Genomic DNA, 42036 nt, shown 5'->3' on the forward strand with positions numbered 1-42036 from the left:
AAGACAATCGAGTATGATCCGAACCGTTCGGCTCGCATCGCTCTGCTCTTCTACGCTGATGGTGAAAAACGTTACATTATTGCTCCTAATGGACTGCAGGTTGGTGCAACTCTGATGTCTGGTGCGGATGCAGTGCCCGAGGTGGGTAATGCACTTCCGTTGGCCAACATCCCCGTGGGTACCGTTATCCACAACATTGAGATGCGTCCCGGTCAGGGTGCCAAGCTCGTTCGTTCGGCTGGTAATTTCGCTCAGTTGACTTCTCGTGAGGGTAGCTATTGTGTTATCAAGCTCCCTTCAGGCGAGACTCGTCAGATTCTCTCAGCTTGTAAGGCTACTGTAGGTAGTGTAGGTAACTCAGACCACGCTCTTGAGCAGTCTGGTAAGGCAGGTCGCAGCCGCTGGCTGGGTCAGCGCCCGCACAACCGTGGTGTCGTGATGAACCCGCATGATCACCCGATGGGTGGTGGTGAAGGACGTCAGTCTGGTGGACACCCACGCTCTCGCAAGGGTCTGTACGCTAAGGGTCTGAAGACACGCGCACCGAAGAAGCTTTCAAACAAGTACATCATTGAAAGAGCTAACAAGAAGTAATCACGAAGTTAATTAGAGTAAATTATGAGTCGTTCATTAAAGAAAGGTCCATACATCAACGTATCACTCGAGAAGAAGATTCTCGCTATGAATGAGAGTGGTAAGAAGAATGTCGTTAAGACATGGGCCAGAGCATCAATGATTTCCCCGGACTTCGTGGGACACACTGTTGCAGTTCATAACGGTAACAAGTTTATCCCTGTTTACATTACTGAGAACATGGTTGGCCACAAGCTCGGTGAGTTCGCACCCACTCGTCGCTTCGGTGGACATGCCGGTAACAAGAAGTAATGCCCCTGGGATATTAAGAATTAAGAATTAAGAATTAAGAATTAACAATGGGAGCAAGAAAACATATTAAGGCTGAAGAGAGAAAAGCAGCTCTTAAGACACAGTATTTTGCAAAGCTGAAAGGCTGTCCTTCTTCTCCGCGCAAAATGCGCTATGTCGTTGACATGATTCGCGGCATGGAGGTGAACCGCGCACTCGGTGTGCTTCGCTTCTCGAAGAAGGCTGCTGCCGCTGATGTGGAGAAACTTCTCCGCTCGGCCATCAATAACTGGGAGCAGAAGAACGAACGCAAGGCTGAGGCCGGCGAACTGTTCGTCACTCGCGTCTTTGTGGACGAGGGTGTAACCCTGAAGCGTATGCGTCCCGCCCCTCAGGGCCGTGGCTATCGCATCCGCAAGCGCAGTAACCACGTCACATTGTTTGTTGACGCTAAAACTAACGACGTAAAAGAATAATAGAATGGGACAGAAAGTAAATCCAATTAGCAACCGTCTGGGTATCGTTAGAGGTTGGGATTCAAATTGGTTCGGAGGCAAGGACTTCGGTGATAACCTGGTAGAGGATCAGAAAATCCGTAAGTACCTCAACGAGCGTCTGGCCAAGGCAAGTGTCTCGAAGATTGTCATCGAGCGCACTTTGAAGCTGGTCACCATTACTATCTGCACGGCTCGTCCGGGTATCGTCATTGGTAAAGGTGGACAGGATGTGGACAATCTGAAGGATGAGTTGAAGAAACTCTTCGACAAGGAGATTCAGATTAATATCTTTGAAGTAAAGCGTCCGGAACTCGACGCTACAATCGTTGCCACGAACATCGCTCGCCAGATTGAGGGCAAGATTGCATACCGCCGTGCTATTAAGCAGGCTGTAGCCAACACCATGCGTGCTGGTGCTGAGGGTATCAAAGTACAGATTTCCGGTCGTCTTAATGGAGCTGAGATCGCCCGTAGTGAGATGATCAAGGAAGGTCGCACACCGCTGCACACTTTCCGCGCTGACATCGATTTCTGCCAGGCAGAGGCTCTTACCAAGGTTGGCCTGCTGGGTATCAAGGTCTGGATTTGCCGTGGTGAAGTCTACGGAAAGGTTGACCTCGCACCCAACTTCGCTCAGGAGAAGCAGGGACTCCGTGGTAACGGCGGTAACAATGGTGGCCGTAAGTTCCGCAATAAGAAAAAGTAATAATTTGTAAAGTAAGAAGCTATCATGTTACAACCTAAGAGAGTAAGATATAGAAGGCCTCAGGATGGACGTGGCAACAAAGGCAACGCCCACAGAGGTACAACGCTGGCTTTCGGCTCGTTCGGCATCAAGACTATGGATGCCAAGTGGATCGACAGCCGCCAGATTGAGGCAGCCCGTGTTGCCATTAACCGTTATATGAACCGTGAGGGTCAGGTATGGATCCGCATCTTCCCCGACAAACCCATCACTCGCAAGCCTGCTGATGTCCGAATGGGTAAAGGTAAGGGTGATCCCGCAGGATGGGTTGCACCTGTAACACCTGGTCGTATCCTCTTTGAAGTGGAAGGCGTACCTTTTGAGGTAGCCAAAGAGGCTCTTCGCCTCGGCGCTCAGAAGCTGCCTGTTAAGACCAAGTTTGTTGTAAGACGTGACTACGATAAAAACGCTTAATTAGTATGAAGACGAAGGAAATTAAGGAGCTTGAGACCAAGGAACTGGCCGAGCGTTTGGAGACTGAGGTTGCCAAGTACAACCAGATGAAGTTTAATCACAACGTTACTCCGCTGGAGAATCCATCACTGATTAAGGCTGCACGTCGTGACATCGCACGCATCAAGACGGAACTCCGTCAGAGAGAACTTAACAAATAACAATGGTCCAGATGGAAACAAGAAATTTAAGAAAGACAAGACAGGGTGTCGTTATCAGCAACAAGATGGATAAAACCATTGTTATTGCCGCTAAGTTCAAGGAGAAGCACCCGATTTATGGTAAGTTCGTTCAGAAGACGAAAAAGTACCATGCACATGATGAGAAGAATGAGTGCAACGTAGGTGATACGGTACTCATTATGGAAACCCGCCCTCTGTCAAAGACAAAGCGCTGGAGATTAGTTCAAATCGTTGAAAAGGCTAAGTAATTATGATACAAGCAGAATCAAGACTTACAGTATGTGATAACAGCGGTGCACGCGAGGCTCTCTGCATCCGTGTGCTGGGTGGTACCCGCCGCCGTTATGCCAGTGTAGGCGACGTGATTGTCGTTGCTATCAAGAACGCAATCCCTACGAGTGATGTGAAAAAGGGTGCAGTGTCTAAGGCCCTGATTGTTCGCACCAAGAAGGAAATCCGTCGTGCTGATGGATCGTACATCCGCTTTGATGACAATGCCTGTGTGCTGCTGAACAATGCCGGTGAACTGCGCGGTAGCCGTATCTTCGGTCCCGTAGCCCGTGAACTGCGTGCAGTTAACATGAAGGTCGTTTCTTTGGCACCTGAGGTTCTTTAATATTAAAAAGATTTAGAGTAATGAGCAAGTTACATATCAAGAAAAATGATACCGTCATGGTCCTGGCCGGTGAGGACAAGGGTAAGACTGGTAAGGTGCTGAAGGTCTTGGTAGAGAAGGAGCGTGCCATCGTTGAGGGTATCAACATCGTCAATAAGAGCACGAAGCCCAGCGCCAAGAATCCTCAGGGTGGCTTCGAGAAGATTGAGGCTCCCATTCACATTTCTAATTTAAGTTTGATCGATCCGAAGAGCGGAAAGCCCACACGTGTTTCTATCAAGCACGAGGGTAAGAACGTTATTCGCGTTGCCAAAAAATCAGGAGAGGAGATTAAGTAATGAATACAGCACAACTGAAGAATACCTATGCCGAGCAGATTGCTCCGGCTCTGATGAAGCAGTTCAACTACAGTTCTGCTATGCAGATCCCCGTCCTGAAGAAGATCGTGGTAAACCAGGGTCTGGGCGATGCCACTCAGGACAAGAAGATCATCGAGGTGGCTATCAACGAGATTTCTGCCATCACTGGTCAGAAGGCCGTTGCTACCTATTCTAAGAAAGATATCGCCAACTTCAAGCTTCGTAAGAAGATGCCTATTGGTGTGATGGTTACCCTGCGTCGCGAACGCATGTATGAGTTCCTTGAGAAGCTCGTGCGTATTGCTCTGCCTCGTATCCGTGACTTCAAAGGTATCGAGAGCAAGTTTGACGGACGTGGCAACTACACGCTGGGCGTGCAGGAGCAGATTATCTTCCCCGAAATCAATATCGATTCAGTAGATCGCATCCAGGGTATGAACATCACCTTCGTGACAACGGCTAAGACCGACGAAGAGGGTTATGCTCTGCTCAAGGCTTTCGGTCTCCCATTCAAGAACGCTAAAAACGACTAAAGAGATATGGCAAAAGAATCAATGAAGGCCCGCGAGGTTAAGCGCGCCAAGCTCGTTGCCCGCTATGCTGAGAAACGTGCTGCTCTGAAGAAGATTATCGCTACTGCTGACGTGAACACCGAAGAGGGAGCTATGGCTGCCTATGAGGCTGCTCGCAAGCTGCAGGAGATTCCCCGCAATGCCAACCCCATCCGTCTGCACAACCGTTGCAAGATGACGGGACGTCCCAAGGGATATATGCGTCAGTTCGGTCTTTCGCGTATCCAGTTCCGTGAGATGGCATCAAACGGTTTGATCCCTGGCGTGAAGAAGGCTAGCTGGTAAGAATGTGGACGATGGGTGACAGGTTCGCCTGTGCCCGTTGGCCATTGACCGTAGAAAGAGATTTTTTATTTAATATTGTCGGGGGAGTCCCGATTAATTAAACATTTTATTTATGACAGATCCAATAGCAGATTTTCTGACGAGGTTGAGAAACGCAATCATGGCTCATCACCGTGTTGTAGAAGTACCAGCTTCAAACTTGAAGAAGGAAATTACTAAGATCCTCTTCGAGAAGGGTTATATCCTGAACTACAAGTTCATTGAGGATGGCCCTCAGGGAACTATCAAGGTTGCCTTGAAGTACGACCCTGTAACTAAAGAGAACGCAATTAAGTTCTTGAAGAGAGTGTCCACTCCCGGTTTGCGTAAGTACACCGGCTACAAGGACATGCCGAGAGTGATTAACGGACTGGGTATTGCTATCTTATCCACGTCTAAAGGTGTAATGACAGACAAAGAGGCTGCCCAGCAGAAGATTGGTGGTGAGGTTCTTTGCTACGTTTATTAATTGGAGGATAGAATATGTCAAGAATAGGAAAATTGCCAATTAGTATTCCTGCAGGTGTTACCGTGGCACAGGACAAGGACGGTGTCGTTACAGTGAAAGGCCCCAAGGGCGAACTCTCGCAGAAAGTCGACAAGTCTATCATCGTGAAAATTGAGGATGGTCACGTTACCTTTGAAGTGGACGAGAACAGCCCCGTGAATATCAAGCAGAAGCAGGCATTCCATGGTCTGTATCGCGCACTGGTCAACAACATGGTTGTGGGCGTTAGCGAAGGTTACAAGAAGGAAATGGAACTGGTCGGTGTAGGTTACCGTGTGTCAAACCAGGGCAACCTCATTGAGTTCTCGCTGGGCTATACACACCCCATCTTTATCCAGCTTCCCAAGGAAGTGAAGGTTGAGACAAAGTCTGAGCGTAACCAGAATCCCCAGATTATACTCGAGAGCGCTGACAAGCAGTTGCTTGGTCTTATCTGCGCTAAAATTCGTTCTTTCCGCAAGCCTGAGCCTTACAAAGGAAAGGGTATCTTGTTCAAGGGTGAGGTTATCCGTCGTAAGTCGGGTAAGTCAGCTTCAGCTAAGTAATTAATTAAGAATTAAGTATTCAAGATTATGACGACAAAGAAAGTAGAAAGACGAATTAAAATCAAATATAGAATTCGTAAGAGCGTGTTCGGCACTGCCGAGCGTCCTCGTATGAGCGTGTTCCGCAGCAACAAGCAGATCTACGTTCAGGTGATTAACGATTTGGAAGGTAAAACACTTGCATCTGCATCTTCGCTGGGTCTTGAGGCCATGCCGAAGATTGAGCAGGCTGCCAAAGTTGGTGAACTGATTGCTGCCAAGGCTAAGGAAGCCGGCGTAGAGTCAGTGGTCTTCGACCGTAACGGCTATCTCTATCACGGACGTGTGAAGTCACTCGCCGATGCAGCTCGTAAAGGTGGTCTTAATTTTTAAACGATTATGGCAATGAACAAAGTTAAAGTAAATAGTGACGTTGAACTGAAAGACAGACTGGTTGCCATCAACCGTGTAACTAAGGTAACCAAGGGTGGTCGCACCTTCACTTTCGCAGCCATCGTAGTTGTCGGTGACGGCAATGGCGTTATCGGCTGGGGTCTTGGTAAGGCCGGTGAAGTGACTGCAGCTATCGCTAAAGGTGTTGAGTCTGCCAAGAAGAATCTTGTAAAGGTTCCCGTGCTCAAGGGTACTATCCCTCATGAGATGGAAGCCCGCTTCGGTGGTGCCCAGGTGTTCCTGAAGCCCGCTGCTGCCGGTACCGGTCTTGTGGCTGGTGGTGCTATGCGTGCCGTGCTTGAGAGTGCAGGTATTAAGGATGTGCTGGCCAAGTCAAAGGGTTCGTCGAACCCCCACAACCTGGTGAAGGCTACTATCGCTGCCCTGGAGCAGATGCGTGATGCCTACACAGTGGCTGGTACCCGTGGAATCAGTATGGACAAAGTATTCAGAGGATAAAGGAGATATAGACTATGGCAACAATTAAGATTAAGCAGATTAAGAGTAAGATCGGTTATCCCGTTGACCAGAAGCGTACCCTCGAGGCTCTCGGCCTTCGTAAGATTGGCCAGGAGATTGAGAAGGAAGACACTCCCGCCCTCCGTGGTATGATTCGCAAGGTTCATCATCTGGTGACCGTTATTGACTAAACAGTAATCACATTTAAAACAGAATTCGATTATGAAACTGAATAATTTGAAACCTGCAGAGGGCTCTACCCACTCACGTCGTAGAATCGGTCGCGGCACAGGCTCTGGTCTGGGCGGTACCTCTACCCGTGGTCACAAGGGTGCCAAGGCTCGCTCTGGTTATAAGAGGAAGATTGGTTTTGAAGGTGGTCAGATGCCTCTGCAGCGTCGACTCCCGAAATCTGGCTTCAAGAACATTAACCACAAGGAGTACTTCGCTGTGAACCTCTCTACTCTCCAGAAGCTGGCAGAGGAGAAAGGTCTTGCCAAGATCGGCGTGGCAGAACTCGTTGCTGCTGGTCTGACCAACGGTAAGGAGCTGGTGAAGGTTCTTGCCAATGGCGAGCTCAAGACCAAGGTCGATGTAGAGGCCAATGCCTTCTCAAAGAAGGCTGAAGAAGCAATCAAAGCATTAGGTGGAAACGCAACAATAATCTAAAAACGAAAATGAAGAAGTTAATAGACACCCTCAAGAACATCTGGAAGATAGAGGACCTGCGCCAGCGCATCCTCATCACCGTTCTGTTTGTCGCAATTTACCGTTTCGGTTCAAAGATCGTGCTTCCTGGCATCGATTATAACGGACTGGACAAGTTGCAGTCTCAGACAGCTGAAGGTCTGATGTCACTTCTCGATATGTTCTCGGGTGGCGCATTTTCCCACGCATCAATTTTTGCGCTGGGTATCATGCCTTATATCTCAGCTTCTATCGTTATGCAGCTCCTCGCTGTAGCTGTACCTTATTTCCAGAAGATGCAGCGTGAGGGTGAGAGCGGCCGTAAAAAGATTAGTATGTACACGCGAGTACTGACAGTAGGTATCCTGCTGTTCCAGGCTCCGAGCTACCTCTTTAACCTTAAGTTCCAGGTTGGTCCTGCCCTTGCATCGGGCATCGACTGGCCTGTGTTCATGGTTCCCGCAACTATCATCCTTGCCGCAGGAAGTATGTTCATCCTCTGGCTGGGTGAGCGCATAACTGATAAAGGTATAGGTAATGGTGTCTCGCTGATCATTATGATTGGTATCATCGCACGTCTGCCGAACGCTTTCGTGCAGGAGGTGGGTTCTCGCTTCGCTGCTGCTACTGGCGGTGGTTTGGTGATGTTCCTCATCGAGATTATCATTCTCTATGCAGTTGTTTGCGCAGCTATTGTTTTGGTGCAGGGCGTTCGCAAGATTCCCGTACAGTATGCCAAGCGTGTTGTTGGCAACAAACAGTATGGTGGTGCACGTCAGTATATTCCGCTGAAGCTGTTCGCAGCCAATGTGATGCCTATCATCTTTGCTCAGGCATTGATGTTCATCCCTCTGGCCATTGCACAGTATGCCAATCCTCAGGATGCCAGCTGGTTTATGCGTTCAATGACCGACCACCAGAGTTGGCTGTATAATGTCATCTTTGCTATCCTGATTATTGCATTCACATACTTCTATACAGCCATTACGTTGAACCCCACTCAGATGGCTGAGGATATGAAGCGTAACAACGGATTCATTCCTGGTGTGAAGCCAGGAAAGGAGACGGCAGAATACATTGATACTGTGATGTCGCGTATCACACTGCCCGGCTCACTCTTCATTGCATTCATTGCTATCATGCCCGCCTTCGCAGGCTTGCTGGATGTGAAGCAGGAGTTTGCACAGTTCTTCGGTGGCACTTCGTTGCTGATTCTCGTTGGTGTTGTACTCGATACGCTCCAGCAGATTGAGAGTCACCTCCTGATGCGCCATTATGACGGTTTGCTCAATTCAGGACGTATTCATGGCCGTGGCGGTGTTGCTGCCTACTAAGCGATGAAGGTATTTCTGAAGACTGAGGATGAAATTGAGTTGATGCGCCAGGCTAACCAACTTGTTGGTAAAACCCTTGGCGAATTGGCAAAACATATCAAGCCTGGTGTGACGACCCTCCAGTTGGATCGTGTGGCCGATGAATTTATTCGAGACCACGGAGCAGTTCCGACTTTCAAGGGATTCCCCAATCCATATGGAGGGCCGTTTCCAGCTAGCATCTGTACTTCGGTCAACGAAGTTGTAGTGCATGGCGTTCCAAGCGAGAAGACAGTATTGAAAGACGGAGATATCATCTCTATTGATTGCGGTACGCTTCTCAACGGCTTTAACGGTGACTCTGCCTATACTTTCTGTGTCGGTGAGGTATCTGAAGAGGTCCGTAAGTTATTACAGGTAACTAGGGAATCGCTTTACAAAGGCATCGAGAATGCTGTGGCTGGAAAACACGTGGGTGATATCGGTGCTACCGTGCAAGACTATTGTGAGGCAGAAGGCTATGGTGTGGTCAGAGAGCTTACAGGTCACGGCATTGGACAAGAGATGCATGAAGATCCACCTGTTCCCAATTATGGACGTCGTGGTAACGGCATCATGTTGAAGGCAGGTATGTGTATCGCTATCGAGCCCATGATTACGATGGGCAAACGTGACATCTATTTGGGAGCAGACCGTTGGAGTGTCTGTACAAGAGACGGAAAGCCCGCTGCTCATTTCGAGCATACCATAGTTGTCCGTAAAGGTAGGTCAGAGATTTTATCATCATTTGAAGAAATAGAAGCAAACTAAAGTATAAAGCATGGCAAAACAGTCCGCTATTGAGCAGGATGGAACCATCATCGAGTCGCTCTCGAATGCAATGTTCCGCGTAGAACTGGAGAACGGTGTGCAGATTATAGCACATATTTCTGGTAAGATGAGGATGCACTACATCCGCATTCTGCCGGGAGATAAGGTCAAGGTAGAGATGAGTCCCTATGACTTGACAAAAGGAAGAATTGTTTTTCGATACAAATAAACTTATACAGAGATATGAAAACAAGAGCATCGTTGAAAAAGCGTACTCCCGACTGCAAGATCGTACGTCGCAAGGGTCGTCTGTTCGTTATCAACAAGAAGAACCCTAAGTACAAGATGCGTCAGGGCTAAAATTGTTAAATAAGCATAACAAAGTGCGGAGGTTTGAGAAAATCTTCGTACCTTTGTGCGCTTTTTAGCAGAATTTCGAAATTTAAGTATTTTATTTTATCTTTTTTATTTACAAATGGCAATAAGAATTGTTGGAGTAGATTTGCCCCAGAATAAGCGTGGCGAAATCGCATTGACCTATATCTATGGTATTGGTCGAAGTAGTTCAGCAAAGATATTGGATAAGGCAGGTGTCAGCCGCGACCTGAAGGTTAGCGAGTGGAGTGACGACCAGGCAGCCAAGATCCGTGAAATTATCGGCGCTGAATTCAAAGTAGAAGGTGATCTCCGCAGTGAGATCCAGTTGAATATCAAGCGACTGATGGATATTGGTTGCTATCGTGGAGTCCGTCATCGTAATGGTCTTCCTGTTCGCGGTCAGAGCACCAAGAACAATGCTCGTACCCGTAAAGGTAAGAAGAAGACTGTTGCAAACAAGAAGAAGGCCACGAAGTAATTCTGTTAAACATTAAAAATTAAAGATTAAAGGAATTATGGCAAAGAAAACAGTCGTTTCAAAGAAAAGGAACGTGAAGGTTACCGCCATCGGTCAGTTGCACGTTCACAGCTCTTTTAATAATATTATTGTTTCACTGGCTAATGATGAGGGTCAGGTAATCTCTTGGTCTTCAGCTGGTAAGATGGGCTTCCGTGGCTCAAAGAAGAACACTCCTTATGCTGCTCAGATGGCTGCTGAGGATTGCGCAAAGGTAGCTTTTGACCTGGGTCTCCGTAAGGTTAAGGCTTATGTGAAGGGTCCTGGTAATGGTCGTGAGTCAGCTATCCGTGCCGTGCATGGCGCAGGTATCGAGGTGACAGAGATCGTAGACGTTACGCCGCTGCCACACAATGGCTGCCGTCCCCCAAAGCGTCGCCGCGTATAATATTTATTGGCCCCACAAGTCTTTTAAGGCCTATAAGCAGTAACAAATAGAATTTATTTTTTTGAATTATGGCAAAGTATATTGGACCGAAATCTAAAATTGCACGCCGTTTTGGTGAACCCATCTTCGGCGCCGACAAAGTTTTGTCTAGGAGAAACTTCCCTCCTGGACAGCATGGCAATAACCGCCGCCGCAAGCAGTCGGAGTATGCTGTCATGCTGGCAGAGAAGCAGAAAGCCAAGTACACTTATGGAGTGCTTGAGCGCCAGTTCCGCATTATGTTTGAGAAGGCCGCTAAGGCTGAGGGTATCACCGGTGAGGTGCTGCTGCAGCTGCTGGAGAGCCGTCTTGATAACATTGTGTTCCGTCTTGGTCTGGCTCCTACCCGTGCTGCTGCACGTCAGTTGGTAGGTCACCGTCATATCGTTGTTGATGGTAAGGTGGTCAACATTCCTTCGTACTCAGTGAAGCCTGGTCAGGTAATCGGTGTTCGTGAGAAGTCAAAGTCTCTCGAAGTCATTGGTGACGCACTGGCTGGTTTCAATCACAGCAAGTACCCTTGGATTGAGTGGGACGAGTCTCAGAAGGCTGGTAAGTTCCTGCATCGTCCGGAGCGTGCCGACATCCCTGAGAGCATTAAGGAGCAGTTAATCGTTGAGTTGTACTCTAAGAACTAAAAATCATTAAATTAATGGCGATATTAGCATTTCAAAAACCCGATAAAGTGGTAATGTTGGAAGCCAACGACCGATTCGGCAAGTTCGAATTCCGTCCGTTGGAGCCGGGCTTCGGTGTAACTATCGGTAACGCCCTGCGCCGCATTCTCCTTTCATCGCTCGAGGGCTATGCTATCAATACCATTCGTATCTCTGGTGTTGAGCATGAGTTCTCATCCGTACCTGGTGTAAAGGAAGATGTAACCAACATTATCTTGAACCTGAAGCAAGTTCGGTTCAAGCAAGTAGTAGAAGAATTCGAGAACGAGAAAGTCAGTATCACGGTCGAGAATTCTACCGAATTCAAAGCCGGTGACATCGGCAAGTATCTGACTGGATTTGAAGTGTTAAATCCCGATTTGGTGATTTGTCATCTCGACTCTAAAGCTTCAATGCAGATAGATCTGACCATTAATAAGGGTCGCGGATATGTTCCCTCTGACGAGAACCGTGAGTTCTGCACAGATGTGAATGTTATTCCCATAGATTCTATCTACACTCCAATCCGCAATGTGAAGTTTGCAGTAGAGCCCTATCGTGTTGAGCAGAAGACCGACTATGATAAGCTCGTGCTTGAAGTCACAACGGATGGTTCCATTCACCCGAAAGATGCGCTGAAAGAGGCTGCCAAGATTCTCATCTATCACTTCATGCTCTTCTCTGACGAGAAGATTACCCTCGAAAACAATGACGTAGAGGGCAATCAGGAGTTCGATGAGGAAATTCTGCACATGCGTCAGCTGCTGAAGACCAAGCTCGTTGACATGAACCTCTCTGTTCGTGCCCTGAACTGTCTGAAGGCTGCCGATGTAGAGACCCTCGGTGATCTTGTGCAGTATAACAAGACCGACCTCTTGAAGTTCCGCAACTTTGGTAAGAAATCGCTCACTGAGCTTGATGATTTGCTCGAGAGTCTGAATCTGTCGTTTGGAACCGATATTTCAAAGTATAAACTGGACAAGGAATAATTATTAATTGACAATTGATAATAGGAATTGCCCAATAAAAAGTAAAAAACAAAAATGAGACACAATAAGAAATTCAACCATCTCGGTCGTACTGCATCGCATCGCGCTTCCATGCTTGCCAACATGGCCATTTCGCTGATCATGCACAAAAGAATCACTACGACCGTGGCCAAGGCAAAGGCCCTCAAGAAGTATGTTGAGCCCCTCATTACTAAGGCTAAGGAGGACTCAACCAATTCTCGTCGTGTAGTATTTAGCTACCTCCAGAACAAGGAGGTTATCAAGGAACTCTTCTCTACTGTCAGTGAGAAGGTTGGCGACCGCCCCGGTGGATACACCCGTATTATCAAGCTGGGTACCCGTCAGGGTGACGCTGCTCAGATTTGCTTTATCGAGCTCGTAGACTTCGATCCCGAAATGGCAAAGACTGAGACCAAGAAGAAGGCTACTCGTCGTTCTCGCAAGTCTACCAAGGCCGAGGCTCCTGCTCAGGAGGCTCCTAAGGCTGAGGAAGCACCTGCTGCAGAGGCTGTTGCCGAAGAGGCTGCTGAGGCTCCCGCTGCTGAAGAGGCAGCAAAGGCTGAATAAGTTTCGTTCTGAACAACGAATAATCTCTATAACGGAGCGCTTGCATCATCACCGATGCAGGCGCTTTTTATATTAGTTATTCGTTGTTTCTATTTCCTTTTTATATCTCTTGTGTTTCTTTTTTGTGTTTCTTGTGTTTTGAATTTGTGCGTTTTTTGTTTTCTTTTTGTATTCTTTAGGCCATTAAAATCCTATTTTTAGGCATGTTTTGTCCTATTTGCAACAAAAATGAAACAAAAAGTAACATATAGGTAACACACTTGTGACTAAAATTCATACCTTTGCAGCGTAATCCCCGTAAACTGGAGATAAATCAATTAACAATATCAATAACAATTTTACTAAATTATTAACCCAAAGCAAAAAGGTATGAAAAAAGCTTTTACTTTAATTGCAGGTATGCTGCTGATTAGCAGTGGTGCCTTTGCACAGACAAAGTGGACAAGTGTCATTACTAATGGTGACATGGAAGGGGCTGCAGATCCAAAGTGGTCTAGTTTCTGGGTTCACGATTGGCGTACTCCTGAGCAGGTAGGCGAGATTGATCCGGAGAGCGGTCAGCAATTTGACGAATCTACTCAGACTGAATTGTCTGCTGGTCAGTTCCAGGGCTTCGCAGAGATTGTTGCAGATCCCGACAATCCATCTAATCATTGCGCACGCGTTATTATTCGTAGTAAGGCAGAAGCTGATTCTGTTGGTAACCCCACGACAGACTCTGGTAACGGTAAGCCAGATTGGGCTGAATGGGACTCTCAGTTCTTTATCTATGCACTGGATAGTATTCCTGTAGGTAAAGAAGTGCGCCTGACTTTGAGTATTAAAGCTGAGAAGGCTGGTACTCTCCAGACTCAGGCTCATTTCAATCCTGGTAACTATAACCACTATTCTTTGTTTGGTGATATTAACTATGGTACAACATGGTCTACTGTAGAAGTCTCTGCTACTGTTGATAACAACCATACTCAGGCTGCTAATGGTAAAGGATTCCAGAGTGTTGCTTTCAACCTTTCTACCATGCAAGACGGTAATGTTATCTATTTTGATGATGTGAAGTTGGAGATCAAGGATCCTAAGACGATCGATCCACAAGATGAAGTCAAATGGGTGAACTTCATCAGAAAGGGTACCCTCAGCGAGGATAAGATCGGTAACTTTACCACCTTCACAGGTCGTAATGGTGCAACTGGCAAGGATGAAAAGGCTGAGCTTGTAAATGATCCTATTGATGGACAGCCTGCTTTGAAGGTGCAGACTGTAGCATGGAACACATATGAAGCTCTGAAGGATTCTCTCGGCAACGACTCTCTGGATGCAGATCTGAATCCTGTATATAACAAGTATTTGATTGTAGATGGTGATACCATTCTGTCTTCTGTAGAAAAAGATAAAAAGCCTTTCAACGACTGGCAGACTCAGTTCTTCGTAGCTGTTAATCACAAGTTCGTGACTAATGAGCCATTCAAGTTCAAGATGTGGGCACGTGCTGAGCGTGTTGATGGTCAGGCCCTTGAAGATCCTATTTCTCTTGACACTCAGATTCACACCGCACCTGGTGGTTATATCCACTGGTCATTCGTCGGATCAATCGATGGAATAGATGAGAATTGGCAGGAGTTTGAATTCGGTGATGACGATGAACCCAGAACGATTCCTTCAGAGGGTAAGGGTGGTCAGACCGTTGCATTTAACTGTAACAAGAACAAGGATGTTCCAGTGAATATCTACTTCCGTTTCGAGGAACTCGACTTTAATGAAGGCTATGTTCTTGACAACGAGCGCGTTCTCGCTTCTACCGATGCTCTCATGTATGTTGGTACTAACGTGGATGGTATGGGAGCAGGTCAGCTCGACCTGACTGAAGCCATGAAGGTTCTTGAGATTGACAACTTCGATAACTATATCGACAATACTAAGATGAAGGTTCAGGCTCTCAATGAAGACGAAGAAGTTGTTTATAATGATGTTGACTTGACAGCTGGTGCTAATATTAATGCACAAGGTTACTGGCAGGACAACGATCAAAATGCAATTATCTTTGAGATTGACGAGGACAACACCGGTGATGGCATCCTGGCATTTAATACTACCAACAATGGTGTAACTGTTGATGAAAAGGGTATAGCTACCAAGTTTGCCTTCGAGAAGGACGGCTGGCGTTATCTCTTCAATGTAAACATTGTTGATCCTGATTCATACGAGAAGGCTCAGGGCATCACCGAAGTGAATGTAGCTCCTAAGGTTAATGCAATCTTCGACCTGATGGGTCGTCAGCTGACCAAGGCTGGTAAGGGCCTGTACATCATGAACGGCAAGAAGGTTCTGGTGAAGTAAGAAAACAATTGTAAGTTTTTAAATATCCCTCTTTTGAAACACTGCAAGTCGTCAATTCCCGGACGGCTTGCAGTGAATTTTTTTGTCTATCCCTAAATAATCTGTGTTTTATTCTTTGAGAAACTTATGTCCGCTTTGGATATATAGTCCTCGATGGATGTTTGTGTTGTTTATCTGTCGTCCTTGCAGGTCATATATCTTTGGCGAGGTCGTTATTTCTTTTTCTCCCACCTCTTTGATAAATGTCGTGTTATCGTCGGCAGCAAGCAGTTGCAGATGGTCAATATAAAGCAGCGTGTTGTTAGCGGCACCAGCGCTGGCTGATGAGCGATAGCCTAACGAGATGGTGATGGTTTGTTCAGTTGTGAGCTCGAAGTCATAGCACAGCTGTTGCCACGTGTTCTTTTCCGTAGGATAGCGGTAGTCTGTTGTGCTTCCAATCTTGGTTCCCGTGAGCGATGTGCAGGTGTTGTTGCCGCTGGTGGTTATCACTTTGCCGTTGTTCGATGTCATGTTGGTGCATTCACAGCGCACATCCATCAGTAGCCGGTAGCTTCCTTCTGGTAGCGTCACCTTCTGTGTGATGGCGTTCGAACCTGCCGACCATGAGTTCAGCACCGTCAGCACACGTGTGCCGCATGTTTCATCGAACAAGGGTCGGGGACAGCGTGCAGAATAGTTACCTACGTTAGCAGGACTGACACAATACTGCGTGGTGCTATAGGGCATGGAATACATACGACAGAAGTTAGAGGCACTTGACAGCGTATTGCCTGCCGTCCACCCATTGACGGGTAGTATGTTGGGCCATTTGCTGTTGACGGCATTCACTGTGTTTACATAGCAGGGATTGTAGGTCACGCTGCCCAGCGTCACGTTGCCATCGGCTTTGCCGTATGTCTCGTCTGTTTCGAACGAGGCGTTTACGAGTTTCTCTTCTGTGATGTCCTTGTAGCCTTTCGTGAGGTCTTCTGCTTCTGCCGTTTCAGGAAACCCGGCAGCTTCCTCGACCAGAAGCTCGCCTCCACGTATTGAAATCTTGATAACCTTGTTGCTCAGTTCTATCTCTTTGTTGATAGTCTGTCCTTCGTCCACGCCATTCACCTTGATGGTGTTCTTACCTTTTATGTCGTTGCGCACATAGATGGCTGTTGAGTCATTGGCATCTTGGATGGCCGTGACGCCCTGACCTATAATAAATATTTTCAGGGTATTAATCACCGAATGGTTCTCCTCGGCAATAAAGGTGGCTGTTGATCCTTGATCGTCTATTGTCGTCTCAGTAGTGAACACAGGATTACCCATATAAGTCCATGCATTTTCAATGGTGCACTTCTGGTCGCTGGCAAAGTTGCTCAGCAATAGATAGTGAGTCGCATCCGGATCAGAAACGATGGCACCATTCCAACCATCTGGTGTGGAGAGTTGCTTGCTCATGGTATAGAGCTTGAGCGTGCTGTCAGAGGCATTGTTGCTATAGTATACCATCGCCCTTCTGCCTACCACGTCGTTTGCTTTGTATGTCCTGTTGGTGTCATCGTACATGGCATAGAACTTAGCAGTCATTATGGAATTGTTGTTAGAACGCTCGCCAAACGCCATTTTTCTGTATTCTTCTCCTGGCCCTAATGTCAAAACACTTAATGCGTTATCAATGTTAATAAGTGGGGTCTTCATGACGGTCAACTTGCTGCCGTCAAGTTGCATCTCACTCTCTGGGTATGTATGATAGAAGGTACGTGTGGTCTGTGTCATCTCATCCACGCTGATAGCCATCAGTCCGCCTTTCTCGGCAGTGATGGTGCAGGGGGCATTAGCGCGTACATAATCTATATAGACGACGGCATTGCCTGGTGTAGAGTAGATGGCAAAGCGGTTGTTCAGTGTGCCGTCATTGGTATTCAGCTCGCCGTTCATCACGTAGCTGTTGCCTCGCAGGTCGTAGATGCCTGCAATGACGGGGGTAGCATTGGTGGCTTTGCCTTGTACCTCATACCAGCCCAGGAAGTTGCCGGTGTTGTTGGCACGGAAGGGGACGATGAGGTTTGAGGTTTGAGGTTTGAGGTTTGAGGTATTAGGAGCAATGTAGCCCGTGTAGCTTTGGAGGCCAGCACTCCATGAGAAGCAGGTGAAGCGGTCTTTGGAGGCAGCACGTACGATGTTCTGCGATGACAGAATCTTCGCAGTGCTGTAGGTACGATTGAAGTCGTCCCAAAGGGTGGGGGTGAGGTCTGCGGTAGAGAGCATCTCGTGCATCAGCCACGTCATCATCACGCGGTGGGCCTCCACACCCATGCGTCGAGCACCTACATCGGCACGCAGCAGCCACGAGCCGTCGGTGGTGGTTGTTTGTCGATGCTTAATCATCTTATAGGCCATGTTCTCGAGCATCAGGGCATGCGGGTCTCGCAGGAAACAGGCATTGGTTGAGTAGCTGGTGATCTGGTCATATAGAAAGAGACTCCAGTCGTTACCGTTAGGCATTGCCAGCTCGCCGTCGCTGAGTGCCAGCCAGTAGAGCACCTCCTGCATCACCTTGTCGTTGTTGTGCATCAGCGCGTTGGTTTTCCATTTCTCCTCGCCGTAGAGTTCCTGCTGGAACAGCTTCAGCGCCAGTGCAGCCTCGCCCAGTTCCTGGATGACGACGTTCTGATAGGAGGTGTGGAAGTAGTTGTGGTTCTGTAGCGTGTAGTCATCGTAGAGGTTCTGTCCTTTATACAGGTCCTTTACTGTCTTCTGGTCGTAGTCAGGGTCGATGATGGTATAGTCCTTGGCATCATCCTTTTGCGAGTAGCTATTGATGGCAAACTCACGCAGCCGCTGGAACCATCGTGGTGCCAATGCATCGTTGGGAAACAATCCCAGGGTGACAGCCAATACATCCGCCTCCCAGCCATTCTCCTCGGCCTTGGTGTCGCCGGCATAGCCAGTGGGTATGGTGCGGTTCAGTTCGTAGTTACATTCCGCCTTCAGCAGTTTGTAGATATAGTTCTTTTGTGTATCGCTGAGCTTGTCCCATTGGAAGAAGGCACTGTAGGCCACACTCATAGCCCATAGTGAGCTCTCCCAAACGGCATCGCTGGTAGATGTGGAGCCCCAGTAGTTGTTGCCTGAGCAAACCTTCAGCTTGTTGGCCTTATGGGTGGAGTAGGCAAAGACCAGACTCTTCATAGCTATCGTCTCGATGTCGTCCCATGTGACGTTTTCGGGCAGTGTCACCTTGTCTTTTCCATATTTTGCTAGGAAGGCGCAAATCATCGAGAGGTCGGCATTGGGTCGCACGCCTCGTTCGTCGTTGGCCATGGTGTTCTCACCTTTGAAGCATCCGCACACCTCGCCCACGCTGTTGGGCGCTACGCAGTCTTGGAAGTCGTTCTTCATATATGTGGCGAAGTTGGCCAGCATCTGCAGCAGGCCGCTCTTCATGTTTTCCTCGGCAACGAAATCGCCGAGCACGGTGGTCTGTGCTGATATGGGGGCGTTCAGCGTTAGGAGGGCGATTAGTAATGTCAGTAGTTTCTTCATTTGTAGTATTCTTTTGATTTGTTTATTTGTTTCAGTTTACCATCTCACGGTTCTTGTGCCGTCGGCATTCTCCGCTATATTCACCTTCACCGCATCATCGGGCAGTAGATCCTCAATCAGTTCGGGCCACTCTATGAAACAGAGGGAACCTGAGTAAAAATAGTCTTCATAGCCCATGTCGTACACCTCCTCCAGTTTCTTGATACGATAGAAGTCGAAGTGGAAGATGCTTTGAGATTTGAGTTTTACCTCGTACTCGTTGACAATGGCGAAGGTGGGACTGGTGATGACGTCCTCCACACCCAGCTCCTCGCAGATGGCTTTGACGAAGGTGGTCTTGCCTGCCCCCATCTTTCCATAGAAAGCAAACACCTTGTGTTCGCCTATGTTCTCAATAAACTCGCGAGCTGCCTCGCGAATAGTCTCAATGTTCTTAATCTGTATTTCCATTACAATAATTTTTGTTGGCAAAGATACGAATAAGTGAGCACAATACAAAATAAAACAGCAATTTTTATCTTTATTGTTATTCTTTCTTGTATTTTGTTTGAATGTAGAAAAAGTTTTCTTATCTTTGCAATTAAAAAGCGATGATATGAAAAAGGTGGCATATCTAACCATACTATGTTTTGTCCTCCTGTTGGCCGGTGGCTGTGGGGGAGACAAGTCTGTGAGACAATTGCCGCACCTGGGTGATACGCCTTACCAACAGGACTCAGTATTAGTAGTTTATGCCACAAATCCAGAACGGGCGCTCATCCTGCTCGATTCTGCCTTGCTTTTAGGCAATATCAGCGAATACCGAGCTCAGTTTATCCGCGCTAAAATCTACAGCAAGTCACTCGAGAAGCAGAATCCGGATTCTGCTATCATAATCTGTGAGACACTACTCTGTCACGACTCGGTAAGAAATGAGCCTTCAGAGCAGGAGAATATCTATGACATGCTCATTGCCACCAGTCGTGTCAAACATGATGATGAAGCGTATCTGCATTGGGCTACACAAAAGGCCACGCTTTGTCAGCAGCAGGGCGAAGACACCGAACGATGGCGCACTGAGGCCGATATTGGTCTGGTGATGACGTTTCTGGGACGGGTTGACGAAGGACTTGACAAACTCGACGAAGCCATCAGCCACCTCGATGCTCCCGGTAGCATTGACCGCATGGATGCCTTTATCGTTGCTGTAAAACGTAAGATCAACGCCCTTAATGAACTACATCGTGATGCCGAAGTCATTCTGTTGGCACAGCGCATCCTCGACCGCTTGGACCACTACGAACAACATTCAAAGGACTATGCTGAGGACAGCTACCGCCTGTCGTGGAGTGACAACCCCACCGACCGTGACCGTTATCTGGACTATTGTCGTGCACAGGCATGGGCATTCATGGCGCAGGCGTATGCCTTGAACAATGAAAGGGCAAAGGCTGAAGATTATCTCTTGTTATTTAATCAGAGTGGTTACGGCAAGACCTTCATGGCCCGCCGCATGATAGCCTCCACGCAGATGGCCTTGGGTATGTATGACGAGGCATTGACCACTTACGATGAGATGGAGTGTCGTATGGCTGGTGACACGCTCAACGATGACTATGCCGTCATCCTTCGTTCACGAGCTGTCGCAGCATATTCCAAGGGATATCAGGCGGAAGCCTACGATTACCAAAGACGTTATGCCAACCTCTCGAAAGCGTTGAGCGACAGTCTTCATGCCAGTGAAGCCCATGATTATGCCGCCCGCTATCATGCCCAGGAACAGCAGTTGATGATTCATGAACAACAGGCTGTGGCCGAGCGCTTACATATCATCAGTGTCGCCATAGCGGTTTTAGCCCTGCTGGCCATCGTCTTTGCCCTCTATTTCTTCCGACAGAAGCGTGTTGTCACAGAAAAGAACCGTGCCTTGGTACGTATGATTAATGAGCAGTCGCAGCAGCTTGCCCCCCAAGCTCTCCCCATGAAGGAAGAGCAGACAGATGTCTTTTTATCTGTTGATACGGCCATCCGCACAGAGCGACTTTTTGCCAATGTCGGCTTGCAGCGTCAGGATATCTGTGACAAGTTCTCAATCAGTCGCCATGCACTTAACGACCTATTGTCTGAGCACACTGATGGACTTTCCTTTCCACAGTATATCAACAATATTCGTTTGGAGGAGGCACTCTGCCTGCTTCGAGACAATCCAGAAATGACGGTCTCTGCAATTGCCTCTGAGGTGGGCTTTATGCCTGCAAATTTCCGTGAACAGTTTAAGAGGAGATATGGTGTAACACCGGCTGAATTCCAGAAATTGCGTAAGAAAATGTAAGATAATGATGTACATTTCACGTCTGAAATGCACTTTTTTGGGCCATATACCAAATATGTGCATATGTTTTCTTCCAAATTAAACCAATAATGATTAATTTTGCGGAAGAAAATTTTAACCGCATGGACAAAGACCTATTTAAAACTATTGATTCCATTATCCGTAATGAACGCCTCTATGCGCAAGTGAATTTGATGCGTGAAGACATCATGGAGCGCTTCGGTATTGGCCGTCACCATTTGAACAATCAGCTAAATGCCTTTGCCGATGGCATGTCCTTTCCTCAGTATATCAACTCTATCCGTATGGAGGTGGCTTATGACCTGTTAACCAACCACCCTGAGAAGAACATCACCGATGTGGCCCGTGAAGTGGGTTTCACCGCTCCTAATTTTCGTGAACAATTTAAGCGCTGCTATGGCATTACGCCTGCAGAATACCGTGCTGGTCTTACTATTGCTGATGGCTCTGATGATGAATAATAATTAATTATGTACGCGCATCAGAGTTTACAAGACCTTATATTTCTCATGTTCTATGGCGGCACTACTGTGCTGGCCCTATTGGCTGCTCTTTATCTGTGGCTAAGGCGTAGCAATGCTATTGCACCAGATGTCAATCCGCCAAAGGTGCTACGTTGTTGCACGGCAGCCTTCTTTATGGCAGTGGTACTGAGTCACGTGTGGTGGTTTGCGCTTGGCTTCTATTGGCTGACAGATGACCGTTTGGTGCGCAACATCACAGCAGTAGCACTCGACCATGTCACACTCGTGCCGCTCGCGATGGCTATGCTGCTACGTATGTTGCAGGACCGTCATCGTCGTTTCTGGCCTTGGGTTCTGACTCAAATACCCATTGTCGTTTTGGCTTTCATAGGAATTGCCAAACACGATGAATTCTATGGTTTAGAGATGTTACACTATTGGGAGGTGACAGTCATGGTCGTCTTTGTTGCCCATTACGTCTATGCACTGATACGTTATGGTCGTTGGCTGCACGATAACTATGCCGACTTGGAGCATAAAGAGGTGTGGCAGAGTCTGCTCTTTGTGGTTATTATTCTGATTATATATGAGATATATACAACGAACCCAGGAGAGATTGTTAGGGAGTATCTGGCACAAGCGAACACTATTTTCATCATCGTCTTCCTGCTTTGGCGTGTGGAGACATTGCAGCAACTCGAAGAGGTCATAGATGAAACCATCACGGATTGCGACGACGAACCCAAGAGTGCCTCCGTAGCCGTTCCCTCTAACATTGGTGCCTTGCTTCATGACTTTTGCGAAACACCAAAACTCTATCTGCTACACGACCTGACGCTGACACAACTCAGCGAGATTGTTGGCACCAACCGTACCTATTTGAGTTGTTATTTCGCTCAACAGGGTATAACCTATAATGCTTATATCAATCGCCTGCGCATCGAACATTTCGAACGCATTTATAATGAATCTTCTTCATTGATGCGTCCCATTACCGCCAATCAGTTAGCCTACGAGAGTGGTTTCAAGAGCTACAGCACCTTTGCAACAGCGTTCAAATTGTTCAAAGGGCAGACCGTCACAGACTGGATGAAGTCTCAGAATTTACAAAAATAGTCTCAGAATTTACAAAAATGCAGTTGTGAGACTGCTAACTATTGCCTATTATCAAAAAATAATGTACCTTTGTATATCGGTACAGAAAGCTGCCAGAAACTATAATTATAAAAATATGTATCAAGGAAAAAAGATCGTACAACCGCCCTATCTGAAGCCAGGGGATAAAGTGGCTTTTATATCCCCCGCCTATTGGGTGCCCCAAGAGGCCATTCAGTTAGCTGCAGAGACCATCAAGGGCTGGGGTTTACAACCTGTCATCGGCCCCCACACCAACAATCTGAATGTTAATGCATACGCAGGAACGGCAGATGAACGTGCCGCAGACCTGCAGTGGGCATTCGAAGACAGCAGCATTAAGGCGATTATATGTTCGCGTGGTGGCTATGGTTCACTTCACTTGCTGAGCCGCATACCGCCAGAATACTTCCAGAAAAACCCTAAATGGCTGATAGGTCATGGTGATATCACCACTCTGCTCTATGCTGTGGCCAATGCCGGCATCATGAGCATCCACGGCCCTATGGCATTCCAGATAGCAGGCAGCCAGGAGCCGGCTACCTCTCTCACTCGAGATATTCTTTTTGGTACATTGCCACAATATAAGATTCCCGGCAACCCCTATAACCGTACCGGTCATGCAGAAGGAATACTTATAGGAGGCAATCTTTCAAGTTATTCTGCCATATCGGGCACAAGATACCACCTCCCACCGAAGAAAGACATCATTCTTTTTATAGAAGAAGTGGAAGAATCGCTGCACAGTATAGATAGGTTGTTCTACATGTTGTCGTTGCAGAATGATTTCGAAAGGGTGAAAGGCATTATCTTCGGTTCGTTCAATTCCGTCAAGTACGACCTGCAGTATGGTTGTGTTGAGCAGATGCTGATTGCTCACCTTGCCAAATATGACATCCCCGTATGCTGTGGCTTCCCTGTGGGCAGCAACAGCTGTATTCCTTTGATTGAAGGTGCACCATGCTCGTTGGATGTCACTACAGACAGTGCCACTCTGACCTTCAATATGAAAGGATCGGTGGAACAATATGAAATAGAAATTGCCAATCCAGAACTCATCAAGGGTAGGAACCGATAACGCCTATGGACGAGAAGATCATCAAAATAGTGAATGAGACACGGTGGGCTGATGGCCAGGAAGTGAGAAGCAGACTGGAGGACATTACCTACAATCCCATGCGCAGTCAGGAGGAATTTGTCATGAGGCTGGTGCGTGAGAATGCAAAGACGTTGTTCGGACGTGACCATCGATTTGAAGGCATCCATAACATGGCCGATTTCAGATGCTATCTGCCCCTGACCACTTATGATGATTATTCTGCCTATATCGAGCGTGTTGCCAAGGGCGAACGAAACGTCCTGACGGCCTATCTCACAGAGCACATATCTACCTTTGATGGACAGAAGCAGTTGCCCCAGTCAAGATGGAGTGTGCAGACGAGCTATGACTACAGTTTCTGTGCGGGCTTCTATCTGGCAGGCAATTATGGCTATCTGACAGAGGGCATGACACTCAACCTCGTTGATAATAATGTGGAGCGACTATCCTCTGGAATGACTATAGGTAATCTGTTGGGGCGTTTGTTGGTGAAGCGTGACTTTGACAGTAAGCAGATATATGCCATACCTGTTGATATAGCAGGCAAACAAGACCAAGCAGACTATAGCTATCTACAGGCACTCTATGCCCTTAGTCAGAAAGACATATCGCTGGCCATCTGCGAGCATTATGACTACATGGTGGAACTGTTGCGCTATATCGAGAAGAACTGGCCCAAGTTGACCGAGGATATAGAAAACGGCACTGCCTGCATACCGCAAAATCCTGAACGGGCCAACGCCATTCGCGAAATAATGGAAGATCACCATATTGGTACGCAGATGGTACATCAACTGTGGCCAGCATTGCGTTGTATTATGGTTTGCGATGTAGACTGCCTCAGCGCCAGCTTCGAGCTGCTACGCACCTATTGTGGTAGCAACGTACATTTTATCTTTACTGGCATCAGTTCACCAGAAGGAACTTTCTCAACCACGGTCAACCTTGATGACCCACAGACGGTTCTCATTCCTGACAGCTTGTTCTATGAGTTCAAGCCGAAAGAGTCAACGAGCTATAACCAGTTGCTCACTCTCGACCAGTTGGAGATAGGTCAGAGCTATGAGTTGGTAATTACGACGATGGCGGGTCTCTATCGCTACAAGACGCATAAGCATTTCCTTGTCGTTGGCCGCTATCATGATACCCCAACGGTGATTATCGATAACGGATAATCCTTATTCTTATCGTTTCTTACCTGTCATTGTGATGAGCGGAATAATCATCTCTTCCATTGAGATGCCGCCGTGCTGGAATGTGTCCTTGTAATAGGACACGTAGTAATTGTAGTTGTTAGGATAGGCAAAGAACGAGTCGCCAGTGGCGAAGACATAGCTCGTAGAAAGGTTGGGCGATGGCAGTTGGGCCTGTGCGGGGTCTTTGATGACAAAGAGGTCCTTGGCATCGTATCCCAGATTCTTACCCAACTTATAGCGCAGGTTTGTATTGGTGTTGCGGTCGCCCACAATCTTCACGGGTTTGGTGCAGCGTATGGAGCCGTGGTCGGTGGTGACGATAACCTTATAGTTGGTCTGAGCCAACCAGCGGAAAAACTCGGCGATGACAGAATGGCGGAACCATGACAATGTGATGCTGCGATAAGCCGATTCGTTGTTAGCCAACTCGCGTACCATCTTAGACTCTGTTCGTGCATGGCTCAGCATGTCGATGAAGTTGAAAACTACGACGTTCAGGTCGTTCTTGCCCAACTGGTTGAGTTGCTGCATAAACTTTTCGGCATCGGAAGAAGAGTTGATTTTGTTGTACGAGAATGACTCATGACGGCGATAGCGCTCCAGTTGTGTCTGGATAAGTGGTCCCTCGTTGAGGTTCTTGCCCTCCTCTTCGTCCTCGTCCACCCAGAGGTCAGGAAACATCTGGGCTATTTTGTTGGGCATCAGTCCACTGAAGATGGCGTTACGGGCATATTGTGTGGCCGTAGGTAGGATGGAACAATACAAGTCCTCGTCCAGGTCGAACTGGTCGCCAATTTCCTGAGCCAATACTCGCCATTGGTCGTAGCGGAAGTTGTCGAGAACTACCAGAAATACCTTTTCCTTTTGATTCAGAAGCGGGAAGACCTTTTCCTTAAAGATACGGTTAGACATGAGTGGCGTATCAGAACTGCCGCCGCCAACCCAGTTTAGGTAGTTCTTCTTGACGAACTTGGCAAAGCCAAGGTTGGCCTCCTCTTTCTGCATGGCCAGCATCTCCGTCATCTGTGAGTCGGTACTCGACAGTTGCAGTTCCCAGTGCACCAATTGCTTGTACACAGCAATCCATTCCTGCCATGTGCGGCAGTCTATAATCTGCATGGCAATCTGCTGAAACTGCTGCTGGTAGCGGCTTTGTGTCACCTCGGTCTCTATCTCGCGACGATGTATGTTCTTCTTCAGTACCAACAGAATCTGGTTGGGGTTCACAGGCTTGATGAGGTAGTCGGCAATCTTCTGTCCTATGGCTTGCTCCATGATGTTCTCCTCCTCGCTCTTGGTCACCATGACTATAGGAGTGGCAGGCGATATCTGCTTGATGCGCTGCAGCGTGTCCAGACCGCTGAGGCCTGGCATCTGCTCATCGAGCAATACGAGGTCGAAGGACCTGTTGCGACACAGGTCGATGGCATCGGTGCCGTTACTCACGGTAGTCACTTCGTAACCTTTTTTCTCGAGAAAGATGATGTGGGCCTTCAGTAGCTCCACCTCATCGTCAACCCATAGCAGATTGTAATTCATATACCTCAAACCTTAAATCTCAAACCTTAAACCTTACCAGAGGTCAAAGTCATCATCATCTTCGTATTCTTCCTCTTCTTCCTCCTCTTCTTCTGGCTCATCGTCAGCGTCGAACACCTCCATGTCGGTAGGCGTGTTCAATAGTTCCTCGTTGGTGATGGGCAGTGGCAGGAACACCCGCTCATAGAACTCATCGTAGTCCCTGTAGCTGTAGCGCGTGCCGATAAGTGTCAGGTTGCGTTCGCTGATGACCACACTGCGACAGTGGGTCAGTACGTCCTGCATGACATCGGCAGCATAGAGCTGACGGGCATATTGCAGCGCCTCGTCAAAGCTGAGGAAGCCACGAATGAGCATGCGGCTGAAACCCTGCTCGCGTTCTATCTCGAGGTCGAAGTTGCGCACCAGGAAGTTAGAGAAATTAAAGCGAGCCATCTCGTAGAGCAGCTGGTTCTCGTTGACCGAGTCAGGCTGATAGGCCAACATGAAAAGGAACGGCACGTTGCGGTCGGCCGATAGCGTGTCGGCAGAGGCAGAGTCGAGCTCGAGGGTCACATCACGGCGTGACCAGATATCATCGAGGTCGAACTTACCGCCATAGAGTGTCTTTCCCTCCTGCACACCCTTGATAATCATACCAGCCATCTCGGTGACCTCACTCTGTGGATATTTCTCCACCACCGTCTTCAGTTCTGCCACACAGCCCTTCGCATCGCCTTCATTCAACAGGCTGAGGCCGTTGATGAAGATGAACTTAGGACGGTTCTCGCCCAATGGGAAACGTTCTTCTGAGAGTTTCGCATTGGCGTGAATCATGCTGTGGTTATTTTCCTTGAAGGCGTCGTAGGTGGCAGCATAGAGCGAGTCCTCGATATGTTCACCAAAGCGTGCATTCTCTTCGAAGTAGGGGTCGTTAAGCAGGATGGTCCATTCGCTCTCAGGATAGTTCTCTATCAGTTTCTCCAGACAGGCGTTGGCCGATGCTGTGTCGCCCTTTCTTGAGTAGAGCAGGAAGAGGTGATACCATGCCTGATCCATTTTCTCGAAGTCAGGATATTGAGTGGTGAGACGCACTAACTGCTTCTCTGCCAGCGACATATTTTCCAGTTTGTCCTTGAAGATGATGCCAGCATTGAACAGTCCGTCCATGATAATCAGGTCGCTTGCGGCTTTCTGCTCGTCAGTGAAGGGAATCTGTGCCAGGTAGTATTCGCGGTTGTGCGGATCGTTGGCCAGCGTGTCAGCCTCGGCAGTATCGCCAGCAACGGAATCGCTGAGCTCAGTGGTATCCATTTCTGGCATTTCCAGACTGTCAGGGACTTCAGGAGTCTCTGTGTCTTCCGGCAGGTCAAGATTCACCACCGTCTTGTTGGCACGCTGCCAGTCATCTTGGTTCTCTCGCTTGCCCCACTGCTTTTGGAAGCTTTGCTTACCTTGGTTTACTGCCATCTGGTTGTAGAAATACCACTGGCCGTTAGTGTTGTTCGCATTCGTATTCTGCTGTGGGGTCTGTCTGGGCTGGTTGCGGTTGCCAGTAGTGTTTCGCTTCTGCAGTGCTTGCTCTACCTCGGCCTCCTGTTGCTTCTTGCGCTCCTCCTTTTCCTTTTTCTTCAGTTCGTCGATGACGCGGTCGATGGCTGCCAAACGGTCTTTCTCAGGCATCAAGGCCAACTCCTGCAGCGAGTCCTGCAGATGGACGGCATCGGTAAAGGGCACTAGCTCGTCAAGGACCTTTGAGCGTTTCGACAGCTCCTCATAGTCAGGGCGCTCCTTGTCAAGCAGTCCGATAGCCTCACCATAGCAACGCTGGGCATCATTGTATTTTTCCAATACCCAGTACAGGTTGCCCAGCTTCAATAGCAGCACACCCTTCTCTATGCCACTGCGTGTAGCCTTCTCGTTGCCTTTTTCATAGGCAGCGATGGCCTGTGTGGTGTCTTTCTGCATCAGGTAGATATTACCAATGGCATAGTACACTTGATCCAGATAATCCTTGTTATTGTCAGAATGCGCCATGCGGTTCAGACGCGCAATCATCTTTTTATAATTGCCTTTAGCCATCACCTCAGTCTGGGCAATGCGGGCATTGAACTCCAGTTCGTAAGGCGGGTTCTGACGGATGGCCTTCTGATAGGCTTTGTAGGCCTCCTCACGTTGTCCCAGGGCACCTAAAACCTGTCCCATGAGGAACCACTCGCGCGCTTTCTGCGTCTTGCGCTTCTCGTGTTTGATGGTCTGTCGCAGGTAGGGCACAGCCTTCTCCAGCTCGCCAGTCTTCAGATAGTAGTCAGCATAGGTCACATCCCAGTGTTTCTTAGCCAGGTAGTGAATGGAGTCGCGACTCATGTTGCGAATCACGTCCTCGGCATCGTAGAGCCAGTCGAGTTCTACGTAGCAGCGGGCCAGCCAGGCACGAGCTATGCCGTTCTGCATAGGCTGTGACTGATAGAGTCGCGACATATAACTGAAGGTGGCCGCAGCCTCGTCGAAGTCGCCTTTCTGAAACTGTGCCATACCCATCATCAGCCACGCTTTCCACAGGAACGGGTTATACTCCTTGCGTCCCAGCCATTCTTTGTCGCGTGCTGTCTTGCGACGTGACTTCTTCCATTCGGGCTTGGCCTTGATAGAGTGCTGTTTGATGGTCTTCTCCATCTTCTCTACCGTGCGCTCAAAGTTGCCTTTGCCTATTGTCAGGCTCTGTTTGTTGCCAACGGTATGCAGAGGCAGCATCTCGGTGAAGTTGTCCTTGTTGCCTTTCTCTTTCTCAAGAGCGCCGTCGATATAGGCCAGCTGACCATTATAATAGGTATTGTATCTTGCAGTAAACGACTGCCAGAAACGGCTCCTTGCCGTGTTTTTATGCACAGAGCAGGCCGTCAGCAGCGTGCTGACGACGACAATCAATAATATGTAATTGTGCCTGCGCATTCTTTATAATGCTTGGTTCTTAATGCTTAATGCATAATTAAAGAACTCCTAAACTTCTGATTTATTGCCTTCTTTGCGCTTTTTCTCCTCCATCAGGCAGGCAATTTTACAATCTCCGGAGACTTTGCTGCTGCAGGAGGCACAGTCGTGAGCCTCTACAACAGGCTCGTCGGTGCCGCCTTTCGTCAGCATCGACGCCAATGCCGCCACAATACCCAGCGCCACCAAAGCTCCTATACATATCAGTGCAAACTGCATAGCGTTACTCGTTTACTGTAAACCCTGCATTCTCCAAATCCTCCCAATAATGGGGATAAGACTTCGAAACAACCTCTGGATTGTTGATGCAGATGGGACTGACGAGTGCCATAGGAGCAAAGGCTAGCGCCATGCGGTGATCGTCGTAGGTGTCGATGGAGGCTGGAGATTGGAGGTTGGAGGCTGGAGATTTGGTGCCGTCCCACCTCAACTCGCGGTCATTGATGGCTTCGAGGACATAGCCCAGCTTGCCCAACTCGGTCTTTAAGGCCGCGATACGGTCGGTCTCCTTGATTTTCAGTGTCTGCAGACCAGTGAAACGGAAGGGCACACCCATTGCGCAACAGGCGCAGACGAAGGTCTGGGCCAGGTCGGGGGCGTTGACGAAGTCATACTCCAAGCGTATCACCCTGTGTCCGCTCTTGCTTAGCGTGATGGTGGTAGGCACACCAGACTTCCTGGTGGCGAACGTGGTCTTCACGCCCAGCAGGCTGAAGATATAACGCACGCTGGAGTCGCCCTGCTTTGAGCCGTCCATCAGTCCTTCCAGTCGTACCTGGGCCTCTGGGTCGTCGCTCAGCGCCACCATCTCGTACCAGTAGCTGGCTGCGCTCCAGTCGTTTTCAATCAGATAGGGGCGTGCTGTATAGGGCTTGGGCTGAATGGTAATGGTGTCTACCGAGGTCCATTCGGCCTCGGCGCCAAACTCTCGCATGGTCCACAGCGTCAGGTCGATGTAGGGCCTTGAGATGATGTCGCCCAGCAGGCGCAGCGTCATACCCTTGCGCAGCACAGGACCAATGAGCAGCAATGCCGAGATAAACTGAGAACTGATGTTGCCAGCCACCTCCAGCGTTCCGCCATCGAGCATAGCGCCCTTGATGCGCAGGGGTGGAAAACCCTCTTCGTTCTCGTATTGGATGTCGGCACCCAGCTGTCGCAATGCGTCCACCAGAATCTTGATGGGGCGGTGCTTCATACGTTCCGTTCCAGTGATGACATGTTCACCATGCTCTGTGGCAGCCAGAAAGGCCGTCATAAAGCGCATGGCGGTGCCTGCCGCCTTGATGTTGATGACCTCTGGCATCTTTTTCAGCGCATTAATCACAACTTTCGTGTCGTCGCAGTCGCTTAGGTTCTCTGGCAGAATGTCGCCGCCAGCCAGTGCATAGATGATTAATGCTCTGTTTGATATGCTTTTCGACGCAGGTAATTTGATAGTTGCCTGCAGTCGTTTAGGTTTTGTGATGTTATATGTTGTCATAATTGGGGCAAAGATACAAAATAAAACTGAAATACGAAAGCTATTTGAGAAGATTAACGCAGGAAAACGAAAAAACTTTAGGAAAAATTTGGCAGTCTCGGAAAAACTCTGTACCTTTGCACCCGCATTCGACGAAAACGTCAGTGCTAAGCTTAAAAAAAGGATCGGGATTTAGCGCAGTTGGTAGCGCACACGTCTGGGGGGCGCGAGGTCGCTGGTTCGAGTCCAGTAATCCCGACCAATCGAAGAGGATGAGTCATGAGGCTCATCCTCTTATTTTTTTTGACTTCGGTGATTTTAACATTTCAGAGAAGTTGACTCTCTTGAAACCCCTATAAACAGGAAATTCTGCATGGTGACTTGGGTGACTCAGGAGTTTCGTGCGGGTTTTTAATTATCGTGTTTCACTACGCCTTCGTTTTTTTTGAGATGCTACATAGCGGTGATGATGACAGTGCTTTTGCCCTTGACTGCATGGAGAGTAATGGTGTCAGGCCAAGGACCGCTTAGAAACAAATCCTTGTAGCCTTTGAGGCTTGCAATACAAATCTCATCGGGATGGTCGGCAGCGTAAGCAATGATGGCCTCCTCAACATCATTGATGGTAACATCCTTCCCAGCCACCATTTCCTCCGCCAACACCTCCAAGGCTCTGGCAAGCGGCTTGGCATTAAGCGAATAATAGCGGGTATAGGCACTTCCGATTCCTTTGGGTGTTATCGTCTTGCGAAGTGTAGGCAGATGATGCTTCAAATGCATCTGAATCATGTTAAAGATGGCACGACGTTTTTTGGCCGCCGGAGTGGTGTAGACGTGTGCGGGCATAGTGGGCTTGGAACGCGCAAAGGTTACATCCCCACGAGTTACATACGTAATACCATCGATTTTTCCTGATGCCATTCGGCCAACGCCGACTTGTTTAATTTTTACCATACTGTTATATAATTAGTTTCTACAATATTTTATTATTCCCAACAGACTTATTCCTTCACTCTATCCATACCCTATCCAAGCAGTACTCTGGTTCTATCCAAGGTGATGTCAGCCTTTTTACCTTGGCTACACCTTGGCTATACCTTGGCTACACCTTGGGTAGACCTTGGGTAGACCTTGGGTAGAGTATGTAAAATCTGCGACAAAGATATGAAAAAACTATGAAAAAAAAAAGGAAAAAGTGAATTTTCCACTAACTAGCACATCCGAAATTACCAGAATTAGCTAACTGTCGTGCGCGAATAGGGTGACTTTGTTTTCAATGAAAAGTCCTATTCGCATGAGGTTAGAAGGTGAGCGACACACCATAGCGTATGCCCCAATGTGGAGCGGTGGGCAGGTCTTTATAAGTGAGACGCTTGACCCATTCTACGCGGAAGAACTTGAAGATGTTGTGCACACCTACCACCACTTCGGCATAGGGATGATTGAAGGTCATGAGGTTCACACCTTCAGGGAAATACATCAGTCGCTCGTTGCCAGCATTCTCTGGCAGGTAGGGGTTGTTCTTGTCGGAGAGTTCACCCCAGAGCATGCGCAGTCCCAGATACTCGCGCCAGTAGAGTTTCTTGGCCAGGGGTATGCGGTTGAGAATCTTACCGTTCATATCCCATGCCAGCATAAGTGAGGCATAGCGGTCGTTAAGAAACTCCATCGTGTTGATGAGGCTGAAGGTGCGTGGCTGCTGGATGAACGAGGGGTTGGCAGCAGGCATGATGAGGAGGGGGTAGGGCACCTGGTCCCATTGTATGCCGCCCTTGATGTCGACATCGAACTTGCCCCAGCTGTTCAGCCAGAAACGCTTGAAGATATGAGCCTCCGTGAGGTGGAAGTTATAGTCGCCGCCCAGCACGCCGTTAAAGCCAATGGTGTGGCGGATGCTGAACACAGGGGCGTCGAGGTTGATGACGCGTCGGCGCAGCTTATTATTAATATAGGTCTCGCCAGGAGCATAGCGCAGGAAGATAGAGGCCTCGGTGGTGCGCAGGTACTCATGGTTGCCCGTCTTGCTGAAGTTCGGCATATAGGGCTTGTCGAGTGTCTGGAACGACATGTTGCCGAAGGCTTCGTTCTCTTCCATCTTTCCGCTGACAATAGCCTTGAGGCCCCAGTCGGTCTCGTATTCGAAGGCAGCCTGCTGACGGTTGTACGACATCATCTTGTTGGTCTCGGCCCACTTTATTGCCACGAAGATATTATCCTTGTCGGACTCCATGAAGCGGTCGCCTGGCGAGAAGATATCCTGCGTGGACTGCAGGGTGAGCGTGCGCCGTGGGAACTCGTGGGGCAGGTACTTCTTCGCATTGAGCGAGTAGGTCATCTCAGCGTTGTAGTAGTTGCGATGACTGCCCCAGCCGTGGGCGTAGTAGCCTGATAGGAACAGGTGCTTGTTGAGGTTAGCGGTGGTCTTCGCACTCAGTCGTGAGCGCCAGCCGTCAACGTAGTTCTGGGTGATGAAGGTGTTGACAGGACAGATGTCTAGATAGTTGGGGTTGCCTGTCTCCAGCGAGTTCTCGAACAGCGTCTTAAGGCCGAAGAGCACATACTTGAAGCCCTTGGTGTTCTCAATGTTGTGCATGAACTTATCCATTGAGCTCTCGCTCTTGGTGAGCTCCACCTGTCGGTATTGCTCCCAAAACTCCTTGTCGCGCATCTGGGCGTCGGCCTCAGTCACCTCGTCTTTCTTGCCCTTGAATATCTTATTGGGCACCTCGTCGAAGGCATATTCCGAATAGCGGGTGATACGTGTGACGAGGGCGCCAGTACTGATGAAATCAAAGAGCTTGAGTTCGGTGGTCATATCGTCCTGAGTAAGCACCCACTGGCCGTCGGGCAGCTTCTCGTATTCCTGCATCACCTGCATGTTTTCTACGAAGTTGACGCTGCTCTGCTTAGGGATAGTGAGCTGGCAGCGACGCAGATGGAGGGTAGAGTCGTTCAGGATATACAGATCACCGCGGAATCCCATATCCTGCATGTTGTTAGGCAGGAACGATAGGTGTATGCAACTGTCCATGCCTATGGCCAGCGTGTCTTCTATATAATAGCGGTAGAAGCCGATACCTGCCTCAGACATGGGCGAGGTGAAGGGGCGCTGCAGCAGGCGGATGTCGTCTTGGTAGAGGTCAACATCTGTGAAAACGTCCTTTACCACCGTGTTGATGATGTCGCCCGTCTGGAAATAGTCGTTGATACCCGTCGAGGTCTGTCCTTGAATGATGTTCTTCTCGTCGTGAGGCGACTTACGATAGAACTTCTGCGATACGGTCTCGTCAACGCTGACAGGCAGCACCAGCTTGTTGGTGTAGGGACTCACCTCCACATGATTGAGCAGCCAGGGCGTCTTGGAGAAAGGCGGCTTTTCCAACTGCTCTGGGGTGAGGTCGTTGAGTGCTACGGTGAGACGCTCGTATTTGTTGTAGCGGTAATAGTCGTTGTTGGCCAGATTGGTCTTTTTCTTCGCTGCCACCACGCGCTTCATCAGTTCTACGGCAGGGTTGTCCTTGCGGCTGTAGCGACTGCGTGAAGACTTGATGGTGACACCCTCCAGCTGTTTGTTGTCGGGCTTCAGTCGGATGTTCAGATGCTTCCTGGTGCGACCAATGATGGCAATGATGCGTGTCTTATAGCCTACGGCGCTGACGGTGATGTTCCAGCCTTCGTGGCGTTCAATCTTGTATTTGCCCCAGGCATCGGCCACTGCCGAGACGTTATGCCCTTTATAAACAATGCTGGCAAACGATATAGAGTCACCCGTCTCATCGTCAATCACCGCTCCGCTGATGAATGACTGCTCTTGCTGCTGCGCACCAATAGCGATGCACCACAGCGTGGTGTATAGCAAAATGACGATTCGACGAATCATTTTTATAGTTTATTCTCCTTCATAGCGGAACACGCCGCCCAGGTCGGGGTTCTCACCGAAATATTCCTCATCGCCTCCAGGATTGGTGACAACTGGTTGGTTATAGTCTTTTCTGACAGGACCTACGCGTAGCAGGAAGTCGTTGAAGTTGGCAGTAGGAATAACCATACCGAAGATGCCTACGGCACAGCGTACGCCCTCGATGCGGTAGTTGTTGTACAGACGAATGGTAGAGAACAGCGTGTGGTCGTAATACTCCAGTCGGTTGTACTTCTCGAACTGGGCCATCATTTCGTTAGCACTGGTGGTATCGGTTGTTGAAAACATATAGCCGATATTGTTCACCATCTCGTCGAGACCGTCCAGCGTCAAACTGTCGTTTTCCTCAATACACTGGCGGATGTTGTCGTTAGTCTCGGCAAACATCGTCTCCTCAGAGGGTTTCGTAATGACGGCAATAACCATCAGTGCGATGAGAATGAAGATACTGATGAGGATACGTCCCAGACAGCTGTTTGTGAACGATGAAAAAAGAGATTCTTTTTTGCGGTATGAGCCGCGATCACTAGGCTTCATAGTAGTTATGGGATTTTGAGTTGAATGTTAAATATATTGGTGTGATATTAAGTTCATAAACTCCTGGCGAGTCTTGGCCTGCTCGAAGGCACCGCTGAACTCGCTGGTTGTGGTGATGCTGTTCTGCTTCTCAACACCACGCATCTGCATGCACATATGCTTGGCTTCAACCACCACCATAACACCCAGCGGATGCAGGGTCTCTTCAATGCATTGGCGTATCTGCATGGTCATGCGCTCCTGTACCTGCAGACGATGGCTGTAGATATCGACCACACGGGCTATCTTAGACAAGCCAGTGATGTAGCCGTTGGGGATATAGGCCACATGCACCTTGCCATACATGGGCAGCATGTGGTGCTCGCAAAGCGAGAAGAAGTCAATGTCCTTGACAATGACCATGTGATTATAGTCTTCCTTGAACAAAGCACCCATCAATACCTCGCGTGCATCCATCTCGTAGCCGCGGGTCAGCACCTGCATGGCTTTTGCCACACGGATAGGCGTCTTTTCCAATCCCTCGCGAGTGGGGTCTTCACCCAGCAGCTCGAGGATTCTCTTATAGTGTGAGGCCAACTCTTCGAGGCCTTCTCTGTATTCTGGTTCTGTAGTCATTATATTATTGTGTGACGGTAATCTTTCCTTTCACGACAGTAGCCGATTCATAGCCCATCTTACGTATCTCCAGCATCTTCTCGTGGGCCTCCTCGTAGGTGCGGTAGTTGCCCAGACGGCATATCCATCGGGGCGAATAGAAATGTACATAGACCTCCTCGCCAGGATACAACTGCCTGAGGGCGTTGCCAGCCTGTTCTGCACGCTGTCTGTCGCGACGTGTGTTGCCGCCAGCAAACACCTGGATGCGATAGCCCGTGGTCTTAAACGTGCGTTTTGATCCAGCGTTGTCAATAGAGTCAACGGCTGCTGGCTCTGGCAGCTCCACTACGACGGCGGGAGTCTGTGGTTTGGGAGTTGGGGTAGGGGTCTGAGGCTTTGGCGTCTGGTTCTGTGGCTTTGCTGCCGGCTTGCTGTCCTTTTTAGGTGTGGCAGGTGTGGCAACGCCGTTTACCAGTTCGTCGATGGCTTCATCCTGATGGATGGTCACCGTACCCTGACCCTGCGCAGTCTTTTGTATGCGCTGAGTATAAGTCTGTGCGGTTAAAGGTAAAAAAGTAAAAAGGTAAAAAGGTAAAATGACTAATACCTTTTTAATAATAGGTTGCAATAGCCTTGTCTTCATACGCATAATCATTAAATCTTTTACTTTCTTACTTCTTTACCTTTTTACTTTTGTTTACTTAAAGGCGTCGATGATGCCCTTGAAGTCAGCAGCCTTCAGTGAAGCACCACCAATCAGACCACCATCGATGTCGGGCTTTGCAAACAGCTCAGGAGCGTTGCTAGCCTTGCAGCTACCACCGTAAAGGATAGTAGTATCGTCGGCTACAGCCTGACCGTACTTCTCAGCGATGATTGAACGGATGTAAGCGTGGATCTCCTCAGCCTGCTCAGCGGTAGCGGTCTTACCAGTACCGATAGCCCAGATTGGCTCGTAGGCGATAACGATCTTGCGGAAGTCCTCCTCAGAGAGGTTGAATACTGAACCCTCGAGCTCGGCCTTTACTACCTCGTTCTGCTTGCCAGCCTCGCGCTCCTCGAGTGACTCACCGATACAGAAGATAACCTTCAGATCGTTCTTCTGAGCCAGAAGCACCTTCTCCTTCAGGATCTCTGGAGTCTCCTTGTAGTACTCACGACGCTCTGAGTGACCCAGGATAACGTACTGAGCACCAGTGCTCTTTACCATCTCGGCGCTAACCTCACCAGTGAAAGCACCCTTCTCCTTGTCAGCGCAGTTCTCAGCACCCAGACCGATGATGTTCTGGTCGAGGAACTGTGCGATAGAAGCGAGGTGGATGAATGGAGTGCAGATTACTACACCACAGTTAGGCTTCTCAGCCTTCAAAGTCTCGTTCAGCTCCTTTGCAAGAGCGATACCGTCCTGGAGATTCATGTTCATCTTCCAGTTACCTGCAACAATTTTCTTTCTCATTTTTTCTTCTTTTTTGTTGATAGAATTATAGTTGTCTTTACGTTTTCTTATCCATTTGGTCCAAGCCCAGAGGCGGTCGGCTATGCTGAGCAATACCAGCGGCAGCACAAACCACATCAGCAAAGCCAGAATACGTCGAGCCACAGAGTCGCCAGACAGATGGCCCAGCTCCGACTCTTCCAGCGGCTTGTCCAGGTCGTACTCGTTAGGCAGCATGTTATGACTCCATTTGCCTATCACTACACCGTCTTTCAGCAACAGCAGACCTGGATTGCTGCGAATGATGGTCTTCAGCGTGGTGCCGTCAGTCTGACAGAACGGATATTCAGCGCCTGTCAGGTCGCGCCACTGGCTCACGGCTTTCTCGCCACTGGCTGTCAGCCCGTAGAACGGATAGCCATAGTCCTGAGCATACTCATATACCTGATTAATCAGGTCCAGCTGTGAGTCGTCGGCCTTCTCCAGATAGGGTGCCACCAGCAGGAAGGTGTAGCCCTCGTTGCCCAGCACCTGTTCGGTGATGTCCTCGCCGTCGTCCATCCGCTCTATGAAGAAGTCGGTATAGGGCGACTCCTCGCCATCCATCATCTTGTTCCACCCTGTGCGTAGGTCGCTGCCCACATGATAGGGACGGAAGTCAAACTGTGGCCTGTCGTAGAGGCTCCAGCCTGCAATGGCCAGGATGAACACCGCCGAGTAGTTGATGACAATCCACTGGCTGGACTCGCCGATGAAGCGTACCATCTGCAAAGGCCATTTGGCCACCACAACGGCTGCTGCAAGCAGCACCACGTTCTTCCATAGCGTCTGCCAGTTGGTCAGCACGATGGCGTCGCCAAAGCATCCGCAGTCGCTGATGGGATTGGCCAGCGCCAGCCATAATGTCAAAGGGGTCATCACCGCCATGATAACCAGTGCCAGACGGGAACTCAGCCTGCGCCTGATTGCAAATAGCAAGAAGATGCCGATGCAGAACTCCACTGCTGCCAGCACTACTGCCACTGCCAGTGCCCCCCAGCTGCCCATGGGGCCAGTCAGACTTGTCAGGCCCATAGCCTGCAGGTAGTCCTCAATCTTATATTGCGTGCCCAGCGGGTCAACGGCCTTGACGAATCCTGATAGGATAAACGTTACGGCGAGCACCAGCCGGCATATATTTACGGCAATTCGTTTCAACTTATCACTTATCACTTCTCACTCAACTTGATGAGTCCGAAGACTGCATAGTTGATGATGTCCATATAGTTGGCGTCAATGCCCTCGCTTACCAGCAACTCGCCGCTCAGGTCTTCAATCTCCTTGATGCGCTCTATCTTGGTGAGTATCAGGTCGGTATAGCTGCTCACACGCATGCCTCGCCAAGCCTCGTCGTAGTCGTGGTTCTTTTTCTTCATCAGCTCCAGCGCCTCATGGGCATAGCGGTCGTAGAGGACCATCGCCTCGTCGTTGTTGGTATCAACGGTATCGGCAAAGCCCTTATCCAGCTGTATCAGTCCCACGATGCCATAGTTGATCAGCGCCATAAACTCTGGCCTGATGCCCTCGCCAACCAGCGACTCTTTCTTGATTTCCAGTGAACGGATGCGCTTGGCTTTGATGAACAGCTGGTCAGTCAGCGATGATGGACGCAGTATGCGCCACGAAGCCCCATAGTCGTGCAGCTTCTTTTGGAAGATGTCGCGACATTCGGCAATGGCAGCCTCGAATTCTGCGTTGGTCTTTTCAAACATATTCATAATGCGGGTGCAAAATTACTTAATTCTAACGAAATAGCCAAATTTCACTCCATTTCTTTTTGTTTCTGACGGATATACTTGATTTTTGCACCCAGCATGTCCCATTGCACCTGCAGCGAATCGCGATGCACTCGCAGCAGGTTCAGCGTCATCAGCTCCTCTTCTGTGGCACGCAGTTCAGCACGATGTTGCTCCACTTCCACCTTCATCCGCTCGTATTCGGCTTTTACTGCCTCTAGCGTCGAGTCCACGATGGCCAACTCCTGCTGAGCAGCCAGCAGCGATGAGTCCTGTTTGTGCTGCAGTGCTGCCCGTCGCTGGTCAATCTCTTTGCGTCGTTCGCTGTTGCCGCATGCCGTCAGCAGCATTGCTGCCAGCAACATCAAAAACATAGTCTTTCTCATTCTCTCTTCCTTTATGTTTAAATTCTTTGCAAAGATAATAACTTTTTTCCAAAGACCAACAAAATAGAGAGAAAAAACGCATGTGGCCTATTCAGGCCTGTCCAAAGCATTGCAAACATTACAAATGTCCGCAAAAACGATGTGCGAATTGGAGTCAGATGTTTACGATCTGTGCTCGTTGTATTTGATAATCAGGACAACGCCGAAGATGGTAACGATGAACTCGAAAGCTACTATTACTATATATATCATAATGGTGTGGGGATGAGATGGGTTACAGATTAGGCGAGACGATGCATGCCCAGTTATCGGTGTTCCACTGGGGCGAACTGACGAAGGCGGGCTGGCCCACGACATGCGCTCCGCAGGCTTTGAGGGCTTTGCGAACCGATTCTGCGGCAGCTGCGTGGTCTATGCTGTTGCCCAAGGCCACAAACATGGCGACGTGCTTTCCGCTGAGACTAGTGCCTTTGAACGTCTGACAAGCATACTGCCAATGGGGCGTAAGCTGCCCATCGGCCTGAAACTCGAGGGCGAGGACGAAGCTCTGGCTGTTCTCTACGTGACGGGCATTCACACTCTGGACGCTGACAATTTCAGCACCCAACCTGTCGGCTATTTCTTCTGCAATAGCCTGACAACTGTCGTACACGACGACGATTGACTCATGTTTCATATCCACAAAAATTGCTTGCGCCTCAAACCCTTACATCGAGAGTCTTCGGCATATTTCCGACGAAGGCTGGTCTTCAGACTTTCCTCCACTCCCAAGCGCCTTCTCAGACAAATGTCCAATGGCATGAACGCTATCAAGCGAATCTTAATGGCGTATGTGCTTAGGAGCCATAATGGAGTTCACTGCTGCGGGACAGTCGGAGATTCTCACTCACGTTCCCAATTAATCGCGGCTAAGCGAACCTTCGTTAATTCGTTGGTAAAAGTACAAAATATTTTTGAAACCTGTATGCTTTTTTTTGAAATAATTTTATCAGAGGCCTGTTTTTGTGCCATTGCAACAGAAATGAATAATAAATGTATGAGTATTAAAGTTTCAGATTGTCACAAAAAGACGATAATTTTCTTACGATTTGTTACTTTTTGAAAGAAAGAAGATTTTTTCTGCTACAATATCAAGGCATAGGTTAACAATATGCATTAACTTTGCACCCGAAAACAAACAAAGTGTAACCAAAAAGTAAAAAGATGGAAGCATTAAGATTTCAGGTTGTCGGCGAGGCATTCAAGAAGAAGCCGCTCGACGTAAAAGCACCCAGTGAGAGACCTTACGAGTATTTTGGTAAGAAGGTCTTCAATCGTGAGAAGATGTACAAGTACCTGCCCAAGGACGTGTATGAGAAGATGGTCGATGTCATCGACAATGGCGCACGTCTGGACAGAGCAGTAGCCGATGCAGTAGCCGCTGGTATGAAGCAGTGGGCTGTAGAGAATGGCGTGACCCACTATACGCACTGGTTCCAGCCTCTAACCGAGGGTACTGCCGAGAAGCACGACTCTTTCATTGAGCATGACGGTAAGGGCGGTATGGTCGAGGAGTTTACTGGTAAGTTGCTCGTACAGCAGGAGCCTGATGCTTCAAGCTTCCCTTCTGGCGGTATCCGCTCAACCTTTGAGGCTCGCGGCTATTCAGCCTGGGATCCCACCTCTCCTGTCTTCATCATCGACGACACGCTGTGTATCCCCACTGTATTTATATCTTATAGTGGTGAGGCACTTGACTATAAAGCACCGCTGCTGCGTGCCCTGCATGCTGTAAACGTGGCTGCTACGGATGTTTGCCATTACTTCGACCCCTCAGTGAAGAAGGTGCAGAGCAATCTTGGTTGGGAACAGGAGTACTTCCTCGTGGACGAGGGACTGTATGCAGCACGTCCTGACCTGCTGTTGACGGGTCGCACCTTGATGGGTCACGACTCTGCCAAGAACCAGCAGATGGACGATCACTATTTCGGTGCTATCCCTGAGCGTGTGGCTGCCTTTATGCGCGACCTCGAGATTCAGGCCCTGGAGTTGGGTGTACCTTGCAAGACCCGTCACAACGAGGTGGCTCCCAACCAGTTCGAGCTGGCTCCTATCTTCGAAGAGACCAACCTTGCCGTTGACCATAACATGATGCTGATGAGTCTGATGAAGAAGGTGGCTCGCAAGCACGGTTTCCGCGTGCTGCTGCACGAAAAGCCCTTCGCAGGCATTAATGGTAGTGGTAAGCACAACAACTGGAGTCTTTCAACAGACAACGGCGTGTTGCTGCATGCTCCTGGCAAGACCCCTGAGCAGAACCTGCGCTTCGCTACTTTCATTGTAGAGACCCTGATGGGCGTTTACAAGCACAACGGATTGCTCAAGGCCTCTATCATGAGTGCTACCAACGCTCACCGTCTGGGCGCCAACGA

48 protein-coding genes, 1 tRNA gene and 1 riboswitch are annotated in these 42036 nt (G+C 48.9%); of the genes, 34 read left to right on the forward strand and 15 right to left on the reverse strand.

What is annotated here, in order from left to right; translation table 11 throughout:
* The 27 genes from rplB to Q0R57_RS11990 all read left to right on the forward strand — a co-directional run.
* Positions 1-594: 50S ribosomal protein L2 (gene rplB / locus Q0R57_RS11860; protein ID WP_294747889.1), on the forward strand; the 594-nt coding region annotated here is incomplete at its 5' end.
* A gap of 24 nt (positions 595-618) precedes the next feature.
* Positions 619-885 carry a 30S ribosomal protein S19 gene (rpsS, locus tag Q0R57_RS11865; protein WP_294747890.1) on the forward strand — a complete coding sequence of 89 codons (267 nt, stop codon included), beginning with the start codon at positions 619-621 and terminating at the stop codon, positions 883-885.
* 47 nt (positions 886-932) lie between these two features.
* Positions 933-1340 carry a 50S ribosomal protein L22 gene (gene rplV / locus Q0R57_RS11870; RefSeq protein ID WP_294747893.1) on the forward strand — a complete coding sequence of 136 codons (408 nt, stop codon included), beginning with the start codon at positions 933-935 and terminating at the stop codon, positions 1338-1340.
* 4 nt (positions 1341-1344) lie between these two features.
* The gene (rpsC, locus tag Q0R57_RS11875) at positions 1345-2067 is read left to right on the forward strand and encodes a 30S ribosomal protein S3 (RefSeq protein WP_294747895.1); all 723 of its coding nucleotides are present in this window, start codon (positions 1345-1347) and stop codon (positions 2065-2067) included.
* Between the two features lie 24 nt (positions 2068-2091).
* Positions 2092-2520, forward strand: coding sequence for a 50S ribosomal protein L16 (rplP, locus tag Q0R57_RS11880; RefSeq protein WP_294747897.1), 429 nt, complete (start codon positions 2092-2094; stop codon positions 2518-2520).
* A gap of 5 nt (positions 2521-2525) precedes the next feature.
* On the forward strand, positions 2526-2720 hold the full coding sequence (rpmC, locus tag Q0R57_RS11885; protein WP_248504071.1) for a 50S ribosomal protein L29: 195 nt from the start codon (positions 2526-2528) through the stop codon (positions 2718-2720).
* 2 nt (positions 2721-2722) lie between these two features.
* Complete coding sequence (gene rpsQ / locus Q0R57_RS11890) at positions 2723-2989, forward strand: 30S ribosomal protein S17 (RefSeq protein WP_091960118.1); 267 nt, start codon at positions 2723-2725, stop codon at positions 2987-2989.
* 2 nt (positions 2990-2991) lie between these two features.
* Positions 2992-3357, forward strand: coding sequence for a 50S ribosomal protein L14 (gene rplN / locus Q0R57_RS11895; RefSeq protein ID WP_237825762.1), 366 nt, complete (start codon positions 2992-2994; stop codon positions 3355-3357).
* Between the two features lie 20 nt (positions 3358-3377).
* Positions 3378-3695 (forward strand): 50S ribosomal protein L24, encoded by a 318-nt coding sequence (gene rplX, locus Q0R57_RS11900; protein ID WP_294747905.1) that lies wholly within the window; start codon positions 3378-3380, stop codon positions 3693-3695.
* Complete coding sequence (gene rplE, locus Q0R57_RS11905) at positions 3695-4249, forward strand: 50S ribosomal protein L5 (RefSeq protein ID WP_294747907.1); 555 nt, start codon at positions 3695-3697, stop codon at positions 4247-4249. The genes rplX and rplE overlap by 1 nt, the downstream gene beginning before the upstream one ends.
* A 6-nt stretch (positions 4250-4255) precedes the next feature.
* Complete coding sequence (rpsN, locus tag Q0R57_RS11910; protein WP_294747909.1) at positions 4256-4573, forward strand: 30S ribosomal protein S14; 318 nt, start codon at positions 4256-4258, stop codon at positions 4571-4573.
* Between the two features lie 112 nt (positions 4574-4685).
* Positions 4686-5081 carry a 30S ribosomal protein S8 gene (rpsH, locus tag Q0R57_RS11915; RefSeq protein WP_027448985.1) on the forward strand — a complete coding sequence of 132 codons (396 nt, stop codon included), beginning with the start codon at positions 4686-4688 and terminating at the stop codon, positions 5079-5081.
* Positions 5082-5095: 14 nt separating this feature from the next.
* Positions 5096-5665 (forward strand): 50S ribosomal protein L6, encoded by a 570-nt coding sequence (gene rplF / locus Q0R57_RS11920; protein ID WP_294747913.1) that lies wholly within the window; start codon positions 5096-5098, stop codon positions 5663-5665.
* Positions 5666-5692: 27 nt separating this feature from the next.
* On the forward strand, positions 5693-6037 hold the full coding sequence (gene rplR, locus Q0R57_RS11925; protein ID WP_294747916.1) for a 50S ribosomal protein L18: 345 nt from the start codon (positions 5693-5695) through the stop codon (positions 6035-6037).
* Between the two features lie 6 nt (positions 6038-6043).
* Entirely contained in the window at positions 6044-6556 is a 513-nt protein-coding gene (gene rpsE, locus Q0R57_RS11930) for a 30S ribosomal protein S5 (RefSeq protein WP_294747918.1), read from the forward strand.
* Positions 6557-6570: 14 nt separating this feature from the next.
* On the forward strand, positions 6571-6747 hold the full coding sequence (rpmD, locus tag Q0R57_RS11935) for a 50S ribosomal protein L30 (RefSeq protein ID WP_294747921.1): 177 nt from the start codon (positions 6571-6573) through the stop codon (positions 6745-6747).
* Positions 6748-6778: 31 nt separating this feature from the next.
* Positions 6779-7225, forward strand: coding sequence for a 50S ribosomal protein L15 (rplO, locus tag Q0R57_RS11940; RefSeq protein WP_294747924.1), 447 nt, complete (start codon positions 6779-6781; stop codon positions 7223-7225).
* 8 nt (positions 7226-7233) lie between these two features.
* A complete protein-coding gene (secY, locus tag Q0R57_RS11945) occupies positions 7234-8577 on the forward strand; it encodes a preprotein translocase subunit SecY (protein WP_294747926.1) in 1344 nt (447 codons plus the stop codon).
* A 3-nt stretch (positions 8578-8580) separates the two neighbouring features.
* Positions 8581-9366 carry a type I methionyl aminopeptidase gene (map, locus tag Q0R57_RS11950; protein ID WP_294747928.1) on the forward strand — a complete coding sequence of 262 codons (786 nt, stop codon included), beginning with the start codon at positions 8581-8583 and terminating at the stop codon, positions 9364-9366.
* 10 nt (positions 9367-9376) lie between these two features.
* A complete protein-coding gene (gene infA / locus Q0R57_RS11955; protein WP_091818946.1) occupies positions 9377-9595 on the forward strand; it encodes a translation initiation factor IF-1 in 219 nt (72 codons plus the stop codon).
* Positions 9596-9609: 14 nt separating this feature from the next.
* Positions 9610-9726, forward strand: a complete 117-nt coding sequence (gene rpmJ, locus Q0R57_RS11960; protein ID WP_009160995.1) for a 50S ribosomal protein L36 — start codon at positions 9610-9612, stop codon at positions 9724-9726.
* A 115-nt stretch (positions 9727-9841) separates the two neighbouring features.
* On the forward strand, positions 9842-10222 hold the full coding sequence (gene rpsM, locus Q0R57_RS11965) for a 30S ribosomal protein S13 (RefSeq protein ID WP_248613220.1): 381 nt from the start codon (positions 9842-9844) through the stop codon (positions 10220-10222).
* 37 nt (positions 10223-10259) lie between these two features.
* Positions 10260-10649, forward strand: a complete 390-nt coding sequence (gene rpsK, locus Q0R57_RS11970) for a 30S ribosomal protein S11 (protein ID WP_294747942.1) — start codon at positions 10260-10262, stop codon at positions 10647-10649.
* A gap of 68 nt (positions 10650-10717) precedes the next feature.
* On the forward strand, positions 10718-11326 hold the full coding sequence (rpsD, locus tag Q0R57_RS11975) for a 30S ribosomal protein S4 (protein ID WP_294747945.1): 609 nt from the start codon (positions 10718-10720) through the stop codon (positions 11324-11326).
* Between the two features lie 14 nt (positions 11327-11340).
* On the forward strand, positions 11341-12333 hold the full coding sequence (locus Q0R57_RS11980; protein WP_294747947.1) for a DNA-directed RNA polymerase subunit alpha: 993 nt from the start codon (positions 11341-11343) through the stop codon (positions 12331-12333).
* A gap of 54 nt (positions 12334-12387) precedes the next feature.
* On the forward strand, positions 12388-12921 hold the full coding sequence (gene rplQ / locus Q0R57_RS11985) for a 50S ribosomal protein L17 (RefSeq protein WP_294747950.1): 534 nt from the start codon (positions 12388-12390) through the stop codon (positions 12919-12921).
* A gap of 369 nt (positions 12922-13290) precedes the next feature.
* Complete coding sequence (locus Q0R57_RS11990) at positions 13291-15255, forward strand: hypothetical protein (protein ID WP_294747953.1); 1965 nt, start codon at positions 13291-13293, stop codon at positions 15253-15255.
* Positions 15256-15363: 108 nt separating this feature from the next.
* On the opposite strand, the gene Q0R57_RS11995 is transcribed toward Q0R57_RS11990, so the two are convergent.
* Both Q0R57_RS11995 and tsaE read right to left on the reverse strand, forming a co-directional pair.
* A complete protein-coding gene (locus Q0R57_RS11995; RefSeq protein ID WP_294747956.1) occupies positions 15364-18780 on the reverse strand; it encodes a hypothetical protein in 3417 nt (1138 codons plus the stop codon).
* A gap of 36 nt (positions 18781-18816) precedes the next feature.
* Complete coding sequence (gene tsaE / locus Q0R57_RS12000) at positions 18817-19230, reverse strand: tRNA (adenosine(37)-N6)-threonylcarbamoyltransferase complex ATPase subunit type 1 TsaE (RefSeq protein WP_294747960.1); 414 nt, start codon at positions 19228-19230, stop codon at positions 18817-18819.
* A gap of 145 nt (positions 19231-19375) precedes the next feature.
* On the opposite strand from tsaE, the gene Q0R57_RS12005 reads away from it, so the two are divergent.
* The 5 genes from Q0R57_RS12005 to Q0R57_RS12025 all read left to right on the forward strand — a co-directional run bounded on the left by Q0R57_RS12005 (position 19376) and on the right by Q0R57_RS12025 (position 24984).
* On the forward strand, positions 19376-21091 hold the full coding sequence (locus Q0R57_RS12005; RefSeq protein WP_294747963.1) for a helix-turn-helix domain-containing protein: 1716 nt from the start codon (positions 19376-19378) through the stop codon (positions 21089-21091).
* A 122-nt stretch (positions 21092-21213) separates the two neighbouring features.
* Positions 21214-21573, forward strand: coding sequence for a helix-turn-helix domain-containing protein (locus Q0R57_RS12010; protein WP_294747966.1), 360 nt, complete (start codon positions 21214-21216; stop codon positions 21571-21573).
* Positions 21574-21582: 9 nt separating this feature from the next.
* Complete coding sequence (locus Q0R57_RS12015) at positions 21583-22692, forward strand: AraC family transcriptional regulator (protein ID WP_294747969.1); 1110 nt, start codon at positions 21583-21585, stop codon at positions 22690-22692.
* Positions 22693-22807: 115 nt separating this feature from the next.
* On the forward strand, positions 22808-23788 hold the full coding sequence (locus tag Q0R57_RS12020) for an LD-carboxypeptidase (protein ID WP_294747972.1): 981 nt from the start codon (positions 22808-22810) through the stop codon (positions 23786-23788).
* A 5-nt stretch (positions 23789-23793) separates the two neighbouring features.
* Positions 23794-24984 carry a GH3 auxin-responsive promoter family protein gene (locus Q0R57_RS12025; protein WP_294747975.1) on the forward strand — a complete coding sequence of 397 codons (1191 nt, stop codon included), beginning with the start codon at positions 23794-23796 and terminating at the stop codon, positions 24982-24984.
* Between the two features lie 9 nt (positions 24985-24993).
* On the opposite strand, the gene Q0R57_RS12030 is transcribed toward Q0R57_RS12025, so the two are convergent.
* From Q0R57_RS12030 to Q0R57_RS12045, 4 genes are read right to left on the reverse strand one after another with little or no spacing between them, the layout of a single operon-like run.
* The gene (locus Q0R57_RS12030; RefSeq protein ID WP_294747977.1) at positions 24994-26544 is read right to left on the reverse strand and encodes a PglZ domain-containing protein; all 1551 of its coding nucleotides are present in this window, start codon (positions 26542-26544) and stop codon (positions 24994-24996) included.
* A 33-nt stretch (positions 26545-26577) separates the two neighbouring features.
* A complete protein-coding gene (locus Q0R57_RS12035) occupies positions 26578-29475 on the reverse strand; it encodes a tetratricopeptide repeat protein (RefSeq protein WP_294747980.1) in 2898 nt (965 codons plus the stop codon).
* A 48-nt stretch (positions 29476-29523) separates the two neighbouring features.
* Positions 29524-29733, reverse strand: a complete 210-nt coding sequence (locus Q0R57_RS12040) for a hypothetical protein (RefSeq protein ID WP_294747983.1) — start codon at positions 29731-29733, stop codon at positions 29524-29526.
* A gap of 4 nt (positions 29734-29737) precedes the next feature.
* Positions 29738-30997, reverse strand: coding sequence for a 3-phosphoshikimate 1-carboxyvinyltransferase (locus tag Q0R57_RS12045; RefSeq protein WP_294747986.1), 1260 nt, complete (start codon positions 30995-30997; stop codon positions 29738-29740).
* A gap of 165 nt (positions 30998-31162) precedes the next feature.
* Here Q0R57_RS12045 and Q0R57_RS12050 point away from each other — a divergent pair.
* A tRNA-Pro gene (locus tag Q0R57_RS12050) sits at positions 31163-31238 on the forward strand.
* Positions 31239-31429: 191 nt separating this feature from the next.
* Here Q0R57_RS12050 and Q0R57_RS12055 read toward each other — a convergent pair.
* The 9 genes from Q0R57_RS12055 to Q0R57_RS12095 form a co-directional block, all read right to left on the reverse strand.
* A complete protein-coding gene (locus Q0R57_RS12055; protein WP_294747988.1) occupies positions 31430-31897 on the reverse strand; it encodes a hypothetical protein in 468 nt (155 codons plus the stop codon).
* Positions 31898-32276: 379 nt separating this feature from the next.
* Complete coding sequence (locus Q0R57_RS12060) at positions 32277-34856, reverse strand: DUF5686 and carboxypeptidase-like regulatory domain-containing protein (protein WP_294747991.1); 2580 nt, start codon at positions 34854-34856, stop codon at positions 32277-32279.
* Between the two features lie 9 nt (positions 34857-34865).
* Complete coding sequence (locus Q0R57_RS12065) at positions 34866-35432, reverse strand: hypothetical protein (RefSeq protein WP_294747995.1); 567 nt, start codon at positions 35430-35432, stop codon at positions 34866-34868.
* Between the two features lie 27 nt (positions 35433-35459).
* Positions 35460-36047, reverse strand: coding sequence for a GTP cyclohydrolase I FolE (folE, locus tag Q0R57_RS12070; RefSeq protein ID WP_294747997.1), 588 nt, complete (start codon positions 36045-36047; stop codon positions 35460-35462).
* Between the two features lie 4 nt (positions 36048-36051).
* Complete coding sequence (locus Q0R57_RS12075; RefSeq protein WP_294748000.1) at positions 36052-36537, reverse strand: SPOR domain-containing protein; 486 nt, start codon at positions 36535-36537, stop codon at positions 36052-36054.
* Between the two features lie 189 nt (positions 36538-36726).
* Positions 36727-38661, reverse strand: a complete 1935-nt coding sequence (gene tpiA, locus Q0R57_RS12080; RefSeq protein WP_294748004.1) for a triose-phosphate isomerase — start codon at positions 38659-38661, stop codon at positions 36727-36729.
* An 11-nt stretch (positions 38662-38672) separates the two neighbouring features.
* Positions 38673-39221: a DUF1599 domain-containing protein gene (locus tag Q0R57_RS12085; RefSeq protein WP_294748007.1), complete on the reverse strand. Its 549-nt coding sequence runs from the start codon at positions 39219-39221 to the stop codon at positions 38673-38675.
* Positions 39222-39265: 44 nt separating this feature from the next.
* Entirely contained in the window at positions 39266-39625 is a 360-nt protein-coding gene (locus tag Q0R57_RS12090; protein WP_294748010.1) for a hypothetical protein, read from the reverse strand.
* Between the two features lie 274 nt (positions 39626-39899).
* Positions 39900-40301, reverse strand: a complete 402-nt coding sequence (locus Q0R57_RS12095) for a hypothetical protein (RefSeq protein WP_294748013.1) — start codon at positions 40299-40301, stop codon at positions 39900-39902.
* A gap of 46 nt (positions 40302-40347) precedes the next feature.
* Positions 40348-40562: riboswitch (cobalamin riboswitch) on the reverse strand.
* A gap of 266 nt (positions 40563-40828) precedes the next feature.
* On the opposite strand from Q0R57_RS12095, the gene Q0R57_RS12100 reads away from it, so the two are divergent.
* Positions 40829-42036: glutamine synthetase III (locus Q0R57_RS12100; RefSeq protein ID WP_294748015.1), on the forward strand; the 1208-nt coding region annotated here is incomplete at its 3' end.

This window comes from uncultured Prevotella sp. (genome assembly GCF_946407605.1).
Lineage (GTDB): Bacteria > Bacteroidota > Bacteroidia > Bacteroidales > Bacteroidaceae > Prevotella.

Excerpts from the sequence above, each read along its gene's own strand:
- rpsS (WP_294747890.1), top strand. The coding sequence starts at position 619 with ATGAGTCGTTCATTAAAGAAAGGTCCATACATCAACGTATCACTCGAG.
- rplV (WP_294747893.1), top strand. The coding sequence starts at position 933 with ATGGGAGCAAGAAAACATATTAAGGCTGAAGAGAGAAAAGCAGCTCTT.
- rpsC (WP_294747895.1), top strand. The coding sequence starts at position 1,345 with ATGGGACAGAAAGTAAATCCAATTAGCAACCGTCTGGGTATCGTTAGA.
- rplP (WP_294747897.1), top strand. The coding sequence starts at position 2,092 with ATGTTACAACCTAAGAGAGTAAGATATAGAAGGCCTCAGGATGGACGT.
- rpmC (WP_248504071.1), top strand. The coding sequence starts at position 2,526 with ATGAAGACGAAGGAAATTAAGGAGCTTGAGACCAAGGAACTGGCCGAG.
- rpsQ (WP_091960118.1), top strand. The coding sequence starts at position 2,723 with ATGGTCCAGATGGAAACAAGAAATTTAAGAAAGACAAGACAGGGTGTC.
- rplN (WP_237825762.1), top strand. The coding sequence starts at position 2,992 with ATGATACAAGCAGAATCAAGACTTACAGTATGTGATAACAGCGGTGCA.
- rplX (WP_294747905.1), top strand. The coding sequence starts at position 3,378 with ATGAGCAAGTTACATATCAAGAAAAATGATACCGTCATGGTCCTGGCC.
- rplE (WP_294747907.1), top strand. The coding sequence starts at position 3,695 with ATGAATACAGCACAACTGAAGAATACCTATGCCGAGCAGATTGCTCCG.
- rpsN (WP_294747909.1), top strand. The coding sequence starts at position 4,256 with ATGGCAAAAGAATCAATGAAGGCCCGCGAGGTTAAGCGCGCCAAGCTC.
- rpsH (WP_027448985.1), top strand. The coding sequence starts at position 4,686 with ATGACAGATCCAATAGCAGATTTTCTGACGAGGTTGAGAAACGCAATC.
- rplF (WP_294747913.1), top strand. The coding sequence starts at position 5,096 with ATGTCAAGAATAGGAAAATTGCCAATTAGTATTCCTGCAGGTGTTACC.
- rplR (WP_294747916.1), top strand. The coding sequence starts at position 5,693 with ATGACGACAAAGAAAGTAGAAAGACGAATTAAAATCAAATATAGAATT.
- rpsE (WP_294747918.1), top strand. The coding sequence starts at position 6,044 with ATGGCAATGAACAAAGTTAAAGTAAATAGTGACGTTGAACTGAAAGAC.
- rpmD (WP_294747921.1), top strand. The coding sequence starts at position 6,571 with ATGGCAACAATTAAGATTAAGCAGATTAAGAGTAAGATCGGTTATCCC.
- rplO (WP_294747924.1), top strand. The coding sequence starts at position 6,779 with ATGAAACTGAATAATTTGAAACCTGCAGAGGGCTCTACCCACTCACGT.
- secY (WP_294747926.1), top strand. The coding sequence starts at position 7,234 with ATGAAGAAGTTAATAGACACCCTCAAGAACATCTGGAAGATAGAGGAC.
- map (WP_294747928.1), top strand. The coding sequence starts at position 8,581 with ATGAAGGTATTTCTGAAGACTGAGGATGAAATTGAGTTGATGCGCCAG.
- infA (WP_091818946.1), top strand. The coding sequence starts at position 9,377 with ATGGCAAAACAGTCCGCTATTGAGCAGGATGGAACCATCATCGAGTCG.
- rpmJ (WP_009160995.1), top strand. The coding sequence starts at position 9,610 with ATGAAAACAAGAGCATCGTTGAAAAAGCGTACTCCCGACTGCAAGATC.
- rpsM (WP_248613220.1), top strand. The coding sequence starts at position 9,842 with ATGGCAATAAGAATTGTTGGAGTAGATTTGCCCCAGAATAAGCGTGGC.
- rpsK (WP_294747942.1), top strand. The coding sequence starts at position 10,260 with ATGGCAAAGAAAACAGTCGTTTCAAAGAAAAGGAACGTGAAGGTTACC.
- rpsD (WP_294747945.1), top strand. The coding sequence starts at position 10,718 with ATGGCAAAGTATATTGGACCGAAATCTAAAATTGCACGCCGTTTTGGT.
- Q0R57_RS11980 (WP_294747947.1), top strand. The coding sequence starts at position 11,341 with ATGGCGATATTAGCATTTCAAAAACCCGATAAAGTGGTAATGTTGGAA.
- rplQ (WP_294747950.1), top strand. The coding sequence starts at position 12,388 with ATGAGACACAATAAGAAATTCAACCATCTCGGTCGTACTGCATCGCAT.
- Q0R57_RS11990 (WP_294747953.1), top strand. The coding sequence starts at position 13,291 with ATGAAAAAAGCTTTTACTTTAATTGCAGGTATGCTGCTGATTAGCAGT.
- Q0R57_RS11995 (WP_294747956.1), bottom strand. The coding sequence starts at position 18,780 with ATGAAGAAACTACTGACATTACTAATCGCCCTCCTAACGCTGAACGCC.
- tsaE (WP_294747960.1), bottom strand. The coding sequence starts at position 19,230 with ATGGAAATACAGATTAAGAACATTGAGACTATTCGCGAGGCAGCTCGC.
- Q0R57_RS12005 (WP_294747963.1), top strand. The coding sequence starts at position 19,376 with ATGAAAAAGGTGGCATATCTAACCATACTATGTTTTGTCCTCCTGTTG.
- Q0R57_RS12010 (WP_294747966.1), top strand. The coding sequence starts at position 21,214 with ATGGACAAAGACCTATTTAAAACTATTGATTCCATTATCCGTAATGAA.
- Q0R57_RS12015 (WP_294747969.1), top strand. The coding sequence starts at position 21,583 with ATGTACGCGCATCAGAGTTTACAAGACCTTATATTTCTCATGTTCTAT.
- Q0R57_RS12020 (WP_294747972.1), top strand. The coding sequence starts at position 22,808 with ATGTATCAAGGAAAAAAGATCGTACAACCGCCCTATCTGAAGCCAGGG.
- Q0R57_RS12025 (WP_294747975.1), top strand. The coding sequence starts at position 23,794 with ATGGACGAGAAGATCATCAAAATAGTGAATGAGACACGGTGGGCTGAT.
- Q0R57_RS12030 (WP_294747977.1), bottom strand. The coding sequence starts at position 26,544 with ATGAATTACAATCTGCTATGGGTTGACGATGAGGTGGAGCTACTGAAG.
- Q0R57_RS12035 (WP_294747980.1), bottom strand. The coding sequence starts at position 29,475 with ATGCGCAGGCACAATTACATATTATTGATTGTCGTCGTCAGCACGCTG.
- Q0R57_RS12040 (WP_294747983.1), bottom strand. The coding sequence starts at position 29,733 with ATGCAGTTTGCACTGATATGTATAGGAGCTTTGGTGGCGCTGGGTATT.
- Q0R57_RS12045 (WP_294747986.1), bottom strand. The coding sequence starts at position 30,997 with ATGACAACATATAACATCACAAAACCTAAACGACTGCAGGCAACTATC.
- Q0R57_RS12055 (WP_294747988.1), bottom strand. The coding sequence starts at position 31,897 with ATGGCATCAGGAAAAATCGATGGTATTACGTATGTAACTCGTGGGGAT.
- Q0R57_RS12060 (WP_294747991.1), bottom strand. The coding sequence starts at position 34,856 with ATGATTCGTCGAATCGTCATTTTGCTATACACCACGCTGTGGTGCATC.
- Q0R57_RS12065 (WP_294747995.1), bottom strand. The coding sequence starts at position 35,432 with ATGAAGCCTAGTGATCGCGGCTCATACCGCAAAAAAGAATCTCTTTTT.
- folE (WP_294747997.1), bottom strand. The coding sequence starts at position 36,047 with ATGACTACAGAACCAGAATACAGAGAAGGCCTCGAAGAGTTGGCCTCA.
- Q0R57_RS12085 (WP_294748007.1), bottom strand. The coding sequence starts at position 39,221 with ATGAATATGTTTGAAAAGACCAACGCAGAATTCGAGGCTGCCATTGCC.
- Q0R57_RS12090 (WP_294748010.1), bottom strand. The coding sequence starts at position 39,625 with ATGAGAAAGACTATGTTTTTGATGTTGCTGGCAGCAATGCTGCTGACG.
- Q0R57_RS12095 (WP_294748013.1), bottom strand. The coding sequence starts at position 40,301 with ATGAAACATGAGTCAATCGTCGTCGTGTACGACAGTTGTCAGGCTATT.